49 protein-coding genes and 20 pseudogenes (1 of these 69 only partly in view) are annotated in these 56,853 nt (G+C 65.7%); 32 read left to right on the plus strand and 37 right to left on the minus strand.

The features are described from left to right. From OG435_RS49185 to OG435_RS49195, 3 genes are all read right to left on the minus strand, one after another. Positions 1-234: IS3 family transposase (locus tag OG435_RS49185; protein WP_266888386.1), on the minus strand; the 234-nt coding region annotated here is incomplete at its 3' end. Further along, complete coding sequence (locus OG435_RS49190; protein ID WP_266888369.1) at positions 231-536, minus strand: transposase; 306 nt, start codon at positions 534-536, stop codon at positions 231-233. The genes OG435_RS49185 and OG435_RS49190, both read right to left, overlap by 4 nt. Positions 537-1,513: 977 nt before the next feature. After that, on the minus strand, positions 1,514-2,911 hold the full coding sequence (locus OG435_RS49195) for an IS1380 family transposase (protein ID WP_266876292.1): 1,398 nt from the start codon (positions 2,909-2,911) through the stop codon (positions 1,514-1,516). Between the two features lie 236 nt (positions 2,912-3,147). Between OG435_RS49195 and OG435_RS49200 the strand changes: the two genes are divergently transcribed. Then, a complete protein-coding gene (locus OG435_RS49200; protein WP_266888387.1) occupies positions 3,148-4,524 on the plus strand; it encodes an IS701 family transposase in 1,377 nt (458 codons plus the stop codon). A gap of 158 nt (positions 4,525-4,682) precedes the next feature. Here OG435_RS49200 and OG435_RS49205 read toward each other — a convergent pair whose 3' ends face one another. Both OG435_RS49205 and OG435_RS49210 read right to left on the minus strand, forming a co-directional pair. Continuing rightward, positions 4,683-5,405, minus strand: a complete 723-nt coding sequence (locus tag OG435_RS49205) for an IS6 family transposase (protein WP_266881400.1) — start codon at positions 5,403-5,405, stop codon at positions 4,683-4,685. Positions 5,406-5,506: 101 nt separating this feature from the next. After that, positions 5,507-5,701, minus strand: a complete 195-nt coding sequence (locus OG435_RS49210) for a hypothetical protein (protein WP_266888389.1) — start codon at positions 5,699-5,701, stop codon at positions 5,507-5,509. A gap of 201 nt (positions 5,702-5,902) precedes the next feature. Between OG435_RS49210 and OG435_RS49215 the strand changes: the two genes are divergently transcribed. Further along, positions 5,903-6,025 (plus strand): hypothetical protein, encoded by a 123-nt coding sequence (locus OG435_RS49215; protein WP_266888391.1) that lies wholly within the window; start codon positions 5,903-5,905, stop codon positions 6,023-6,025. Between the two features lie 125 nt (positions 6,026-6,150). Here OG435_RS49215 and OG435_RS49220 read toward each other — a convergent pair whose 3' ends face one another. Together OG435_RS49220 and OG435_RS49225 are read right to left on the minus strand one after the other, a co-directional pair. Then, positions 6,151-6,870 (minus strand): IS6 family transposase, encoded by a 720-nt coding sequence (locus tag OG435_RS49220; RefSeq protein ID WP_266888393.1) that lies wholly within the window; start codon positions 6,868-6,870, stop codon positions 6,151-6,153. 69 nt (positions 6,871-6,939) lie between these two features. Further along, positions 6,940-7,278, minus strand: a pseudogene (locus OG435_RS49225) (IS6 family transposase); the annotation flags it as partial. 261 nt (positions 7,279-7,539) lie between these two features. Here OG435_RS49225 and OG435_RS49230 point away from each other — a divergent pair. Then, complete coding sequence (locus OG435_RS49230; RefSeq protein WP_266888395.1) at positions 7,540-8,292, plus strand: transposase family protein; 753 nt, start codon at positions 7,540-7,542, stop codon at positions 8,290-8,292. A 114-nt stretch (positions 8,293-8,406) separates the two neighbouring features. Here the strand turns inward: OG435_RS49230 and OG435_RS49235 are convergent, their stop codons facing one another. Further along, positions 8,407-9,366 (minus strand): tyrosine-type recombinase/integrase, encoded by a 960-nt coding sequence (locus OG435_RS49235; RefSeq protein WP_266888396.1) that lies wholly within the window; start codon positions 9,364-9,366, stop codon positions 8,407-8,409. Positions 9,367-10,591: 1,225 nt separating this feature from the next. On the opposite strand from OG435_RS49235, the gene OG435_RS49240 reads away from it, so the two are divergent. The 5 genes and pseudogenes from OG435_RS49240 to OG435_RS49260 all read left to right on the plus strand — a co-directional run bounded on the left by OG435_RS49240 (position 10,592) and on the right by OG435_RS49260 (position 13,773). Further along, positions 10,592-11,584: a recombinase family protein gene (locus OG435_RS49240; RefSeq protein ID WP_266888398.1), complete on the plus strand. Its 993-nt coding sequence runs from the start codon at positions 10,592-10,594 to the stop codon at positions 11,582-11,584. Further along, positions 11,581-11,763, plus strand: a complete 183-nt coding sequence (locus OG435_RS49245) for a hypothetical protein (protein WP_266888400.1) — start codon at positions 11,581-11,583, stop codon at positions 11,761-11,763. The genes OG435_RS49240 and OG435_RS49245 overlap by 4 nt, the downstream gene beginning before the upstream one ends. 298 nt (positions 11,764-12,061) lie before the next feature. Further along, positions 12,062-12,256, plus strand: coding sequence for a hypothetical protein (locus OG435_RS49250; RefSeq protein ID WP_266888402.1), 195 nt, complete (start codon positions 12,062-12,064; stop codon positions 12,254-12,256). A gap of 246 nt (positions 12,257-12,502) precedes the next feature. Further along, positions 12,503-12,982: pseudogene (locus OG435_RS49255) on the plus strand (IS6 family transposase); the annotation flags it as partial. 67 nt (positions 12,983-13,049) lie between these two features. Beyond that, positions 13,050-13,773 (plus strand): annotated as a pseudogene (locus OG435_RS49260) (IS6 family transposase). Positions 13,774-13,850: 77 nt separating this feature from the next. Here the strand turns inward: OG435_RS49260 and OG435_RS49265 are convergent. Both OG435_RS49265 and OG435_RS49270 read right to left on the minus strand, forming a co-directional pair. Beyond that, a pseudogene (locus OG435_RS49265) lies at positions 13,851-13,934 on the minus strand (IS6 family transposase); the annotation flags it as partial. 22 nt (positions 13,935-13,956) lie between these two features. After that, positions 13,957-15,690 (minus strand): IS1182 family transposase, encoded by a 1,734-nt coding sequence (locus tag OG435_RS49270; RefSeq protein ID WP_266875295.1) that lies wholly within the window; start codon positions 15,688-15,690, stop codon positions 13,957-13,959. 89 nt (positions 15,691-15,779) lie between these two features. On the opposite strand from OG435_RS49270, the pseudogene OG435_RS49275 reads away from it, so the two are divergent. From OG435_RS49275 to OG435_RS49285, 3 genes and pseudogenes are all read left to right on the plus strand, one after another. Then, a pseudogene (locus OG435_RS49275) lies at positions 15,780-16,031 on the plus strand (DDE-type integrase/transposase/recombinase); the annotation flags it as partial. Positions 16,032-16,109: 78 nt separating this feature from the next. Then, positions 16,110-16,601: an IS3 family transposase gene (locus tag OG435_RS49280; RefSeq protein ID WP_266888454.1), complete on the plus strand. Its 492-nt coding sequence runs from the start codon at positions 16,110-16,112 to the stop codon at positions 16,599-16,601. Positions 16,602-17,059: 458 nt separating this feature from the next. Further along, positions 17,060-17,581 (plus strand): hypothetical protein, encoded by a 522-nt coding sequence (locus OG435_RS49285; protein ID WP_266888404.1) that lies wholly within the window; start codon positions 17,060-17,062, stop codon positions 17,579-17,581. An 8-nt stretch (positions 17,582-17,589) separates the two neighbouring features. Here the strand turns inward: OG435_RS49285 and OG435_RS49290 are convergent, their stop codons facing one another. Then, the gene (locus OG435_RS49290; RefSeq protein ID WP_266876168.1) at positions 17,590-18,540 is read right to left on the minus strand and encodes an IS5 family transposase; all 951 of its coding nucleotides are present in this window, start codon (positions 18,538-18,540) and stop codon (positions 17,590-17,592) included. Between the two features lie 106 nt (positions 18,541-18,646). After that, on the minus strand, positions 18,647-18,904 hold the full coding sequence (locus OG435_RS49295) for a transposase family protein (protein ID WP_266888407.1): 258 nt from the start codon (positions 18,902-18,904) through the stop codon (positions 18,647-18,649). 323 nt (positions 18,905-19,227) lie between these two features. Here OG435_RS49295 and OG435_RS49300 point away from each other — a divergent pair. Then, positions 19,228-19,788 (plus strand): annotated as a pseudogene (locus OG435_RS49300) (ISAs1 family transposase); the annotation flags it as partial. Between the two features lie 9 nt (positions 19,789-19,797). Here OG435_RS49300 and OG435_RS49305 read toward each other — a convergent pair. Both OG435_RS49305 and OG435_RS49310 read right to left on the minus strand, forming a co-directional pair. Continuing rightward, on the minus strand, positions 19,798-19,992 hold the full coding sequence (locus OG435_RS49305; protein ID WP_430625885.1) for a Tn3 family transposase: 195 nt from the start codon (positions 19,990-19,992) through the stop codon (positions 19,798-19,800). Between the two features lie 59 nt (positions 19,993-20,051). Continuing rightward, positions 20,052-20,300, minus strand: coding sequence for a hypothetical protein (locus OG435_RS49310; RefSeq protein ID WP_266888409.1), 249 nt, complete (start codon positions 20,298-20,300; stop codon positions 20,052-20,054). Positions 20,301-20,622: 322 nt separating this feature from the next. Here OG435_RS49310 and OG435_RS49315 point away from each other — a divergent pair, with 322 nt between their 5' ends. From OG435_RS49315 to OG435_RS49335, 5 genes and pseudogenes are all read left to right on the plus strand, one after another. Continuing rightward, on the plus strand, positions 20,623-21,159 hold the full coding sequence (locus OG435_RS49315; protein WP_266888410.1) for a hypothetical protein: 537 nt from the start codon (positions 20,623-20,625) through the stop codon (positions 21,157-21,159). A 214-nt stretch (positions 21,160-21,373) separates the two neighbouring features. Next, positions 21,374-21,868: pseudogene (locus OG435_RS49320) on the plus strand (IS6 family transposase); the annotation flags it as partial. Positions 21,869-22,054: 186 nt separating this feature from the next. Continuing rightward, a complete protein-coding gene (locus OG435_RS49325) occupies positions 22,055-23,695 on the plus strand; it encodes an IS1182 family transposase (RefSeq protein WP_266888004.1) in 1,641 nt (546 codons plus the stop codon). A gap of 22 nt (positions 23,696-23,717) precedes the next feature. Beyond that, a pseudogene (locus OG435_RS49330) lies at positions 23,718-23,969 on the plus strand (DDE-type integrase/transposase/recombinase); the annotation flags it as partial. 67 nt (positions 23,970-24,036) lie between these two features. Beyond that, positions 24,037-24,573 carry a winged helix-turn-helix domain-containing protein gene (locus OG435_RS49335; protein ID WP_266887893.1) on the plus strand — a complete coding sequence of 179 codons (537 nt, stop codon included), beginning with the start codon at positions 24,037-24,039 and terminating at the stop codon, positions 24,571-24,573. Positions 24,574-24,688: 115 nt separating this feature from the next. On the opposite strand, the pseudogene OG435_RS49340 reads toward OG435_RS49335, so the two are convergent. Beyond that, positions 24,689-24,979: pseudogene (locus OG435_RS49340) on the minus strand (DDE-type integrase/transposase/recombinase); the annotation flags it as partial. A gap of 50 nt (positions 24,980-25,029) precedes the next feature. Between OG435_RS49340 and OG435_RS49345 the strand changes: the two are divergent. Then, on the plus strand, positions 25,030-26,763 hold the full coding sequence (locus OG435_RS49345) for an IS1182 family transposase (protein ID WP_266875295.1): 1,734 nt from the start codon (positions 25,030-25,032) through the stop codon (positions 26,761-26,763). Between the two features lie 26 nt (positions 26,764-26,789). On the opposite strand, the pseudogene OG435_RS49350 reads toward OG435_RS49345, so the two are convergent. From OG435_RS49350 to OG435_RS49380, 7 genes and pseudogenes are all read right to left on the minus strand, one after another. Continuing rightward, positions 26,790-27,284 (minus strand): annotated as a pseudogene (locus OG435_RS49350) (IS6 family transposase); the annotation flags it as partial. 74 nt (positions 27,285-27,358) lie between these two features. After that, positions 27,359-27,652 (minus strand): annotated as a pseudogene (locus OG435_RS49355) (transposase); the annotation flags it as partial. Positions 27,653-28,096: 444 nt separating this feature from the next. Beyond that, positions 28,097-29,005 (minus strand): mevalonate kinase, encoded by a 909-nt coding sequence (gene mvk, locus OG435_RS49360; protein ID WP_266888411.1) that lies wholly within the window; start codon positions 29,003-29,005, stop codon positions 28,097-28,099. Further along, positions 29,002-30,291 carry a hydroxymethylglutaryl-CoA reductase, degradative gene (locus OG435_RS49365; RefSeq protein ID WP_266888412.1) on the minus strand — a complete coding sequence of 430 codons (1,290 nt, stop codon included), beginning with the start codon at positions 30,289-30,291 and terminating at the stop codon, positions 29,002-29,004. Before OG435_RS49365 ends, mvk begins: the two co-directional genes overlap by 4 nt. Then, on the minus strand, positions 30,288-31,355 hold the full coding sequence (locus tag OG435_RS50545; protein WP_353962817.1) for a mevalonate kinase family protein: 1,068 nt from the start codon (positions 31,353-31,355) through the stop codon (positions 30,288-30,290). The genes OG435_RS49365 and OG435_RS50545 overlap by 4 nt, the downstream gene beginning before the upstream one ends. Beyond that, positions 31,348-32,436: a diphosphomevalonate decarboxylase gene (gene mvaD, locus OG435_RS49375; protein ID WP_266888416.1), complete on the minus strand. Its 1,089-nt coding sequence runs from the start codon at positions 32,434-32,436 to the stop codon at positions 31,348-31,350. The genes OG435_RS50545 and mvaD overlap by 8 nt, the downstream gene beginning before the upstream one ends. After that, positions 32,376-32,714 carry a hypothetical protein gene (locus OG435_RS49380; RefSeq protein WP_266888418.1) on the minus strand — a complete coding sequence of 113 codons (339 nt, stop codon included), beginning with the start codon at positions 32,712-32,714 and terminating at the stop codon, positions 32,376-32,378. The genes mvaD and OG435_RS49380 overlap by 61 nt, the downstream gene beginning before the upstream one ends. 367 nt (positions 32,715-33,081) lie before the next feature. On the opposite strand from OG435_RS49380, the gene OG435_RS49385 reads away from it, so the two are divergent. The 3 genes from OG435_RS49385 to OG435_RS49395 are packed head-to-tail and all read left to right on the plus strand — an operon-like array spanning position 33,082 to position 36,274. Further along, positions 33,082-34,095 (plus strand): terpene synthase family protein, encoded by a 1,014-nt coding sequence (locus OG435_RS49385; protein WP_266888420.1) that lies wholly within the window; start codon positions 33,082-33,084, stop codon positions 34,093-34,095. Continuing rightward, positions 34,092-35,444, plus strand: a complete 1,353-nt coding sequence (locus tag OG435_RS49390) for a cytochrome P450 (RefSeq protein ID WP_266888422.1) — start codon at positions 34,092-34,094, stop codon at positions 35,442-35,444. The genes OG435_RS49385 and OG435_RS49390 overlap by 4 nt, the downstream gene beginning before the upstream one ends. A gap of 20 nt (positions 35,445-35,464) precedes the next feature. Further along, on the plus strand, positions 35,465-36,274 hold the full coding sequence (locus OG435_RS49395; RefSeq protein ID WP_266888424.1) for a class I SAM-dependent methyltransferase: 810 nt from the start codon (positions 35,465-35,467) through the stop codon (positions 36,272-36,274). Between the two features lie 204 nt (positions 36,275-36,478). Here OG435_RS49395 and OG435_RS49400 read toward each other — a convergent pair whose 3' ends face one another. Beyond that, positions 36,479-37,330, minus strand: a complete 852-nt coding sequence (locus OG435_RS49400) for an IS5 family transposase (protein WP_266875534.1) — start codon at positions 37,328-37,330, stop codon at positions 36,479-36,481. Positions 37,331-37,366: 36 nt separating this feature from the next. On the opposite strand from OG435_RS49400, the gene OG435_RS49405 reads away from it, so the two are divergent. From OG435_RS49405 to OG435_RS49425, 5 genes and pseudogenes are all read left to right on the plus strand, one after another. After that, positions 37,367-37,918, plus strand: a complete 552-nt coding sequence (locus OG435_RS49405; RefSeq protein ID WP_266888426.1) for a winged helix-turn-helix domain-containing protein — start codon at positions 37,367-37,369, stop codon at positions 37,916-37,918. An 83-nt stretch (positions 37,919-38,001) separates the two neighbouring features. After that, on the plus strand, positions 38,002-38,220 hold the full coding sequence (locus OG435_RS49410; protein ID WP_266888428.1) for a hypothetical protein: 219 nt from the start codon (positions 38,002-38,004) through the stop codon (positions 38,218-38,220). A 12-nt stretch (positions 38,221-38,232) separates the two neighbouring features. Further along, positions 38,233-38,715: pseudogene (locus OG435_RS49415) on the plus strand (IS6 family transposase); the annotation flags it as partial. Between the two features lie 186 nt (positions 38,716-38,901). Beyond that, positions 38,902-40,542 carry an IS1182 family transposase gene (locus OG435_RS49420; RefSeq protein WP_266888004.1) on the plus strand — a complete coding sequence of 547 codons (1,641 nt, stop codon included), beginning with the start codon at positions 38,902-38,904 and terminating at the stop codon, positions 40,540-40,542. 37 nt (positions 40,543-40,579) lie between these two features. Further along, positions 40,580-40,693, plus strand: a pseudogene (locus OG435_RS49425) (IS6 family transposase); the annotation flags it as partial. A gap of 204 nt (positions 40,694-40,897) precedes the next feature. On the opposite strand, the pseudogene OG435_RS49430 reads toward OG435_RS49425, so the two are convergent. The 3 genes and pseudogenes from OG435_RS49430 to OG435_RS49440 form a co-directional block, all read right to left on the minus strand. Further along, positions 40,898-41,029: pseudogene (locus OG435_RS49430) on the minus strand (IS6 family transposase); the annotation flags it as partial. A gap of 393 nt (positions 41,030-41,422) precedes the next feature. Further along, the gene (locus OG435_RS49435; protein ID WP_266888430.1) at positions 41,423-41,827 is read right to left on the minus strand and encodes a hypothetical protein; all 405 of its coding nucleotides are present in this window, start codon (positions 41,825-41,827) and stop codon (positions 41,423-41,425) included. Positions 41,828-41,950: 123 nt separating this feature from the next. Then, positions 41,951-42,652, minus strand: coding sequence for a hypothetical protein (locus OG435_RS49440; protein WP_266888432.1), 702 nt, complete (start codon positions 42,650-42,652; stop codon positions 41,951-41,953). A 750-nt stretch (positions 42,653-43,402) separates the two neighbouring features. Here OG435_RS49440 and OG435_RS50925 point away from each other — a divergent pair. Together OG435_RS50925 and OG435_RS49450 are read left to right on the plus strand one after the other, a co-directional pair. Next, positions 43,403-43,945 (plus strand): annotated as a pseudogene (locus OG435_RS50925) (IS110 family transposase); the annotation flags it as partial. A gap of 66 nt (positions 43,946-44,011) precedes the next feature. Continuing rightward, a pseudogene (locus tag OG435_RS49450) lies at positions 44,012-44,707 on the plus strand (IS3 family transposase); the annotation flags it as partial. A gap of 29 nt (positions 44,708-44,736) precedes the next feature. Here the strand turns inward: OG435_RS49450 and OG435_RS49455 are convergent. From OG435_RS49455 to OG435_RS49470, 4 genes and pseudogenes are all read right to left on the minus strand, one after another. Further along, positions 44,737-45,252: pseudogene (locus tag OG435_RS49455) on the minus strand (IS3 family transposase); the annotation flags it as partial. 75 nt (positions 45,253-45,327) lie between these two features. Further along, positions 45,328-46,050, minus strand: coding sequence for an IS6 family transposase (locus OG435_RS49460; protein ID WP_266881400.1), 723 nt, complete (start codon positions 46,048-46,050; stop codon positions 45,328-45,330). 70 nt (positions 46,051-46,120) lie between these two features. After that, positions 46,121-46,672, minus strand: a pseudogene (locus tag OG435_RS49465) (Fic family protein); the annotation flags it as partial. Positions 46,673-46,748: 76 nt separating this feature from the next. Further along, entirely contained in the window at positions 46,749-47,468 is a 720-nt protein-coding gene (locus OG435_RS49470) for an IS6 family transposase (protein ID WP_266888434.1), read from the minus strand. A 775-nt stretch (positions 47,469-48,243) separates the two neighbouring features. On the opposite strand from OG435_RS49470, the gene OG435_RS49475 reads away from it, so the two are divergent. Next, positions 48,244-48,801 carry a hypothetical protein gene (locus tag OG435_RS49475; protein ID WP_266888436.1) on the plus strand — a complete coding sequence of 186 codons (558 nt, stop codon included), beginning with the start codon at positions 48,244-48,246 and terminating at the stop codon, positions 48,799-48,801. A 149-nt stretch (positions 48,802-48,950) separates the two neighbouring features. Here OG435_RS49475 and OG435_RS49480 read toward each other — a convergent pair whose 3' ends face one another. Beyond that, entirely contained in the window at positions 48,951-49,667 is a 717-nt protein-coding gene (locus OG435_RS49480) for an IS6 family transposase (RefSeq protein ID WP_266888438.1), read from the minus strand. Between the two features lie 192 nt (positions 49,668-49,859). Continuing rightward, a complete protein-coding gene (locus tag OG435_RS50550; RefSeq protein WP_353962818.1) occupies positions 49,860-50,129 on the minus strand; it encodes an SsgA family sporulation/cell division regulator in 270 nt (89 codons plus the stop codon). A gap of 208 nt (positions 50,130-50,337) precedes the next feature. Here OG435_RS50550 and OG435_RS49485 point away from each other — a divergent pair, with 208 nt between their 5' ends. Next, positions 50,338-51,057 (plus strand): IS6 family transposase, encoded by a 720-nt coding sequence (locus tag OG435_RS49485; protein WP_266888330.1) that lies wholly within the window; start codon positions 50,338-50,340, stop codon positions 51,055-51,057. A 76-nt stretch (positions 51,058-51,133) separates the two neighbouring features. On the opposite strand, the pseudogene OG435_RS49490 reads toward OG435_RS49485, so the two are convergent. After that, positions 51,134-52,135 (minus strand): annotated as a pseudogene (locus OG435_RS49490) (IS701 family transposase); the annotation flags it as partial. A 90-nt stretch (positions 52,136-52,225) separates the two neighbouring features. Here OG435_RS49490 and OG435_RS49495 point away from each other — a divergent pair. Continuing rightward, positions 52,226-52,657: pseudogene (locus OG435_RS49495) on the plus strand (IS6 family transposase); the annotation flags it as partial. Between the two features lie 63 nt (positions 52,658-52,720). Next, positions 52,721-52,897: a hypothetical protein gene (locus OG435_RS49500; protein ID WP_266888458.1), complete on the plus strand. Its 177-nt coding sequence runs from the start codon at positions 52,721-52,723 to the stop codon at positions 52,895-52,897. A gap of 69 nt (positions 52,898-52,966) precedes the next feature. On the opposite strand, the gene OG435_RS49505 is transcribed toward OG435_RS49500, so the two are convergent. From OG435_RS49505 to OG435_RS49520, 4 genes are all read right to left on the minus strand, one after another. Beyond that, positions 52,967-53,845, minus strand: coding sequence for a putative adhesin (locus OG435_RS49505; protein WP_266888442.1), 879 nt, complete (start codon positions 53,843-53,845; stop codon positions 52,967-52,969). A 464-nt stretch (positions 53,846-54,309) separates the two neighbouring features. Next, positions 54,310-55,977, minus strand: coding sequence for a CocE/NonD family hydrolase (locus OG435_RS49510; RefSeq protein WP_266888443.1), 1,668 nt, complete (start codon positions 55,975-55,977; stop codon positions 54,310-54,312). A 63-nt stretch (positions 55,978-56,040) separates the two neighbouring features. Then, on the minus strand, positions 56,041-56,502 hold the full coding sequence (locus OG435_RS49515; RefSeq protein ID WP_266888445.1) for a nuclear transport factor 2 family protein: 462 nt from the start codon (positions 56,500-56,502) through the stop codon (positions 56,041-56,043). A 291-nt stretch (positions 56,503-56,793) separates the two neighbouring features. After that, on the minus strand, positions 56,794-56,853 hold the 3' portion of the coding sequence (locus OG435_RS49520; RefSeq protein ID WP_266888448.1) for an alpha/beta fold hydrolase. 219 nt of this gene lie beyond the right edge of the window; the window shows 60 of its 279 coding nt (coding positions 220-279); the start codon falls outside the window, past its right edge; the stop codon is at positions 56,794-56,796.

Genomic DNA, 56,853 nt, shown 5'->3' on the forward strand with positions numbered 1-56,853 from the left:
CTCCTCGTCGCGGAGTTCCGCGGTGATTCTGGGGGCTCCGTAGGTGCCGTCGGAGTCCTGGTGGATCTTGCGTATCCGGGCCGCGAGCCCGGCCTCGACGCTCTGCCTGGCCGCTCTCGCGGCCGCGGTGCGACGCCAGTAGTAAAAGCTCGACCGGGCCAGGCCGAGGATGTCGCAGAGCCGCTTCACGCCGTGACGGCGCTGGTGATCGTCAACGAACTGGTAGCGGTTCACCAGCGCGTCTCCGTCGCGAAATACCGGGCCGCCTTGCGGAGAATGTCCCGTTCTTCCTCGAGCTCGCGGATCCTCTTGCGGGCGGCGGCCAGCTCCGCCTGAACGGCGTCGCCGACGGCCTGCGAGGCGGCCGGCGGTGCGGAGTGGGCGCCAGGTCGGCGGCCGTCGGCGGCCCGGATCCAGTTCCTCAGCGTCTCGGTGTTCACCCCGAGATCAGCGGCGACCGACTTGATCGTCGCTCCCGGCCTCGACCGGTACAACGCGACCGCGTCCGCCTTGAACTCGGCGGGATAGTGCTTCATCCCCACAGGGACTCCGTTCTCCTGGACCATCAAGATCCAAGTGTCTCCGGTGTCCAAAACCTGGGGTCAAGGTCCCAGTGCCGTGTTCAGCGATCGGGGTGCGCCCCCGGGCCCGCATGGTGCCCGGGGCGCGGCCCGGCGTGGCGCCTCACCGGGCTGGCGGTGGCCTCGACCTATCCTCCGCTGTTGAGTGGGACGCAAGTCACCTCGTCGTCACCCCTGATGGGGATGCTCCCCGGCGGGCAGGGGCCCTGTTGTACCGCTACCACGCTGAAGGTGTGGCTGGTGCCAGTGACCTGATGCCCATCTCCCGAGCCGAGGTGGAGGTTTCCGTGACCACTTTGATGGTCGCCTTCGACGTGACTGCCGGTGGTCGTGTGGCTGCTGGTTGGCGGGGTGGGGTCGGGTGTATTGGCGGCAATCGCCTGTCCGGTAGCGAAGCTACCAGTCAGCAGGAGGGTGGGGATCAGGATTGCCAGTCTGACTGAAGGCTTCACAGATGCTTCCTTTTTCGAGTCGGCCGACTAGGGTGCCAGGCACAGAAGATATAGAATTCCCCTTACTGCCTAGATGAAGAATGCGACTCGCAGACCGGTCTGCCACACGATCGGGTGAACCGTTCTGACTTCCTGCCGGTGATTTGTTGGCCGGCGATCAGTTGCTCGTGGTTCTGTGTCAGCGTAGTAGGCTGCCTCGAACTCGGTGGGGCTGAAACATGCCCAGAATCGAGTGCAGCCGCGAAAGACGGGGCCGTGTCCGCGTGCTTGCTTGAGTGCACCGCCCCGCCTCGATCGTTCACGTGCGCGCGCCGGCGTAGGTGGTTCGGCTGGGTGTCTGCTTCCTGATGGTTTGTTCTGTGGGTTGGCTGCCGCGGGGTAGGCCGGTGGGCCGCGTGTCGTCGCGGGTGTCGTCGGCGTCCACTCGCCGAGGGTGCTGCGGGTCTCCTCCTTCCGGTGGGTGGGGCGGCGGCGTGCTGGTCAGCCGGGGTCGGGCAGGGCCTGGACCCGTTCCCATGCGGCGACGACATGGTGGGAGGCGGGCCAGGCAGGGTCGAGCTTGAGTTCGCGGCGGCGGGCGTGGTCGGTCAGCTTGGCGGGGACGTCGAGCAGGTCGGTGCGGACGGCGGCGGGCTCGGCACGGGCAAGGCGCCCGTCGAGTGCGAGCAGTTGCAGCCAGGACAGCAGGTCCATGGCCAGGGCGAGCAGGGTGCACCAGGCCTGGTTGAGGGCGAACTTGAACGATGGCAGCCGCAGTAGGGTCAGCGCCTTTGACCTGCGGATCCCGGACTCCACGTGCGCGTGGGCCCGGTGGCGTGCGTCCAGCCACTGCAGTTGCCGGCCGACGGTGTTCGTGGCGATCACGGTGTACCGGAACCCGGTCGTCTGCTCGTAGGGCTTGAGGTCCTTGGTGTACTTGGGGTGGACGGGCTCGCGACGGATGATGATCCGCAGGCCCGGTGGCCAGCCCGAGAGGCCGAGGAGGTCGGTGATCTCGACCAGGGCGGCGTCCTGGCGGGGGTCGCCCTTTGCGTCGAGCGCGGGCGTCCACGCTTTCTCGGGGACCTTGGCCAGGCCGGTCCAGAAGTCCTCGTCCCGGCTCCAGCCGACCGAGTACTCCCAGGTGTTGGCCTTGTTGCCACCACCGGAGGTGATCCAGGCGAGCCACTCCTTCGTTGCGCCGGCGCCGTCGGCGCGGAAGAGGACCTTCCTACGGCGGCGGGTCGGCAACTGCCGCACCGCCTCCGTGGAGACCTCGATGTGGTCTTCGGCGGTGTTCGCGCCCGCACTGCCGGGCCGGAGCCGGCACACCAGGTGCTCGTCGGTGTTGTCCAGGAACACCAGCAGCGGGTGCAGGCCGAAACCCTTGCGGTGCGGCTCGGCACCCTCCTTGTCCGAGTGCGCGGGCACGAAGGAAGCATCGACGTCCAGCACACTCCATCCGGTCAGCGGCCTGCCGTCCACGCGTATCCACGGGAAGCCGCCCGGGCGAAGGTCAAGCAGGTCATGGACGCGAGAGCGGACCTTCGCCCGCGCCGAGGTAATCTTCGCCAGCTGGACCGGGCCGATCGCGTCCAGTGTCCGGTACAGCGTCGAGGCCGAGGCCGGCCGGCCCAGCACCAGCGCCGCCTGCCGCATCACCGCGATCCCGGCGATCGAACGCGCGCCCAGCAGCACCGCACACGCGGCGGACACCAGCACCCCACCCCGGTCATGGACCGGATGGAAGCCCCGCCGCACCAACGCGCCGCTGAGCGCGCCGGTCAGCCCGATCTTGTCCGCCAGACGCCGCACCGGCACGATCCCGGCCTTGCCCACCAGCTTCCGTCCGCCCGCCGACAGCGACAGGCCCTCCGACCACTCGGTAAGCTCCGACACCCGAAGGGTGCCTCCTTCCCACGATGATCCAGCCCTCAGCAAGCCAGATCATCACAGGTCGAGGCACCCTTCCTCGCTACTCTCACGCTCTGTCACCAACACCGACCCCTACGGTGAATTCATGAGGCCAGGAACTGCTGTCCGACACGGCAGCTGTAGTTCCGTCGTTGTCGCTGTTCAGGGACTTGCTGGGGTGGGTGCAGGCATGGGTATGGCCACCGTGATCATGAACGTTTGTGACGACGTATCGAGACGCGGTGGCCGTGGAGGCCACGGTAGCCGAGAAGGCGTGGGGCGAGGCCTTCGGAAGGGCGATGAGTGTGGTCGCGGGCTGTTTCGTGCGGCGTGAGGCACGGGCGACGGCGGCGGAGCTGGTCACGGGGCTGTTGCTCGAGGTGGACACGCGGAACTGCTGGACTCTCGGGCAGGCGTTGGGACATCCGGGGCCGCACCGGTTGCAGCATCTGCTGTCCCGGGCCCGGTTCGATCACGATCTGGCCCGCAGGGAGATCGCCGGTCTGCTTGCCGGTGAACTCGCCGGGCAGGAAGTGGTGCTGGTGGTGGACGAGACGGGCGATGCGAAGTCGTCCACGGACTGCGTGGGGGCCGGCAGGCAGTACTCGGGGGCGATCGGCGGTGTGGGTCTGTGCCAGGTGGCGGTCCACCTGGCGGCGGTCACCTCGACCACGAAGATGATCCTTGACCGGGCCCTGTACCTCCCGGCGGACTGGGCCGCGGACGAGGAACGCCGCCAGATGGCCGGGGTGCCGGAGCACGTCACCTTCGCGACGAAACCGCAGCAGGCACTGGCCATGGTCACCGACGCACTCGCCACGGGGATCGAGGCCCGCTGGTTCGCGGGCGACGAGGTGTACTGCGGACGCGAACTGCGCCGGGGCATACGCGCGCTGGATCTCGGCTACGTGGTCGGTATCCCGGCTTCGTACCAGGTCACCGACGGGGCCGGCCACCGGCGGGAGGCCCGCAAACTGGTCAACAGGGTGCGGCCCGGGCAGTGGATGCGCCGGCAGACCGGGCATGGCACCAAGGGCACCCGGGAGTACGACTGGGCCTGGCTCGACGTCCGCCCCGACGACACTCCCGACGAGAACGAGAACGAGAACGAGAACGAGAACGGGGCCGGGGCCGGGGCCGGGACGAGTGTGTTGGTCGCGCGGCGGCACCGCTACACCGGTGAGGTGTCCTTCTTCCGCTGCTGGGCGCCCGGCGACGTTTCGCTGGCCACGCTGGTGGAAGTGATCTGCCGCAGGTGGCGCATCGAGGAAGCCTTCCAGCTCGGCAAGGGCTTCACCGGACTCGACCAGGGCCAGGTGACCTGCTGGAACTCCTGGATGCGCTGGTCACTGTTCTCCCTGATCGCCGCCGCCGTCCTCGCCCTCACCACCGCAGCCGTCCACGAAGACTCCGAGCCGCCGCCCGGACTCGTCCCGCTGACCTGCCCCGAGCTCATCCGTCTCCTCCGGGCCCTTGTGCTACCCCCACCAGCCCGCGACCGTGACCACGTCCTGCACTGGATCGCCTGGCGGCGCCACCACCAAGCCGTCGCGACCACCCGCCACCAGCAACGACACCACCGCCACGATCAGCCCTGAACCAGAACTACAGCTGCCGTGATCGACGGCCCGCCACAAGTACTTCTGCACCCCGTTGACCTTGATAAAGACCTCGTCGAGGGGCACTGTCACGTTGTCGGCGGCGTGATCGTTTGATTGCGCGTCAGGGTGTGCCAGGGCCTGGTAGAGGGCGTAATTCAGGCCGCGGCAAGCAGGCTCCTCGTGCTGCCGGTGATCTGGTTCCAGACGGTGAAGCGGATCATCATCTCGAAGCGGTGGCCGCCGGCGGTCATCAGGTGCCGGTGGGGCCGGAAGTGGGGTGAGATCCCGGTGAACGCGGCCAGGAACCGTTGCGCCCCACCCGGGCTGCGGAACCCTTTCATCGCGCGTTCCCGCTGCCTCGTTGGCTGGTGGGAGTTCTCGGCCCGGTTGTTCAAGCCCTTGTGGGCACGGTGCTCCACGGAGGGCATCACTTCCCGGTGCGCCGCCCCGTACGACCTCAGCTTGTCGGTCACGACCACCCGGGGCACCTGCCCGGTGGAGGTGAGGAGCCGACGGAAGAAACGCCTGGCCGCAGCCTTGTCACGCCGGCTCTGGACCAGGATGTCCAGGACGTTTCCGTCGGCATCGACGGCCCGCCACAAGTACTTCTGCTTCCCGCCGATCTTGATGAACACCTCGTCGAGATGCCACTTGTCGCCGGGCTGCGGGCGCCTGCGGCGCAGCGCGTTGGCGTAGGCCTGGCCGAACTTCAGACACCACCGGCGGATGCTCTCGTACGAGACGATCACGCCCCGCTCGAGCATCATCTCCTCCACCTCACGGAAGCTGAGGGGGAAGCGGAAGTACAGCCACACACAGTGCGAAATGATCTCCACCGGGTAACGGTGATTCGCATACGACGGCGTGCTGGACGACACGAACCCCACCCCTCACCGGACGGACAACCCGAAGATCACCTCACCCTGCCCCGACAACGTGACAAGGCCCGGTCAAGCCCTCTAGGGGACAGGCGACCGGATCAGTCCCCGGTGCGGGGTGGGCGCCGCGGGCCTTCCGCAGAAGCAGGACCCAGCAGTACCAGGAGATGACGCAGCTGGCTCTTCAGCTCCTCCTGGCCCTTCTCGAGCTGGTTCAGGGACACGGTGTGGCGGGCGAGGGTGATGGTGTGCTCGGTCTGCCGGTCGATGATCTGTTCAAGCTTCACGTTGATCATGCGGTGTCCTACTGGCCGATCGGGCCTTCGGGCAGGGGCCTCCTGCTGGTGGTGGGCCTCCAGTGTGGCTGACCGGGTCCGGGATTCCGCGTTGATCGCCGTGGCCTCGGGCCGGAGTGGACGCTATGTTCGGGCCGCCGCCGCTTTGTAGGCGTTGACTCCTTGTTCGAGGGTCGTGGCCGTAAACCCCAGCATCCGTGGATGATCAGCGAGCACCCGGACCAGCCCTCGGTCGGGACGCTGTGTCTCGACTCTCCTCAGCAGGCCGACCACCTGGCCGGCCAGGTCCGCGGCGTCACGGTGGATCGGCGCCTGGCGCTGTAGCACGGTGAACAGCGACTGGCTGGACATCACACCCCCGGCGTCCCGAACTGCGTCAAGGGGGCGTTGTCACGTTGTCGGTGGTGTGATCGTCTGGGGGCGTGAGGAAGCCGTCGGCGGCTGGTTGTTCAGGCCGCGGCGGGCATGCCGGCGACGCCGGTGATCTGGTTCCAGATGGTGAAGCGGACGGTCATTTCGAGGCGGTGGCGGCGGGCGGTCATGAGGTGGCGTCCGGTTCGGAAGTGGGGTGAGATCCCGGTGAACGCGGACAGGAAGCGTTGCGCCCCGCCGATGCTGCGGAAGCCTTTCATCGCGCGTTCCCGCTGCCTGGTGGGCTGGTGCGAGTTCTCCGCCTGGTTGTTCAAACCCTTGTGGGAGCGGTGCTCCACCGAGGGCATCACTTCCCGGTGCGCGGCCCCGTACGACTTCAGCTTGTCGGTGACCACCACCCTGGGCACCTGCCCGGTGGAGGTGAGGAGCCGGCGGAAGAAGCGCCTGGCCGCAGCCTTGTCACGGCGATTCTGGACGAGGATGTCGAGGACGTTGCCGTCGGCGTCCACGGCCCGCCACAGGTACTTCTGCACCCCGGCGATCTTGATGAAGACCTCGTCGAGGTGCCATTTATCGCCGGGCTGTGGACGCCGCCGGCGCAGGCTGTTGGCGTAGCCCTGGCCGAACTTCAGGCACCACCGGCGGATGGTCTCGTACGAGACGATCACACCCCGCTCGAGCATCATCTCCTCGACCTCACGGAAGGAGAGCGGGAAGCGGAAGTACAGCCACACACAGTGCGAAATGATCTCCACCGGGTAGCGGTGATTCTTGTACGACGGCACCACAGACGACACGAACCCCACCCCTCCCGGACACCCACAACCCCAAGATCATCCCAGACCGCCGAACAAGGTGACAGTGCCGTCGCGGCGGTTCTGCAGCAGGATGTCGAGGACGTTCCCGTCCTGGTCGACGGCACGCCACAAGTACTTCTGCACCTTGTTGATCTTGACGAAGACCTCGTCCAGGTGCCATTTGTCGCCCGGCTGCGGGCGGCGCCGGCGCAGCGCGCCGGCGTAGGCGGGGCCGAACCGGCGGGTCCACTGGTGGACCGTCTCGTAAGACACCTCGACGCCCCGCTCGAGCATCAGCTCCTCGACCTCACGCAGACTCAGACCGAAGCGGTGGTACAGCCACACGCAGTGGCTGATGATCTCCGGCGGGAAGCGGAAACCCCGGTACGACACCGTCTCCACGAGCAGCCCCTCCAGCAACCCCGACCAGACAGATGATCATCCCACCGAGCGACACCCCCACTCAACCTGACAACGCCCCTTGCGCCTCAGTGGGCCATGCAAGGCCAGGAATGGATCGAGGACTTGATCCCAGACAGGGAGTGGCTGACGTACTGAGCTGTTTCGACCTGACGGAAGGTTGGGCGTGCGGCCCCAGCGGCGGAGATGAAGAGAGCTCCTGGTAGACGGGTTCACGACCAAGATCACCAGTCCGCCAGGAGCTTTCTCTTGCTTGTCTACCCGTCCGCTATCGACCTGTCCAGCCGCACCCTGCGCCACCTCTCCGGTCTTCTCGCAGGTCACCGCCGCCGCATCGGCTCCCGCTGGCGTCGCCTGACCTGCGGCCGGCAGGCCCTGCTCGTCATGGCTCACCTGCGCTGCGGCGACACCTACGCGCGCCTCGCAGCAGGCTTCCGCATCGGGATCGCCACGGCTTTCCGCTACATACGCGAGGCCGTCGACCTCTTGGCCGCCCTTGCGCCCACGCTGGAACAGGCCATGGAGACCGTGCGGAAGAAGGCGTACGTGATCCTCGACGGCACCGTGCTGCCGATCGACCGCATCGCCGCCGACCGCCCGTACTACTCGGGGAAGAAGAAGCACCACGGGATGAACGTGCAGGTCCTCGCAGATCCAGCCGGCCGTCTCATCTGGGCCTCGGACGCGCTACCCGGGGCCGTGCACGATCTGACCGCGGCCCGGATCCACGGGATTCCCGCTGCCCTCGCCGCCGACGCCATCAAGTGCTGGGCCGACAAGGCGTACCAGGGCGCAGGACCTGCCGTCCGCGTCCCGTTCCGGGGCAAGAATCAGCGTGGCTGGCGCCGACGTCACAACCGCAACCATGCCAAGATCCGCGGCCTCGGCGAACGCGCCATGGCCACTCTCAAATACTGGCGGCTCCTGCGGAAGCTCCGCTGCAGCACCACCCGGATCACCGCCACTGTCCGAGCCGTCGTCGCCCTTGAACTCGCCGCCTGATCAAGATGGAAAAGGCTCACTATCTCCGCCAACCGCTGGAACGCAGACACTTCGAGCCCGAGCGATGTCGGCGATCGGCACCGTTCAATGCTGACACGACCAAGCTCAGGGTAGTCACAACCCTCGGATGAAACTTTCCGGCACATCCGACAAGGCTGCCAACTGATCAATATGAGATGCGCGGAGCGATTCCAGCGTCAACTCGGCTGGTAATCCGGCTTCTTGCAGATAGCCGATAAACCGATTCTTGATGTCTCGAGAATGCAGCCGGCCGCCACGCTCTGTTACCCACAGTGCATCCTGGCCAGACGCTCCGCAGTTCGGGCGCACACTGACAATGTAGTCTTGGAGCGCTTCTACCGCCCAGGGTCTCACGCTGCGAACCGCCCTCCACCGAGTGGATCCCTTCACTCGATTCCCCCACTGGACCCTCAAGAGGCCATAATTTCCGAGATCCGGGGCAGAGGGGTCTTCGGAGAAATCTTCCAGGTTGAGATTGCAGCACTCACGGCGGCGTAGCCCCCAGCCGTATGCAACCTTGAAGAAGGTTGCATCTCTCTGGGCTGCAAAAAATCCCTTTCTGGCATTCAGTGCAATATCCGAGGAAATGCGGTCGCAGCATTCAAAGAATACTCGCAGCTCTTCATCCGTAAATGCGCGGATGCTTTGAGGCTTCGCCAGAAGGGCCGACGTGTTCCATTCGTGGCAGATCTGAGCGGGCTTCATATCGAATCGGAATTCACACTCTGAACTCCACCCCTGCGAAGGAGATGTGACATAGTCGACAAACGATCTCACGCTCACCTGATGTGCACGCAAAGTCGCGCCGGAAAGCTTCTCCCTCTCGGAGAGATGGTTCATCCAGCTACTCAGGTCTTCGGCAGTCCATTCCCAAGGCCATTTTCCTGTGAAGGTGATCAGCCGGCGCACATGTGTCAGCTTGCTACGGACTGTGTTCCCATTCAAGCCGATCTCAGCGGACTGATACAGGGCGAACTGCGCAGCCATCGCCGCGAAAAAGTCCTCCGGCGCCTCGGTGTCGCCCCGACTGGCCAGCCCTTTGCCTGCGTACACCCTGCTACCTCGTTCCGGCTTCGGGTGGAATCCGGGTTCGGCCACCGATTCGCCGCCTGTGACTATCGATGCCTTGTTCGGCGAAGGAGCGCGTACATCGTGGCGCCGACCGCCATGCAAGACAGTAGCGCCCCGACGGCCAGCTCCATCACGCTTATTCTCCCCACGCTTCCACCCAGACCTCCCTGGACGCCAGCCGGCGCCTGGGGCGGGGAACCTGTGGCACGGGAAGGTGGGATCTTAGTGGGAGAAGCGGAACTAGTGGCGCGAGGAGGGGAACTCGACAGGGATGTAGAACTGGTCGTCGGCTGCGTGGAAGCGCCACCACTGATAGCTAGATTCACCGATTCGGTCACTCCGCCGCATGTGAAATCGACCGAATATAGCGCACCGGGCCTGGCATCCGCATAGATGCGTACAGATTTACTTGTTCCGCGAGAGATGGCCACAGTATCGAACACCGCAGAATACACCTCGGTCTCCGCGTAATCACAGTTGCTGACGGAGATCTTGGCCTGACCTCCCGGAGCGACTGTCGACGGCGTGATGACGATGTCAGCGGACTGAGCAGCTGCGGCCTGACCGCCCCAGGCAAGTAGACACAACATGAAACTGCCGGTAACGACGCTCGACAAGAATGGCCCTGAAACGGGTACGGCCATGGGCATTCTCCATCCTCGGACGAGCTTTCGGAACAGTACCTATCGTCTGCTCGGTGAACAGCTTTCATGCTATGCGCGGTAGGGGTGACCCGACATCTGAGGGGTACGAATGGGGCATAGAGCCAGGGCTGGGGCAGCCTGCCTACGAGGCAGCCACCGAGCCACCAGCGCCGCTGGCCACGGGGTGCGCGGAGAGGACGGTGGCTCCTCACCGAGACCGTCGTCGGCCCAGTCGAGGAGGTTGCCGTCCTCGACGCGTACCTCGATACACCATCGTCCAAGGATGTCGACCCGCTCCGGCCTGGGCACGTCTGCGAGCGGCACGGTGCCGGGCATGGCTTGTCGTATATGAACGTGGTGCACTTGATGCCGCCTTGGGCGGCCGCTGGGTCTCCTCGGACATTGCGTGTCTCCCCTCCTTCTCAGAAACGCTCCTTTCCCGGAGCAAGATCAAGAACAGTCGACGGGAGTGGTCCGGATCGCGGATTTACTGTCACAACTCGTTCTCACTCAAAAGTGGAATGGGGTGCGTTCTGGGAATTGTTTGTGACAGCATTCGGGTCATGACGGACCCTCAAACCGCACTCGCGTCCGAAGCGGATGACGTCGAGCGCCACTCCTGCCCGCGCTGTCACGCATCGTCAGGCTCACCCTGCCGCTCGCGTTCCGGGGCAGTCGCCGGGACTTATCACACCGGCCGCTTCACGAAGGTGCCCCGGCTCGGGAAACTGCTGCGGGTGCCGACCCCGGCCGACCGGGGTCCGGGGCAGCCGTGGCGGCCCGGCACGCCGGCGCCCGCGCCCATCGACCCGGACACCCCGAGCGCGGACATCCGCATCGGCTACGCCCGCTGCTCGACCCTGACCCAGGAACTCCAGAGCCAGCTGGACGCGCTCGCCGCGAAGAGCATCCCCCGGGACAAGATCTTCTCCGAGAAGATCAGCACCCGCGTACGGGTCCGCCCGAAGTTCGAGGCCGCGCTCGCCGCGGCGAGGGAGATCAAGGCGCACGCCCCGCACTGCCGGGTGATCTTCACGGTTTACGAGATGAAGCGACTCGGGCGGGACGCCGCCGAGCTGACCGCGCTCGCCGACCACCTCGCCGCCCACGGCCTGGTCCTGGAGATGCTCGCAGGGCCCCTCGCCGGGATCTACGACCCCACCGGCCACGGCCGCCTCCTGTTCGCGTTCTTCGCCGCGATGGCGGAGACCGAACGGGAGAACATCCGGGAATCGACCCTCGAAGGGCTCGACACCGCGGCCCGCAAGGGCAAGCACGGCGGCCGGCCTCCCGTCATCACCGACGACATGCTCCACACCGTCCTGCGCCGCCGCGCGGGCGGCGAGAGCGTCGAGCAGATCCAGCCCGACCTGATCATCCCCACCGGCAAGCGCAAGGGACGGAACCCGAGCCTGTCGAGCATCTACCGGGCCCTGGCCGAGCACGAGAAACGACAGGCATACCCGGAGGCCATCACCGCGGCACACGCCGACTTCGCCGCCCTCCAGACCGTCGGCAGCATCCCGGGCCAGACGGCAGGGAGCATGAGCGCATGATCTACGGCATCCGCCGCACGAAAGGCGCTCCAGTGTTGGGCGCACTGCCCGGCCAGGACGGCCCCTTCGGCCGGCGGCCCGCGGCCGACGAGGACGACCGCACGGACACCACCATCAAGGAGCCAGCCACCACGGACGGGAACGCTCACAGTCCGGTAGAACAGCCGAGCCCCTTCTAATCGAAGGCCTACCCCGTCAGGGCTTCAAGATCATCCCACTGCCCCTTTTGAGCTCACCTTGGCTGGACCCCGTCTAAGTCAGACGAAGGACACATCCCGGAGGCACAGGCTTGATCCGCATCTGTGTGCGCTGCGACCGCGCCATTGTCGGCGACGCGAAAACCGTTCCCGTGGACTCCACCTCCGGGTCGCGGCCGGATAGATACATCCACCTGCCTGGCGACCTGCCTGGCGACGCGGACTGCACCCCCGCCGAAGGCGCCGACAGTGAACCCTCCTGCTGGATCTCCGATTCAACGTGACGCCGACCAGCCCCGACGACCTGCCGCCCGTTCCGCCGGAGGCCGGCTGCCCTGACTGTGATCTCTACCTCGCCGCCATGAAGGGCATCCTCGCCGACTGGCATCCCGGTGACCGGCCTCTCCCTCTGGCAAGCGAGCTCGGAGCCGCCCTCGCCATATTCAGCGAACACTTCGACCAGCATTTGCAGTGACGGTTGGCGGACGTCTGTAACCCTCTCGGAGGCACTGTCACGTTATTGGCCGTGCAGCTGGCTGATGGTGCGTCAGGGCAGGAGGGGGGCGTCTCCGTCGTCGCTCAGGTGGTGGCGGGCACGCCGACGGCGCCGGTGATGTGGTTCCAGATGGTGAAGCGGAGGGTCATCTCGAAGGGCACTGCCACCTTGTCCGGCGGTCTGGGATGATCTTCGGGTTGTCGGTGTCCGGGAGGGGTGGGGTTCGTGCCGTCTGTGGTGCCGTCGTACAAGAATCACCGCTACCCGGTGGAGATCATTTCGCACTGTGTGTGGCTGCACTTCCGCTTCCCCCTCTCCTTCCGCGAGGTCAAGGAGATGATGCTCGAGCGGGGTGTGATCGTCTCCTACGAGACCATCCGCCGGTGGTGTCTGAAGTTCGGCCAGGCCTACGCCAACGCGCTGCGCCGCAGGCGCCCACAGCCCGGCGATAAATGGCACCTCGACGAGGTCTTCATCAAGATCGGCGGGGCGCACAAGTACCTGTGGCGGGCCGTGGACGCCCACGGCAACGTCCTCGACATCCTCGTCCAGAGCCGCCGTGACAAGGCTGCGGCCAGGCGCTTCTTCCGCCGGCTCCTCACCTCCACCGGGCGGGTGCCCAGGGCGGTGGTCACCGACAAGCTGAAGTCGTACGGGGCCGCGCACCGGGAAGTGATGCCGTCGGTGGAGCACCGCTCCCATAGGCCTTGTCACGTTGTCGGGGCAGGGTGAGATGATCTTCGGGTTGTCCGTCCGGTGAGGGGTGGGGTTCGTGTCGTCCAGCACGCCGTCGTATGCGAATCACCGTTACCCGGTGGAGATCATTTCGCACTGTGTGTGGCTGTACTTCCGCTTCCCCCTCAGCTTCCGTGAGGTGGAGGAGATGATGCTCGAGCGGGGCGTGATCGTCTCGTACGAGAGCATCCGCCGGTGGTGTCTGAAGTTCGGCCAGGCCTACGCCAACGCGCTGCGCCGCAGGCGCCCGCAGCCCGGCGACAAGTGGCATCTCGACGAGGTGTTCATCAAGATCGGCGGGAAGCAGAAGTACTTGTGGCGGGCCGTCGATGCCGACGGAAACGTCCTCGACATCCTCGTCCAGAGCCGGCGTGACAAGGCTGCGGCCAGGCGTTTCTTCCGTCGGCTCCTCACCTCCACCGGGCAGGTACCCCGGGTGGTCGTGACCGACAAGCTGAGGTCGTACGGGGCGGCGCACCGGGGAAGTGATGCCCTCCGTGGAGCACCGTGCCCACAAGGGCTTGAACAACCGGGCCGAGAACTCCCACCAGCCAACGAGGCAGCGGGAACGCGCGATGAAAGGGTTCCGCAGCCCGGGTGGGGCGCAACGGTTCCTGGCCGCGTTCACCGGAATCTCACCCCACTTCCGGCCCCACCGGCACCTGATGACCGCCGGCGGCCACCGCTTCGAGATGATGATCCGCTTCACCGTCTGGAACCAGATCACCGGCAGCACGAGGAGCCTGCTTGCCGCGGCCTGAATTACGCCCTCTACCAGGCCCTGGCACACCCTGACGCGCAATCAAACGATCACGCCGCCGACAACGTGACAGTGCCAACGGAACCCCTTCATCGCGCGTTCCCGCTGCCTCGTCGGCTGATGTGAGTTCTCGGCCCGGTTGTTGAGTCCCTTGTGGATCCTGCTGGCCAAATGTGGGGGGCAGTCAGGCCGTGAGGGTGAGGTCAAGTCTCGCGAGGTGACTGGTGCGGGTGTGGTCGAGGGGTTGGTTGTTCCACCAGGCGTCGAGGCGGATGAGGTTGAGGGCGACGGCGGAGTAGACGTGTTCGAGGTGGGTCTTCGCGAGGCCGCGATAGCGGGCCCTGCGGTTACCGGTGACGGCTGTGGCCTGGCGGATGGTGCCCTCGACGCCGGCGCGCAGGGCGTATGTGGTCTGCCAGTCGGCGTCCTGCTGGGCGGCGTGGTTCGTGTTGATCAGTTCCTGCAGGTCCCGTGGGCGCAGGGTGAGCTGGCGGCCCTGGCGTGTGGCGTCGGTGCATGCCGCTCTGACCGGGCAGGGGCCGCAGTCGGCCTCGTCGAAGCGGACCGCGATCCCTTCGCGGCCGTGTTGCCGGGCCGGGCTCCAGAACCTGCTGGTGGCGCCCTGGGGGCAGGTGGCTTGCTCGGCGTCCCAGTCGATGGTGAAGGCTTCGCGCTGGTAACCGGCGTTCTCCCGGTCCTGGCGGGAGGTGCCCGCCAGGAGCGGTGCGACCAGGGTGATCCCGAAGGCGGCCCGGGCCCCGGCGAGGAGTTCCGCGCTTGCGTAGCCGGAGTCGAGGTAGTGCTCGGCGGGCAGCAGGCCCCGGTCGGCGAGGGCCCGGTGGACGGGCTCGACCAGCTTCACATCGGGCACGGTCGCGTCCGTGGTCGCGACATGTGTGATCACGTTCGGGATGTCCGGACGCGCCCGGCGTCCCGGCCGCGGGGTCCCTCCGCCGGGCCGGGGCCGCTGGCAGACCTCGCTGATGTGCAGTTTGTACCCGGTCCAGTGTAGGGCGTTCTTGGTGCCGTTGCGGGCGTCGAGGTCGTAGGGCGAGGCCAGGCGCAGTCTGCCGGGCGGGAGACCCTCCTTGTCCGCCTCCCGCCGCTTGACCACCTCCCGCCCGTCGCCGCCGGTGGTGACCAGGTAGTTCTGCACAGTGATCCGGCGCAGGACCTGGACCGCGGGCAGCTCGCGCAGCCACAGGGGCGAGTGAGGGTTGTGGACCGCCCGCAGCAGGGCCACCGCGTCACGGCCGTAGTCCAGTACGAGTTCGTCCCGCTTGGCTTTGGAGCTGGCGGGACGCCAGCTCTCGTCGATGCGCCGCCCGTAGCGGCGGTTCCACCCACGGACGTCCACGGCCTGCGCCACCCAGTGCGGGGCCGCGGCGGACAGCGCCTCCAGCGCGGCCCGCACCGACTCCCCGCACAGCTCGAGGCGGTTCAGGTCCCGCACCGCCGCCAGCACGTGGGTGGAGTCGGTCCGCTGCTTACCCCCAGCCTTGACCAGGCCCTTGCCCTTCAATGCCGCCAGCAGCAGATCCAGTACCCGCTCCTCCAGGCCGTGCTCGACCACCCGGGTGCGGAACTCCGAGAGCACCGAGGCATCGAAGCCGACGTCCTCCAACTCCAGGCCAAGGCAGTACTTCCACGACAGGTCGAACCGGACCCGGTGGGCGGCGGCGCGGTCGGTCAGGTTCTCCGCCATCTGCAGCACCGTCACCATCGCCAGCCGCCCCGGCGACCAGCCCCGCCGGCCCCGCAGACCGAACGCCCCGGCGAACTCGGCATCCGCGAACAGCCCGCCCAGCTCATCCCGCACCCGCATAGCCAACGGCGGCGCCCCACGACCAGCCACCGCCCGCGCGACCCGCACCGTCACCTCAGGGACCTCGGGCCACTGCTCCGGCAGCAACGACATGACTCCCACCCCACCAGCCGGGAACGACAGAACCGGCCACCACCATGCCAACCGCCCGCCCTCACCGCAGGACACGACATTTGGCCAGCAGGATCCACAAGGGACTCAACAACCGGGCCGAGAACTCACATCAGCCGACGAGGCAGCGGGAACGCGCGATGAAGGGGTTCCGTTCCGTCGGCGCAGCCCAACGGTTCCTGGCCGCGTTCAGCGGCATCTCACCCCACTTCAGACCCCGACGCCACCTCCTCACCGCCACCGGCTACCGCACCGAAATGATCACCCGCTTCGCCATCTGGGACCAGATCACCGGCACCGCAGGCCTGCCCGCGGCCACCTGAAACAGACACCACTACCACGGCCAGACACGTCCCGAACCAGAAGATGCCCCCGAGAATCACTCAACCTGACAACGCCCTCTGTGGCTCTCGGCGATCCGCGACGCCTTCTCCCGCCGGGTGGTCGCCTGGGAGACTTCCGCCCGCGCGGACGCCGACCTGGTGCTGACCACCCTGGAGTACGCCCTCGCGTCCCGCGAGGTCGAGCCCGGCCAGCTGATTCATCACGCGGACCACGGCTGTCAATACACGTCTATCAAGCTCACAACCCGGCTAATGAGAGCTGGAGTTGAAGCGTCCATGGGCTCGATCGGCGACTCATACGATAACGCTCTCGCGGAGAACCTCTGGATGCTCATCAAAACCGAGGGCCTCCGTGGCCGGACCTTCACCACCCGGGCTGAGGCGAACCTCGCGCTCTTCGAGTACATCGATGGCTTCTACAACTCCCGTCGCATCCAGGAACGGCTCGGCTTCCTCAGCCCGATCGAGTACGAAGAGAAGCACTACGCCAACCAGGCGACGGCCGAACCAGCGAACCTGAACACCCGTCAACCCCTCCTGACCAGCTAATCAGCAACTCCCGAACAACGGGGGAACCTCATATTGACGGATATATGAGGGATGGAACCGGGAGTGTGCCGTTTCACCCGCCTGCTGCTGAGGAATAGTCAGACCGGGCCAGTAGGCGGGCCTTCCTGAAGGCACTGTCACCTTGTTCGGCGGTCTGGGATGATCTTCGGGTTGTGGGTGTCCGGGTGGGGTGGGGGTTCGTGTCGTCTGGGGTTCCGTCGTACGCGAATCACCGCTACCCGGCCGAGGGGCGCTGTCACGTTGTCGGTGGTGTGATTGTTTGATGGCGCGTCAGGGTGTGCCGAGGTCTTCCGTGGCCCGCTGCTCAGAGCCTGGTGATCAAGGGCTAGTCAGTGCGGGGTGCCCCGCACTGGCGGGTGATCGTTTCCCTGCGGTGGGTGCCGAGGAGGGTTCCGGAGAAGCATCGAGCTGGTTCCGAGTGGACGTGGGAGGTCTCGATGGTGTCCGTGATGTCGTTGATGACGGCGAAGGCCGAGCTGGCGCGAGGGAAGGCGACGGAGTGGCAGTCGCTGCTCGTGGAGGCCCAGGAGCAGGTGGATCACTGGCTGGCGGAGGCTGCGGCGGAAGAGGACGCGGTGCGCCGGTTGCGCCTTGCGCTTGAGGAGCGTGCGGAACTGGCTGAGGTAGCGGCCTCGTTGAGCCCGGTCGTGACGGAGGTCGACGAGGTGGCTGACGCGGTCGGCGCTCTCGCGCCGGTCCGGACAGCAGCGCTGAGGACGGCCCAGGGGCCCGCGCTGACGGTGGCTGGTCCGATCGCCGCGTGGGAGCCGGGACGGGACGAGGAGGTGCTGCCCGGGATGTATCGGGCAGCGCTGGCGGTCGTGCGGGAGTCGGAGGGGGCGGTGATGGCCCGGCAGGTGGCCGAGCGGCTGGGCTGGGAGTCGAGTCCGGCGCGTCAGCAGCGGGCACGGGATGTGTGTTCCCGGCTCGCGGCGGGGGTGGATCGTGAAGCGGGGTGACGGGAAGTTCACCAGGCTGCCCGGCTGACGCCGCGGTTGCCGCGGTCGGCAGGGCCGGCGAGGCGGCGGCTCATCTGGATGCCTGCGGCGAGGAGGACGAACGTGGCGTGATGGTCGGGGCGGCGTTCGTAGTCGCGCACGCAGCGGCGCCGCCGGGTGATCCACGCGAGTGATCGTTCCACGATCCACCGCTTGGCGATGACCTTGAAGCCCTCGCCCTTGCGGCGGCCGGGGTGGTCGGGAATCTCCAGGTCCAGGCCGAGGGTGCGCCGGGCCCAGGGGGCGAGTTCGCCGTCGTAGCCGTGATCCGCCCAGACCTTGGTGACCCGCCGGAACAGCAGGGTGAGGCGGTGGAAGAGGGCCATCGCGGCGGTCCGGTCGTTCATGTCGGCGCCGGTGACAGCGACCAGCAGGATCAGGCCGAGGGTGTCGACGACGATATGCCGCTTGCGGCCGTTGACCTGCTTGCCGCCGTCGAAGCCCCGGCTCGAGGCGCCGACGGTCTCGGCCGCCTTCACGGACTGCGCGTCGATGATCGCGGCGGTCGGCTGCTCGGACCGGCCGGCCTTCACCCGGATCTTCTTCACCAGCGCGGAGTGGATCTGCGCGAACACGTTCTGACGCACCCAGCGGCGGAAGAAGTCGAAGACCTTGCGCGGCGGCGGGAACGGTTCGGGCAGCGCCCGCCACTTGCCGCCGTTGTCGGCGAGATAACGCAGCGCGTCCAACATCCGCCGATGGCAGTACTCCTCGGGCCGGCCCCCGCGTCCCTCCAGCCACGGTGGCGACGGGATCACGCCGCGCACCGCATCCCACTCGGTGTCGGTCATGTCCGTCTCGAAGGCACGCTCGTGCTCGGGCGCCCAGGACGGCACGTTCCCGAAACGGCATGGCAGACACGCGCACGTGCGGGTGGTGAAGTTGGCGGCGGGCACGGCGAGTTGGTAGAACTGCGGCACAGGGGTCCTCCGGAGTGTTTCGTCGCAACGAATAGCTCTCCAGAGGGCCCCTTCTCTCATGCCTCACGAACCCCGAAAACTCCCACCCGAACACCAGAGCCCCTGATCACCAGGCTCTCAGCTCAGGCGGGGCACCGGCCGCGAACCGGGCGATGGACGCCAAGGTGGCAGCGCCGCCCAGGACAGCGACGGTGCACAGAGCCAACAGCGCGCCGAGGCGATACCGGCGCCCCTGCCGCCGACGCGGATCGGGCAAGGTCTCCAGCACCTCGGCAAGATCGCTCAGCCCCTCGGACCCGACGGCCGGCAGGTCCGCAATGCGGGCATGGTGGCAGGACAGAACTTCGATCGTGGAAAATGACATACGGACGCGACCCCTGAACGATCAATGGCTTCGACACCTTGATCATCAGAGGTCGCGTCCTTCGTGCGTCCACCAGACCCCATCAGGCCGAACACACACGATCAGAGCTAACCACTCATCTCGACAGACGAGAACGCTTCAGCCCTGCCCCTGAATGAGGGCGCTGTCACCTTATCGATGCATGACATGGACGCGTCAGTAGATCTTTCGGCGAGCGCCCCGGATCGCGTCGTCGGGCGAGAGATTTTCCGTGGCGGACACCTCGGAGGCGCCCAGATTTTCTGACGTGGTCACGCCAATTTCGATAACGTGACAGTGCCTTCTACACCCAGCGCGAACACGCAAAATGGCTGGTCGAGGCGAAGAACGCCCACTACCTGATGGTCGTCAAGGGCAACCAGCCGAACCTCCACGCGGCCATCAAGGCCCTGCCGTGGAAGGAGGTGACCGCCCGCCGCTACGACCGCGAGACCGGACACGGCAGACGCGAGACCCGATCGATACGCACCCTCACCGTCACCGGCCTCGACCTGGACTTCCCCCACATCGTCCAGGCCGTGAAAATCCTGCGGCACCGCACCGACCTCAAGACCGGCCGCGTCACCCGACAGACCATCCACGCCATCACCAGCATGACGTCGGCACAGGCATCACCACAGGTCATCGGCCGTATCGCCCGAGCACAGTGGGGCATCGAAGCCGTCCACCACGTCAGGGACACCACCTTCGCCGAGGACGCCTCCAAGATCCGCACCGGCCACGGACCAGCCAACATGGCCACCCTGAGAAACCTCGCGATCAACACCCTCCGCGAGACCTCCTACACCCCGTTCACCCGCCCCCTCGACCTCCTCGGACTGCCCCTAACCTGCAACGCAACATGATCAACACGACTATGAATTAACCCTGAGCCGGGAGCGGATCTCCGGCGAAATGCTCAGCCCGCCGGCCTGCAGTTCCTTGACGGCGGCGTCCATGTAGAGGGTGTTCCACCAGACCACCGCGTTCAGTGCCATGCCCAGCACCCCCAGCTGATCCTCCATCCCCTCCCGGTAGGCGTGCCTGAGCTCGCCGAGCGGCGCTGTCACGTTGTCGGGGTGGGGTGGAATGATCTTCAGGTGTCCGTGTGGGGCGGGGGTGTCGGCCGTCAGGCGATGTGGCACAGGGGTGTGGCGCCGGTGTGGCAGACCGCGGCTGCGGGAGCGGGCATGGTCGTGCCGTTTCGGGTGATGTGCCCGGGATCTGCCGTGATGTGGTCGCCTGCGGCGACGATGATGGTGATATCCGGTGCGGTGCTGCTCTTCCAGGAATCAGAGATGGTGTCTGCGGAGGCGGAGTGAGCGCCGACGATCGCCAGTGCCATCGTTGTGGTGGCCGCGAGGGTGCGCAGAGTCATAATCAACATGGAGAATCCCCAATCCGTTGGCGGGTGCTGCTTGATGAGACCGCCCTACATGATTCCGCTGCCATGGCCGACAGTTCGCCCGACGCGACCGGCGTACGGGAGTGAACCCCGGTCACCTTGTTGACCTGCCGTCACCTCGGATAGGGACATCTCACCCCTTCCGGGCACCGATAGGTCTGCTCTTGACTCCAAAGCGACTGTCAACGGTGTGCCTCCGACACACGAACTCCATCCCGCAGAAGGATCGAGACTCCACGGCCGGGATGCCGGCCACACTGCGGGGAGAAGACTGATGTCTGCAGGCAGGATTGCTGTGACTGTTCTCGCGTCGAGCGTGGTGCTCGTTGCCGGTGCACCTTCGGCCGGAGCCGATCAGATCCGCGATACGCCGGTCTCGCGTATGTGCCTGATCTACAACATCGGCAACTTCAACAATCTCGCCTGCGAGAAGGTACTCACGGCCCCCTCCCCCGGGAGCGGGAACGCCGCCAGCACCACCGATACTCCGGCCCTTCCGACCGTTTCCTCTTACACCATCCGCAACAACACCACCGACCTCACCTTGGTGCACGTCCAGGAATCCGGCACCCTCCTGCCCGCAGGAACCGACCACCGCATCGAACCGGGCACCCTCCTCACCCGGCAGGCCGAAGACAACGCGACAGCCACCACCGACGCCACCGTCGAATACAGCCTCCACACCGTCACCGGCACCGACCTCGGACACCTCACCATCACCATGGACAACGGCCGAATCACCAGCTGCACCACCACTGCCCCCACCACAGGCTGCACCTTCGACACCAACACCACCACCATCACCCACCAAACACCCCAAGGCCAGGGCTGACCTTGTCGTTTATGGTCCGATGTCGAACGCGACTCGCACTTGGTCGGCGTTTTCGCAGCTCAGCGGACGCGAAGGCGGCCTTCGCTTGATCCTGGGCTCCGTCACAGAGCGGATCAGCGCGAAGGCCGTGGTCATGAGTCTGATGGAGCAGGACGGGCGTTGTCAGGTTGAGTGGGGGTGTCGCTCGGTGGGATGATCATCTGTCTGGTCGGGGTTGCTGGAGGGGCTGCTCGTGGAGACGGTGTCGTACCGGGGTTTCCGCTTCCCGCCGGAGATCATCAGCCACTGCGTGTGGCTGTACCACCGCTTCGGTCTGAGTCTGCGTGAGGTCGAGGAGCTGATGCTCGAGCGGGGCGTCGAGGTGTCTTACGAGACGGTCCACCAGTGGACCCGCCGGTTCGGCCCCGCCTACGCCGGCGCGCTGCGCCGGCGCCGCCCGCAGCCGGGCGACAAATGGCACCTGGACGAGGTCTTCGTCAAGATCAACAAGGTGCAGAAGTACTTGTGGCGTGCCGTCGACCAGGACGGGAACGTCCTCGACATCCTGCTGCAGAACCGCCGCGACGAGGCCGCGGCCAGGCGTTTCCTCCGGAAACTGATGAAGAAGACCCGCTCGGTGCCCAGAGTGATCATCACCGACAAGCTCCGCTCCTACGGAGCCGCCCACCGCATGGTGATGCCCTCGGTGGAACACCGCTCCCACAAGGGATCCTGCTGGCCAAATGTCGTGTCCTGCGGTGAGGGCGGGCGGTTGGCATGGTGGTGGCCGGTTCTGTCGTTCCCGGCTGGTGGGGTGGGAGTCATGTCGTTGCTGCCGGAGCAGTGGCCCGAGGTCCCTGAGGTGACGGTGCGGGTCGCGCGGGCGGTGGCTGGTCGTGGGGCGCCGCCGTTGGCTATGCGGGTGCGGGATGAGCTGGGCGGGCTGTTCGCGGATGCCGAGTTCGCCGGGGCGTTCGGTCTGCGGGGCCGGCGGGGCTGGTCGCCGGGGCGGCTGGCGATGGTGACGGTGCTGCAGATGGCGGAGAACCTGACCGACCGCGCCGCCGCCCACCGGGTCCGGTTCGACCTGTCGTGGAAGTACTGCCTTGGCCTGGAGTTGGAGGACGTCGGCTTCGATGCCTCGGTGCTCTCGGAGTTCCGCACCCGGGTGGTCGAGCACGGCCTGGAGGAGCGGGTACTGGATCTGCTGCTGGCGGCATTGAAGGGCAAGGGCCTGGTCAAGGCTGGGGGTAAGCAGCGGACCGACTCCACCCACGTGCTGGCGGCGGTGCGGGACCTGAACCGCCTCGAGCTGTGCGGGGAGTCGGTGCGGGCCGCGCTGGAGGCGCTGTCCGCCGCGGCCCCGCACTGGGTGGCGCAGGCCGTGGACGTCCGTGGGTGGAACCGCCGCTACGGGCGGCGCATCGACGAGAGCTGGCGTCCCGCCAGCTCCAAAGCCAAGCGGGACGAACTCGTACTGGACTACGGCCGTGACGCGGTGGCCCTGCTGCGGGCGGTCCACAACCCTCACTCGCCCCTGTGGCTGCGCGAGCTGCCCGCGGTCCAGGTCCTGCGCCGGATCACTGTGCAGAACTACCTGGTCACCACCGGCGGCGACGGGCGGGAGGTGGTCAAGCGGCGGGAGGCGGACAAGGAGGGTCTCCCGCCCGGCAGACTGCGCCTGGCCTCGCCCTACGACCTCGACGCCCGCAACGGCACCAAGAACGCCCTACACTGGACCGGGTACAAACTGCACATCAGCGAGGTCTGCCAGCGGCCCCGGCCCGGCGGAGGGACCCCGCGGCCGGGACGCCGGGCGCGTCCGGACATCCCGAACGTGATCACACATGTCGCGACCACGGACGCGACCGTGCCCGATGTGAAGCTGGTCGAGCCCGTCCACCGGGCCCTCGCCGACCGGGGCCTGCTGCCCGCCGAGCACTACCTCGACTCCGGCTACGCAAGCGCGGAACTCCTCGCCGGGGCCCGGGCCGCCTTCGGGATCACCCTGGTCGCACCGCTCCTGGCGGGCACCTCCCGCCAGGACCGGGAGAACGCCGGTTACCAGCGCGAAGCCTTCACCATCGACTGGGACGCCGAGCAAGCCACCTGCCCCCAGGGCGCCACCAGCAGGTTCTGGAGCCCGGCCCGGCAACACGGCCGCGAAGGGATCGCGGTCCGCTTCGACGAGGCCGACTGCGGCCCCTGCCCGGTCAGAGCGGCATGCACCGACGCCACACGCCAGGGCCGCCAGCTCACCCTGCGCCCACGGGACCTGCAGGAACTGATCAACACGAACCACGCCGCCCAGCAGGACGCCGACTGGCAGACCACATACGCCCTGCGCGCCGGCGTCGAGGGCACCATCCGCCAGGCCACAGCCGTCACCGGTAACCGCAGGGCCCGCTATCGCGGCCTCGCGAAGACCCACCTCGAACACGTCTACTCCGCCGTCGCCCTCAACCTCATCCGCCTCGACGCCTGGTGGAACAACCAACCCCTCGACCACACCCGCACCAGTCACCTCGCGAGACTTGACCTCACCCTCACGGCCTGACTGCCCCCCACATTTGGCCAGCAGGATCCACAAGGGACTCAACAACCGGGCCGAGAACTCACATCAGCCGACGAGGCAGCGGGAACGCGCGATGAAGGGGTTCCGTTCCGTCGGCGCAGCCCAACGGTTCCTGGCCGCGTTCAGCGGCATCTCACCCCACTTCAGACCCCGACGCCACCTCCTCACCGCCACCGGCTACCGCACCGAAATGATCATCCGCTTCGCCATCTGGGACCAGATCACCGCCACCGCAGGCCTGCCCGCGGCCACCTGAAACAGACACCACTACTGATCTTTGATGCCGTGTTTGATGATCTGGGCAGGTTCGGTATGCCGGGTGTATGGGGACTCGAACTCGTGCGTCGTTGAGCCCAGTTGATTTGGAGCGGCGACGTTTGCAGGCGGCTGATTTATTCGAACAGGGGATGCGGCAGAGCAAGGTCGCCCAGATGCTCGGGGTGACGCCGCAGGCGGTCAGCCTGTGGCGGCGGGCCTGGGCTGAGGGCGGCCGTCGGGCCCTGCTGTCCAGGGGGCCGGGCGGCAGTTCGTATCTGAGCGCGGAGCAGGAGCGGGAGCTGGAGGGTCTTCTGCGGGCGGGGCCGACGGCGTACGGCTGGGAGGATCAGCGGTGGACCCTGGCCCGGGTCGGGGTCCTGATCGAGGAGCGGTTCAAGGTCCGCTACGAGGTCTCCGGGGTGTGGCGGCTGTTGGACCGTCTGGGCTGGTCGTGGCAGGTGCCGAAGGTGCGGGCCGTGGAGCGTAGCGAGGAGGCGATTGCCGCATGGCGCACGGAGACGTGGCCGGCGGCCTCCCATCCGCGCAGGTCACAGCCGCAGGCGGGTGGGTCTGCTTCGAGGACGAGGCCGGAGCCTGGCTGAACGGGCCCATCCGCCGCACCTGGGGCAAGGCCGGGCAGAGGCGTTGTCAGGTTGAGTGATTCTCGGGGGCATCTTCTGGTTCGGGACGTGTCTGGCCGTGGTAGTGGTGTCTGTTTCAGGTGGCCGCGGGCAGGCCTGCGGTGGCGGTGATCTGGTCCCAGATGGCGAAGCGGATGATCATTTCGGTGCGGTAGCCGGTGGCGGTGAGGAGGTGGCGTCGGGGTCTGAAGTGGGGTGAGATGCCGCTGAACGCGGCCAGGAACCGTTGGGCTGCGCCGACGGAACGGAACCCCTTCATCGCGCGTTCCCGCTGCCTCGTCGGCTGATGTGAGTTCTCGGCCCGGTTGTTGAGTCCCTTGTGGATCCTGCTGGCCAAATGTCGTGTCCTGCGGTGAGGGCGGGCGGTTGGCATGGTGGTGGCCGGTTCTGTCGTTCCCGGCTGGTGGGGTGGGAGTCATGTCGTTGCTGCCGGAGCAGTGGCCCGAGGTCCCTGAGGTGACGGTGCGGGTCGCGCGGGCGGTGGCTGGTCGTGGGGCGCCGCCGTTGGCTATGCGGGTGCGGGATGAGCTGGGCGGGCTGTTCGCGGATGCCGAGTTCGCCGGGGCGTTCGGTCTGCGGGGCCGGCGGGGCTGGTCGCCGGGGCGGCTGGCGATGGTGACGGTGCTGCAGATGGCGGAGAACCTGACCGACCGCGCCGCCGCCCACCGGGTCCGGTTCGACCTGTCGTGGAAGTACTGCCTTGGCCTGGAGTTGGAGGACGTCGGCTTCGATGCCTCGGTGCTCTCGGAGTTCCGCACCCGGGTGGTCGAGCACGGCCTGGAGGAGCGGGTACTGGATCTGCTGCTGGCGGCATTGAAGGGCAAGGGCCTGGTCAAGGCTGGGGGTAAGCAGCGGACCGACTCCACCCACGTGCTGGCGGCGGTGCGGGACCTGAACCGCCTCGAGCTGTGCGGGGAGTCGGTGCGGGCCGCGCTGGAGGCGCTGTCCGCCGCGGCCCCGCACTGGGTGGCGCAGGCCGTGGACGTCCGTGGGTGGAACCGCCGCTACGGGCGGCGCATCGACGAGAGCTGGCGTCCCGCCAGCTCCAAAGCCAAGCGGGACGAACTCGTACTGGACTACGGCCGTGACGCGGTGGCCCTGCTGCGGGCGGTCCACAACCCTCACTCGCCCCTGTGGCTGCGCGAGCTGCCCGCGGTCCAGGTCCTGCGCCGGATCACTGTGCAGAACTACCTGGTCACCACCGGCGGCGACGGGCGGGAGGTGGTCAAGCGGCGGGAGGCGGACAAGGAGGGTCTCCCGCCCGGCAGACTGCGCCTGGCCTCGCCCTACGACCTCGACGCCCGCAACGGCACCAAGAACGCCCTACACTGGACCGGGTACAAACTGCACATCAGCGAGGTCTGCCAGCGGCCCCGGCCCGGCGGAGGGACCCCGCGGCCGGGACGCCGGGCGCGTCCGGACATCCCGAACGTGATCACACATGTCGCGACCACGGACGCGACCGTGCCCGATGTGAAGCTGGTCGAGCCCGTCCACCGGGCCCTCGCCGACCGGGGCCTGCTGCCCGCCGAGCACTACCTCGACTCCGGCTACGCAAGCGCGGAACTCCTCGCCGGGGCCCGGGCCGCCTTCGGGATCACCCTGGTCGCACCGCTCCTGGCGGGCACCTCCCGCCAGGACCGGGAGAACGCCGGTTACCAGCGCGAAGCCTTCACCATCGACTGGGACGCCGAGCAAGCCACCTGCCCCCAGGGCGCCACCAGCAGGTTCTGGAGCCCGGCCCGGCAACACGGCCGCGAAGGGATCGCGGTCCGCTTCGACGAGGCCGACTGCGGCCCCTGCCCGGTCAGAGCGGCATGCACCGACGCCACACGCCAGGGCCGCCAGCTCACCCTGCGCCCACGGGACCTGCAGGAACTGATCAACACGAACCACGCCGCCCAGCAGGACGCCGACTGGCAGACCACATACGCCCTGCGCGCCGGCGTCGAGGGCACCATCCGCCAGGCCACAGCCGTCACCGGTAACCGCAGGGCCCGCTATCGCGGCCTCGCGAAGACCCACCTCGAACACGTCTACTCCGCCGTCGCCCTCAACCTCATCCGCCTCGACGCCTGGTGGAACAACCAACCCCTCGACCACACCCGCACCAGTCACCTCGCGAGACTTGACCTCACCCTCACGGCCTGACTGCCCCCCACATTTGGCCAGCAGGATCCCTTGTGGGAGCGGTGTTCCACCGAGGGCATCACCATGCGGTGGGCGGCTCCGTAGGAGCGGAGCTTGTCGGTGATGATCACTCTGGGCACCGAGCGGGTCTTCTTCATCAGTTTCCGGAGGAAACGCCTGGCCGCGGCCTCGTCGCGGCGGTTCTGCAGCAGGATGTCGAGGACGTTCCCGTCCTGGTCGACGGCACGCCACAAGTACTTCTGCACCTTGTTGATCTTGACGAAGACCTCGTCCAGGTGCCATTTGTCGCCCGGCTGCGGGCGGCGCCGGCGCAGCGCGCCGGCGTAGGCGGGGCCGAACCGGCGGGTCCACTGGTGGACCGTCTCGTAAGACACCTCGACGCCCCGCTCGAGCATCAGCTCCTCGACCTCACGCAGACTCAGACCGAAGCGGTGGTACAGCCACACGCAGTGGCTGATGATCTCCGGCGGGAAGCGGAAACCCCGGTACGACACCGTCTCCACGAGCAGCCCCTCCAGCAACCCCGACCAGACAGATGATCATCCCACCGAGCGACACCCCCACTCAACCTGACAACGCCTTCGGGGTCAAGGCCCGAGAACCGCTCACGCTCCCCGGTCCCGGCATCGACTCGCTTGTCGTTCACGCGCGGCGCGGCCACCTCGACAGGTCCCGCGGCCGTGGCAACCGACCGGGGCCGGTGACGGCCGTTGCGGACCACCAACCGCCGCCCGGCCTCGTCCCGCTCGCTGGTGAGTTCGGCTATGTACTGCTCGACCTCGGCCTCAAGGGCGGCGGCGAGCATCCGCCTCGCGCCTTCCCGGACGATCTCGTCGATCAGAGAGGTACCGCTCTCGGTGGTGCCGTCTTCGGTGACTACGCTGAGCACGGGCGTGCCTTCCCAGCCCGCGCGACACCGCGGGCCTACTCGGTGACCTTGAGTCGATCACCCGGGAAGGTACGCCCTCCACATCCCACGAGGCACCCCACCCCGGGCCGATCCACAGGTTCCGAGCATTGCTCGGCTCGGCCAGATTTCCCGCCACGTGCACGCCATTTTTCATAATGTGACAGCGCCCGCCCTCGCCCATCAACCGCAGCCCCTCACCAGCCAGAACCTTCTCGGTGGCCAGCACCGCCAGCTCGTCAAGCAGCGGCAGGCTCAGCCCGTTCGCCGACGGCCCGGTCTTCGACATCCTCACGCCGGCACCCTGGGCGCCGCCCCCGACCTCGGCAAGCGACACACCAGCCGCCGCCTCGATCGAGTGATCAACGGTCCTGCTCATCAGGTGACTCCTTCGGGGAAGCTCACACCTGATTCATGACACAGCCATCACAAGGTGAGCGGTGGTAGATATGTTGTGAAGGTGGATACCCCCGCTGAGTTCAGAGCGGCTTCGATCTGTGGTGCGCGGGCTGGCTCTGGTGCGAGGGCGATGAAGGCACCCCCGCCTCCCGCCCCCGTGAGTTTGGCTCCTATGGCTCCCGCTGCCCGCGCTGTGTTGATCGCGCTATTGGTAGACGGCGTTGCAAGGCCGAGAGAGTGAAGGTGGGAGTGTGCCGCGTTCATCAATTGGCCGAGAGCGGCGATGTCGCCGCCGGTAATGGCAGTGCGGGCGAGGGTTGCGAGGGTGCCCAGTTCGGTCATGGATCTTTCAACCAGAGGTGCGTTTCGAGCGGTCTCCGCCTCGATTGTGGTAGTGGAAGTGGAGGTGGACCGCCGCTCTGTTGTGAGGCCTATCACAAGTGCGAACTCACGAGGGATGGCCAGGGGATGCATGGCTGGAATGGTGGTTGGCTGATACCAGATCAGGCCAGTGTGCAGCACCGTGCAGACGTCCAAGCCGGATGACCTGCCGTGGAAGACACACTCGATTTCAGTTGCCATGCGCAGCAGGTCTGTCTGACTGAGCTCTGCTGCATGCAGATTGGCGATCGCGCGCACCAGGGCGACGCTCAGCGCGGCAGAGCTGCCGAGGCCGGCACCGGCCGGCAGCGCGGAGCGGATGCGAATGCTGATGTTGCGTTCGTCCATGTGGAAGAAGGCCGTGGCAAGTTGCACGGCTTGCCTTAGTTTCGGGTCTCGGCAGCGGGGGCGGCGGGCGCTGTGGGTTGTGCTTGAGGCAGTTAGCGTCATGCCGATGGGAAGGGAGGCGGCGATGGCGGGCTGCCCGTGAAGCACGGCGTGCTCGCCCAGCAGGATGGCTTTCCCCGGAACATATTGCATGCTCTTGACTGTCATGTTCGGGTCTGGTCCGCGTGCGACTGGTGGGTGGCGTACCGCTGGTGGAGTGCCATGTGGCCGCGCTGGATGCCTTCTGTCGTCAGGGCGCGAAGGGCTGCGAGGTTCTGTGCCAGCCCGACGGCGGCCATGACGGTCGCGAGTTCTCTGGCGCTGCTGATACCCATCAGTTTCAGCGAAAGGGCGGCGCGGGGGTTGGCTTGGATTCGTCTTCCGACGGTGCCTACGACGATGGGTGCCTCGAAGCGGCCGCGAAGCTGTCCGCTCTCGTGGTGCCAGGTCGTTACCGGCTGGTAGCTCCCAGTGTGTGCCGCGAAGGCGTGTACTCCGGCTTCTATGGCCCGCCAATCCTGGCCGGTGGCCAGTGCGACCGCGTCGATGCCGTTCATGACGCCCTTGTTGTGGGTCGCTGCGCGATGTGTGCTCATCGTTGCCAGCAGCGATGCCTGGGCGATGCGTTCCGCGCTTTCGGAGGCGTCGTGGTCCCGGCTTGCCAGGAACCGGTCGGGAATGTCGACGTGTGCATGTGCCATGCGGTGGTCGGCAAGGTTGGAGATGATCCTCACGCCAAGGGTTCCTCCGGTCACGGCCACCACTTCAGGGGCTATGTCTTCCAGCAGGGAGTTGACGGCGTTGGCTCCCATGGCGTCGCCCACATCAATGATGAAGGTCACCAGTAGGCTGCCGTCCGGCAGCGCTTGGGCGGTCACGCGACAGGCGCCGCATCCTCTGGCCACCATGCGCGGTTGCAGGTGGCGTGCTTCGGCGAGCAGTCGGGCCGAGGCGTTGTGCACCCGGGTCGCCGAGGCGTTTGCGTCGGAGAGATCGGTGATGTGGATCTGCCCTGGCATCAAGGCTGGGTCGGCGTCAGCAGAGATGCCGCCGCAGCTCCGAGTGAGTCTGGCGGCGTGCGACGCGGCGGCTACTACGGACGGTTCTTCGATCACCATGGGCACGATGACGTCGGTTCCGTTAATCACGAAGTTGACTGCGAGCGCGTACGGCAGCCCATATACCGCCACGGCATTTTCGATCATGGTGTCGGCATGGGTGAGCGGGAGTGGCGCGTCGGATTGCAGTAGTTGCCGCTCCTCAGGGGTCAGGCTCGCCATGTCGGTCAGCCAATCGACCCGGCTACCCAAGGGCAGACGGTGGAAGCCGGGGTAGCGCGATGTCCGGCCGTTGGCTGGAGATGCTGCGCGGCGGCTTGCAGGTTGGGCGGACCGCGTGCTGGAAGCGGTGTCCTCAGGGGCTGGATCATCACTACGGGTGTGTTGGTTCCTCATTGCGCGTGCCCTGATTCCGGATGTGGTGGTGCTCCCGATCGTGTGGCAATCGGCGGCTGGGTGGGTGCTGTCCTGCCTTTCCGTACCACGCGCACGCCGCGTAGGTCCGGCGAGAGGTGCAGCGGACTGACTCCGACTTGCTTCCATGCCGAGCGGAGAGCAGCTGATTGCGCAGAGGAGAAGCAGAGGGCGATTACGCAGTCTCCCCCTACTGCTCCGGATCCCTTGACTGCTGTGGTAGCTGCCTTGGAAGCTCTGACCAGCTTGGAGACCTGGACGTGGGTTGGTAGCTGAAGATCCTGAGCCAGGTCGTCCAGCAGTTCGCCATAGCGGCAAACGGCATTACCGAGGTCCGTTCGCTGATGCTGCTCGAACGCGCACCAGAAGTCTCTCAGGACGGTATGCATACGATCGAGGTGACGCCGACGGTTGGGGAGGCGGTCGAATGCAGCGAGGCCAGCCAACGTAGGCGTTTCCACACCGGTCCAGGCAGCGGAGATGGTGAGCTCGGGGGGCGGGGCAACGTGAGCGACGTGTGGGGTGTGGTCTCGCAATTGGTAGCCGAGCCACCCACCAAATACGGTCGCCGCCACGTCGGCTCCGCTGCCCAGGCCGTGTTGGTGCTCACGGTGCACGGCGAGCGACAGGTCGAAGAGCCGGCTACGCGTGAGCGGATTCTCCAGGTCGTGGCCGGCTGTAGCGGCCAGAGCCCCCATGATCGCTACGACGCTGGCGGCGCTGCCGCCGAGTCCGACCTTGCGGTGGCCGTGGCGGCCGTGCGCCTGAACGGTCAGGTGCCGGGGCGACGGTTGAACGAAAGCATGGGCACCCCGGTCAACAGCGGCCACCAGCAGACCAGCACCCGAGGCGAGTTTCCCCGCGGTACCAAGGGGGGCATCCACACCGAGGTCTGGGGCGGCGAGCCACCACCCTTGGGGGCAAGGCGAGCTGAAGCACTCGATGCCGCTGTCCATCGCCACCACCAGGGCACGATCTCCGTGAAGCACCGCGTACTCGCCGACCACGAGCAGTTTGCCCGGTGCATAGACGCGCACTTCATCCATGGTCCTGGCCCGTCAGCGGCGCTTGCGTAGGTCGGGGCGGGGTGAATGCTGACTCTGCCCAGGACGGCGGTTGTGAAAGCACGCGCGGGGCGCCACCCGGCCGAGAGCGCAGCACCCGCGACACCCCGGGCACAGCGGCCACGGCGGCGGCGACTGCATCACCGGAGCCGGGCTCACAGAGAATCTTGACTTGCGGGCCGGCATCGATCGAGAAGAACGCCATCAGGCCGCCAGCCCGCAAGTGCCACACTTCGCGGATGACTGCGACAGTGGCAGGCTCCCAGTACAAGAGAGGTGGGTCCGCCCCCAGGGCGGAGGCGTGCATACGCAGCGCATTACGTTCGACCGCCAGGCCGATCGACTTCAGGTCCTTGCCGAGCACACCTGCTATGACCTCGGACAGGTCTTGAGCACCGGCCGCCAGCCAGGCCTTGTAGAAGGGAGACGTGGAGGCGGTGCGAAGCATCCCGTCCCGTGAGGACGTGTGCTTGACCCCCTCTCGGGTGATTGCGATCACGACTTCCAGTGGCCAGTGCTCCGCAGGCGCGACCTGGGCCACGCTCTCGCGCTCCCCTGGCCGCCACAGTACGAAGCCGCCCAGGAGCGAGCGGCAGGCCGATCCTGAGCCCGCGCGGGCCAGCTCAGCCAGCTCGGCGCCACCTGGTGCAGGGTGCACCATGCTCCCGAGTGCGGTGGTGAGTGCCGCGTAGGCGGACGCTGACGAAGCAAGACCCGCCGCTACTGGGAAGTTGGAAGTGATGACCACGTCGAGGGCGTCACTGATGCCCAGCTGGCGGCGGGCATGGGAGACGAACCGCGCCAGGCCATCCGTGGGCCCGGGCGGACTCCACCTACAGCTGCCACTTGCTCCTGAACCTGGCCCCTGGTGCCTTTGGACCCCTGCGAAACTGCTCAGGCCGTCCAGGGTCACGGACAGGCTCGCGCCCGCGGCGTCGTGACCGCTCGCCCCCTTGCCCCAGTACTTGACCAGGGCCAGGTTGGAACTGGCCGTCGCCCAGGTCACAGCTCGCCGACTTGCATGACGAATGCCTCCAGAGCCCAGCGTCGATTGGCTCCGCATGCCCCCGGTCCCTGTGTGAGCGAGGCGGATGACTCATTGTCCTCGGCTGGACGGGAGACCTCCTGCTCTGAGATGAATGAGGAAAGGAGCTTGTCAAATGGGTGAGGAACTGGCGCCAATCCCGACGCGTCGTCCGTAACAGTGCCGAGTTCATCGGCAACCGACTGTAGCCAAACTGAACGAAACGCAGAAAAACCACGGTCGCTGGCTGGAAACGCCAGGCTCATCTGCACATACTCATTGACGATCGTGCGCTCGACGTCGTCTACCCACGACATCTTGAGCCTCCCTTCCGATGGAGGAAGAAGATCTTCAATCGGCGCTCATTGAGCTTCTCATCTGGCCCTGAGCAGGGTCTCAATCGCTTCCACTGTACAGTCGAAGCATCTCCTGTAGGCCCATCCGGGCCGTGACTTGTAACGGTACGTCGCGGCGCATGAGTTCGCATTCCGCTGCACTACGGCTATAACTCCCCGAGGTCGAATGGTGCCTACGGGTTTACGGACGGCACAACGGCGTACACCGGCTAACGGCCGGCTCGCCAAGCGGACGCAGCTACCGCGTCGTAGCATAGTGGTAGGCCAATTTCAGTTGGGGCGATCTCCCAATATTCGATTCAGGGCTGCCCAGTCTAAGGGAGGCGGAATGCCTGCCATTCGAAATTTGGACAAGTTCTCAGACGTTCCATGGTGCCCTTTCCCTTCACTGGTCAACTGCCACGCAGAGCAGGTTGACATGCTGAGCTTTACCTGGCTGGAGGAGAGGCGTCTCCTCGAAGGGCACCCAGATAAAATGGAAAGAATTAAAAGTCAGCACAGCGGAGTTCTCGCGGCTCGGACCAACCCCGAAGTGAACGCGGAAATGCTGGGCATTTTGTCCGACTGGTATATGTGGCTGTTCGCGTTCGACGACGGATATTGCGAGGCTGCGGAACACGGCGGGCAGTCTAAGACAATGGCTCGCGCGACGGCGCTCCTGGCGCGTGTGATCGACTCTGGTCTGCCACCCCACGAGACACCAGCGCCGATACAAAACTACGCCTCCGCACTAAGGGAAATCCAGGAGCGGATTCGTACCCGGGCATCGTCTTCGCAACTTGCTCGATGGGAGACAGCGGTCCGCGACTACCTCGCCGCGCAGGTATGGGAAGCCGCGAACAGAGAATCCGAAACAGTCCCTGGCGTTTCTGAATACGTGGCGATGCGCCGCCACGCGGGTGCCACCTACACGTGCTTGGGACTCATAGACATCGCGGCAGGCTACGAGATCGCGCCTGCTTTTTTCGATAGTCCGGCACTCCGAAGCCTCAACGACATGACGGCAAACCTTGTCAGCTGGGACAACGACCTATATTCGTACGCTAAAGAAAAGGTCGACGACCGCGGTCGTCATAACCTCATCGAGGTCATTTCGAGGCAGAACCACTTGGCCCCGCAAGATGCCAAAGAAAAAGCGGTGGAGATCCGCTCCCGCGAAATGAAGCGATTCATAGACGCAAGCGCAGACCTTTGCGCCCGTGCTGACTCTTCTGTAAGTAGATATGTGCGGAGTCTCGGGCTATGGCTGCGGGGCCACATTGACTGGTCCCGTACGAGTTCGCGATTTGATGTACCGAGAGCCGATCGGGTGGCACAAGAATTTGGCGGCGAACAGACGTGACTGGCATCCACCTTCTTCGTGGCACTTCGGGTGCGCCAGTCGCCCCAGGGCGTCTGCCCCTGGTGGGGCACTTGCTCCCTCTCATGAGGCATCCCATCCAGTTTCTCCAAGCACTGGAACGCCTCGGCCCGGTCGTCAAGATATATCTATGGCGGCGACCTGTCTACGTGCTCACCACTCCCGAACTTGTCCGCACTCTCCTCGTGCAGGATGCGGCGAAAGTGGAGAAGGGATTTGTATTCGATAAGGCGCGCCCACTGCTAGGGAATGGGTTGTTCATTTCCGAGGGTGCCGCCCATCTGCATCAGCGACGGCTTGTCCAGCCAGCGTTCCACCAAGACAGAATCCATATGTACACAAATAAGATGGCCGCTCAAGCTTCACTGGCAGTGCGGCGTTGGGAGCCTGACAGGCCTATAGAACTGATCGAGAACATCCACGAACTCACTCGGGACATCGTCCTGGAAGCGCTTTTCGCCGCACATCTGAGCCCGGATCAAAAGGATCGAATCCTTCAGGCTGCTCCCGTGGTTCTCGGCGGCTTCATTCGCCGAGCACTTTACCCGTCATCCGTGATCGAGAAAATACCCACACCGGCCAATAGGGGCTTTGACGCCGCCGTCCGGGCCTTGCGACATACTGTGGACGAGATAGTCACACAAGCGAGCCAAGGAGAACCGGCAGAAGAGACATTGTTGTCTTTGCTGCTGTCCGTAAGGGATGACGCAGGTCAGCCGATGAGCCCGGTTCAGATTCGCGACGAGGCAGTCTCCGTGCTGTTGGCCGGCACCGAGACGTCCGCCACGTCCCTCGCATGGCTGTTCTACGAACTCGCCCGCCGTCCAGAATTGCAAGACGAAATTGCCGAAGAAATCAAGACCGTCATCAGCGAAGACGGCGTGACGTGGCGTGAAATTCCTGACCTTGCGCTCATGGGAGCAGCGCTCAACGAAACCCTTCGGCTGCACACCCCAAACTGGATCCTCATGCGCCGTGCGGTGCTTCCCTTGCGCTACGCCGGCGTGTCGCTCGCCCTTGGCTCTGACATCCTTTTCAGCCTTACCACGCTGCACCGAGACCCACGTCACTATCCAGATCCATTCCGATTCGATCCCGAACGTTGGCAGCGGGACAGTACCAAATCGCCGAAACTCTTCATGCCGTTTGCTGCAGGTCCGCACAAATGTATCGGTGACTCATTCGCCTGGGCAGAAATGATGGTCATCGCCGTTACTGTTCTCACTAGATGGCGTATCACCCTCGTAGCGCCTGACTCGGTCCGCGAAACAGCCAACTCAGCCACCGTGCGTCCCGATGGTCTACGGGTCACCCTCCACCGAAGAAATTAACCGCCGGCGCCGGAGAGAATATGAACAGCGAGTCCTATATCTTGAGGTCAGCCCACACCGAAGAGCTGCAGAGGTTGTCAGAATTTTCTCGCATATACGACCCCGGCACGCATCGATTTTTGCGTGAAATCGGCATCAGACCAGACTGGCAGTGCCTCGAAGCAGGCGCCGGCACCGGCACCATAGCAGCGTGGCTGGCGTCATTCGTTGGCATAGGCGGATCGGTCTTGGCCACCGACACCAAACCAGCCTTGCTGGAGAATGCCGCGAAAGATCATGAGTTCACCGCAATTTACCACGACCTCACGCAGGACTCGCTAGCTGAGAACGCCTACGACCTGGTGCACTGTCGAGCAGTACTGGAACATCTAGACAGCGCCGACCAGGCGTTCCACTCCCTTGCTGGGGCAACGAACGCGGGGGGCTGGCTCGTCATCGAATCCCACGACCTGTCACCCTCCTCGATCGACTTGGTCTGCCGTCATACGCGCAGCGACCTGGCTCCGACCGTCTCCAAATTTCTTGAGCTCGGAGCACAGGCCATGAGTCGATTCGGCGCAACACCAGAATACGGAAGCAAGTTGCTCCACAATTTTCTCGATGCCGGGTTCATCGAATTGACGCTGGAGACGCACGCCTATCCGTTCGCAGGGGGAGCGGAAAGCCTGTTCTCCCTCAGTCTTTCCCAAGTCGAAGAAGCACTGCTCGGAAGTGGCGCAATGACGCAATCGGAATATGAAGAAGCGCTGGCGGTCTTCAATAATCCCGATTCAGAATTTCTCACCCCCCTTCTCGTCAGCGTCCGAGGGCGGGCCCCCACCCGCAGCTGAAACGGGCGAACGAGATGGCGGATTCAACCGGTCAGCGCAAAGAGTCCTGTGAGATGGCGTACTGATCTTTGATGCCGTGTTTGATGATCTGGGCAGGTTCGGTATGCCGGGTGTATGGGGACTCGAACTCGTGCGTCGTTGAGCCCAGTTGATTTGGAGCGGCGACGTTTGCAGGCGGCTGATTTAGACCGACCGGCAAATGGATCACTTGAGGCGTCGGGTGGTGGGGCGGTCGGCCCAGCGGTAGCGGCTCGTTGCTCGACGGATGAGCATGCGGAGCGTGACGAGGGCGGCGGCCAGGTACAGGTAGAAGTCCACGATGCTGCCGCTCTTCTCTGTGCAGCGCCGCAGCTTGCCGTAGTCGTTCATCCACGAGTGCGTGCGCTCGACCACCCAGCGCTTGCCGGCTTGGATCGGGGCTGGCACGCCCTTACGCGCGATCTCGGCCGTGAATCCCAACTCGGCTATAAGCGCACGGGACGTGGTGCTGTCGTAGCCGCGGTCGAGGTTGACGTTGACCGCCGTCGGCATTGCGCCGACCTGTGCCTTCGCCGCCTCCAGGGTGGGGCCCAGCAGGGGTGAGTCGTGCCGGTTCGCGCCGGCGGAGACGATTCCGATCGGGACACCGCAGGCGTCGGAGGCGACCGAGCGTTTCAGTCCTTGCTTGCCCCGGTCGACCGGGGAGCGTCCCGCCTTCTCACCGCCGGACGGGGCCTTGGTGATGCAGCCGTCCACCGAGATCTCGCCCAGCCCGAGACCGATCATCCGGTCGTGCGCCTCGAGAGCCAGTGCGTGGACCTTCTCGGATATCCCCAGTTCAGACCACTCCTTGACGCGGCGTCTGATGGTGCGGTCGGAGCATCCGGGGGTGGAGATGCGCTCGTAGCCTGAGCCGTGGACCAGCGCGAGCACGACGTGCTCGAAGACCGTCCGGTCAGCGATCCGGCGGCGGTGGCAGCCCAGCGGGTGGTCCGCAGCGAACTCTCGCCGGGCGGGCAGGAGTGCGGAGAACTGGTCCCAGAGGGGTTCGAGCAGGCAAGATGGCAGCGCGGGCACGGCCGTCCTTCGTGATCACTGAGCGTAGAGAACTCCATGATCACGTGGACCCGTGCCCGCACTGCATCCACCGCGCTCGATCACTCGACAGAGGCTGCCTATTGCCGGTCGGTCTTATTCGAACAGGGGATGCGGCAGAGCAAGGTCGCCCAGATGCTCGGGGTGACGCCGCAGGCGGTCAGCCTGTGGCGGCGGGCCTGGGCTGAGGGCGGCCGTCGGGCCCTGCTGTCCAGGGGGCCGGGCGGCAGTTCGTATCTGAGCGCGGAGCAGGAGCGGGAGCGGGAGCTGGAGGGTCTTCTGCGGGCGGGGCCGACGGCGTACGGCTGGGAGGATCAGCGGTGGACCCTGGCCCGGGTCGGGGTCCTGATCGAGGAGCGGTTCAAGGTCCGCTACGAGGTCTCCGGGGTGTGGCGGCTGTTGGACCGTCTGGGCTGGTCGTGGCAGGTGCCGAAGGTGCGGGCCGTGGAGCGTAGCGAGGAGGCGATTGCCGCATGGCGCACGGAGACGTGGCCGGCGGCCTCCCATCCGCGCAGGTCACAGCCACAGGCGGGTGGGTCTGCTTCGAGGACGAGGCCGGAGCCTGGCTGAACGGGCCCATCCGCCGCACCTGGGGCAAGGCCGGGCAGACCCCGGTGCTACGGCTGTCCGGGAAACGCAACGACAAGATCAGCATGGTCGCGTGGATCTGCTTCAAGGAGGGCACGGAGCCCCGGATGATCTATGCGGTCAAGCCGTCGGGCGGCTACACGAAGAAGGACTTCCCACGCTTCCTCGCCCTGCTCCACCGCCGGCTGGACGGCCCGGTCACCCTCGTCTGGGACAACTACTCCAGCGGCCTTGTCACGTTGTCGGGGCAGGGTGAGATGATCTTCGGGTTGTCCGTCCGGTGAGGGGTGGGGTTCGTGTCGTCCAGCACGCCGTCGTATGCGAATCACCGTTACCCGGTGGAGATCATTTCGCACTGTGTGTGGCTGTACTTCCGCTTCCCCCTCAGCTTCCGTGAGGTGGAGGAGATGATGCTCGAGCGGGGCGTGATCGTCTCGTACGAGAGCATCCGCCGGTGGTGTCTGAAGTTCGGCCAGGCCTACGCCAACGCGCTGCGCCGCAGGCGCCCGCAGCCCGGCGACAAGTGGCATCTCGACGAGGTGTTCATCAAGATCGGCGGGAAGCAGAAGTACTTGTGGCGGGCCGTCGATGCCGACGGAAACGTCCTCGACATCCTCGTCCAGAGCCGGCGTGACAAGGCTGCGGCCAGGCGTTTCTTCCGTCGGCTCCTCACCTCCACCGGGCAGGTACCCCGGGTGGTCGTGACCGACAAGCTGAGGTCGTACGGGGCAGCGCACCGGGAAGTGATGCCCTCCGTGGAGCACCGTGCCCACAAGGGATCCTGCTGGCCAAATGTCGTGTCCTGCGGTGAGGGCGGGCGGTTGGCATGGTGGTGGCCGGTTCTGTCGTTCCCGGCTGGTGGGGTGGGAGTCATGTCGTTGCTGCCGGAGCAGTGGCCCGAGGTCCCTGAGGTGACGGTGCGGGTCGCGCGGGCGGTGGCTGGTCGTGGGGCGCCGCCGTTGGCTATGCGGGTGCGGGATGAGCTGGGCGGGCTGTTCGCGGATGCCGAGTTCGCCGGGGCGTTCGGTCTGCGGGGCCGGCGGGGCTGGTCGCCGGGGCGGCTGGCGATGGTGACGGTGCTGCAGATGGCGGAGAACCTGACCGACCGCGCCGCCGCCCACCGGGTCCGGTTCGACCTGTCGTGGAAGTACTGCCTTGGCCTGGAGTTGGAGGACGTCGGCTTCGATGCCTCGGTGCTCTCGGAGTTCCGCACCCGGGTGGTCGAGCACGGCCTGGAGGAGCGGGTACTGGATCTGCTGCTGGCGGCATTGAAGGGCAAGGGCCTGGTCAAGGCTGGGGGTAAGCAGCGGACCGACTCCACCCACGTGCTGGCGGCGGTGCGGGACCTGAACCGCCTCGAGCTGTGCGGGGAGTCGGTGCGGGCCGCGCTGGAGGCGCTGTCCGCCGCGGCCCCGCACTGGGTGGCGCAGGCCGTGGACGTCCGTGGGTGGAACCGCCGCTACGGGCGGCGCATCGACGAGAGCTGGCGTCCCGCCAGCTCCAAAGCCAAGCGGGACGAACTCGTACTGGACTACGGCCGTGACGCGGTGGCCCTGCTGCGGGCGGTCCACAACCCTCACTCGCCCCTGTGGCTGCGCGAGCTGCCCGCGGTCCAGGTCCTGCGCCGGATCACTGTGCAGAACTACCTGGTCACCACCGGCGGCGACGGGCGGGAGGTGGTCAAGCGGCGGGAGGCGGACAAGGAGGGTCTCCCGCCCGGCAGACTGCGCCTGGCCTCGCCCTACGACCTCGACGCCCGCAACGGCACCAAGAACGCCCTACACTGGACCGGGTACAAACTGCACATCAGCGAGGTCTGCCAGCGGCCCCGGCCCGGCGGAGGGACCCCGCGGCCGGGACGCCGGGCGCGTCCGGACATCCCGAACGTGATCACACATGTCGCGACCACGGACGCGACCGTGCCCGATGTGAAGCTGGTCGAGCCCGTCCACCGGGCCCTCGCCGACCGGGGCCTGCTGCCCGCCGAGCACTACCTCGACTCCGGCTACGCAAGCGCGGAACTCCTCGCCGGGGCCCGGGCCGCCTTCGGGATCACCCTGGTCGCACCGCTCCTGGCGGGCACCTCCCGCCAGGACCGGGAGAACGCCGGTTACCAGCGCGAAGCCTTCACCATCGACTGGGACGCCGAGCAAGCCACCTGCCCCCAGGGCGCCACCAGCAGGTTCTGGAGCCCGGCCCGGCAACACGGCCGCGAAGGGATCGCGGTCCGCTTCGACGAGGCCGACTGCGGCCCCTGCCCGGTCAGAGCGGCATGCACCGACGCCACACGCCAGGGCCGCCAGCTCACCCTGCGCCCACGGGACCTGCAGGAACTGATCAACACGAACCACGCCGCCCAGCAGGACGCCGACTGGCAGACCACATACGCCCTGCGCGCCGGCGTCGAGGGCACCATCCGCCAGGCCACAGCCGTCACCGGTAACCGCAGGGCCCGCTATCGCGGCCTCGCGAAGACCCACCTCGAACACGTCTACTCCGCCGTCGCCCTCAACCTCATCCGCCTCGACGCCTGGTGGAACAACCAACCCCTCGACCACACCCGCACCAGTCACCTCGCGAGACTTGACCTCACCCTCACGGCCTGACTGCCCCCCACATTTGGCCAGCAGGATCCACAAGGGCTTGAACAACCGGGCCGAGAACTCCCACCAGCCAACGAGGCAGCGGGAACGCGCGATGAAAGGGTTCCGCAGCCCGGGTGGGGCGCAACGGTTCCTGGCCGCGTTCACCGGAATCTCACCCCACTTCCGGCCCCCACCGGCACCTGATGACCGCCGGCGGCCACCGCTTCGAGATGATGATCCGCTTCACCGTCTGGAACCAGATCACCGGCAGCACGAGGAGCCTGCTTGCCGCGGCCTGAATTACGCCCTCTACCAGGCCCTGGCACACCCTGACGCGCAATCAAACGATCACGCCGCCGACAACGTGACAGTGCCCGATGCCCCGCTCGAGCATCATCTCCTCGACCTCGCGGAAGGAGAGGGGGAAGCGGAAGTACAGCCACACACAGTGCGAAATGATCTCCACCGGGTAGCGGTGATTCTTGTACGACGGCACCACAGACGACACGAACCCCACCCCTCCCGGACACCGACAACCCAAAGATCATCCCAGACCGCCGAACAAGGTGACGGTGCCATCCGAAGCCGTGCGGTCCACCGGGGAGCAACGAACCAGAGAGCGACCACGATGTAGAGACCGGTTGCCCAGTGAGGTTCTGCGAAGACATCTTTCAGCATGAGCAGATCGTCCCGCCCGGCAGTGACATCGCAGGCCGAGTCCCCTCGTCTTCATGCCCCGGCCCACCTCCCTGACACGGAACACAGGTCCGGAGAACTCAGGCGCCCGCTTCGGGGCTGCGGCGAATATACTGGGGTCACCAAGTTGCTCAGGCACGAATGGCCCCCACCGATGGTGGGGGCCATTCACTTGTCCGCGGACGGACGGTGGGATGCCCCGTCCTCAGGCGACCTGCAGCTTCGGCCTGCCCGTCGGGGCCGGCGGGGCCTGGTGGTACGTCGGCAGCTTCAGGTTCGGCAGGTCCCCCGCCTGGATGCGGGTGAGGGCCGCGCGGAACGCCGCCTCCATCGCCTCCGGCGAGTCGTACTTAGCCGCCAGCGGGTGGAGCCGGTACGAGTTGCCCGTGCGCTCCTCGCTGGGCGGCCGCAGCACGATGTTCAGGTCGCACAGCGGCGCCATGAGCCCGCTGATGGCCTGCGGGGTGACCCCGTACTCGGCGGCCATGTCCTTCTGCCGGACCGGCAGCGTTCCCCCGAAGTCGCTGCGGGAGACGAGGTACTGGAGGAACTTGACGGCGGACCCTGACAGCGGCAGGGCCCAGATGCGCTCCGCAACGATCGGAGACATGACGTTAGCCATGGGGGGACAGCCTTCCTCGTGAACGGTCGCCTGTGTACGGGCCGTACGGGCCGTGCTTGCTGCTGGACGTGCCGTACCGGCTGTACGGGCCGTACTGGTCTTGCAGCGCTATCACCCGGTCCTCTTCCTGGTGCCGAAGCTCTCGTCGACCCCGAAGTCGAGCTCCAGCTCCTCCTGATGGGCGCCTTCCGGCCCCATCGCGTACGGGAACGCCTCCGGGTCGTGCGCGTGCTTCTCGGCAATGTCGGCGAGCACCTCGTGCTGCGCCGTGCTGTTGCCGTGGAACCACAACCGCACGTTGATCTGGATCCGGCCGTTGCCGGCCTTCTCCACCCAGTTGTAGCCGCACAGCGCCTGGACCGCACGGTTGACCGTGGAACGCGTGATCATCTTGCCGCCCTTCTGGCCGGCGACCTTGTTCAGTCCGTCCGTGATCTCCTGCTGCGTGTACGGGGTGATGCCGGTGCCCGGCACCTGTCCCCCGGCCACGAAGAGGAACACGCACAGCTGGGACTTGGTGATGCTGTTCGCGACGGCCAGCTGCGCCAACAGCTGCGTGAACCAGTTGCTGGCCAGGCTGTATCCGGCACCCCCGGCCATGTCGTGGACGGCCTTCGGGTCTGCCGCGTACTCGAAGTGGACTCCCTTGAGCCGACGACGGCCGCTGGGGTCGGTGGCCTCGGCCACCTTCTCCCCGAGCTGCTGACCGAGGACAGCCAGGATGTCGCCGTACTCGGCTTCGTTCCCCTCGGCAGTGGGGACGGGGACAGGCCGGGGCCCGCGCCGACGACGGGCGGGCGGATCAGATGTCACAGGACCTCCTTGTTGCTCAGGCGGTCCGAGACTATCCAAAAAATCAAGCAGAGCTTGTCTTTTGGTACGTCGGCGCGTCAAAAGTAGCCCCTACGTGGAGTCTCTGTGGGGCCCTGTTCGACCGGGGAAGCAAAAGTACACGGTACGTGTAGTTATTTTTCGAGCAAGCCCCAAAAGTACACGACTCCTTGACTTACATGTGTCGTGATGGCGACACATTCGGGCTTCCGAGCGTTCGAGCCGAGGGTCGATCGACGGCCTTGGTCCGACTCTCTGACCTGCGGCGATCCGGAGCCTGTTGGCGCTCCCAGAAAGTACACCGGTGTTTGAGTTTTCCGCGGAATGTGCTCGCCAGGTACACATTCCGGAGCACCAAAGGTGTCCTGGGGAACACATACCCTTCGACAAACCAGCAGGTCAGAGGCTTAAAAACGCCGAGCCCTCTTACTAAAGAGCGCAACTGGACCGACGGCACCAGCACACACCCCACCTCGCGCAGCGTCGGCTGCGGGAGGTGCTGGCTGGTGGTGCATCACCAGCGAAGTGCTCCTCGCGACACACTCCTGCTCCCCAGCACTGAGGGTGCAAGGCACGCTCCGTTCCCCACGGTTGTCTCGATTCTTCCGCCCCGACCTGCCGCTGCTCCGACCCATCTCCGACCGGTACCACCGAAAGTCAGCCACGACGATGCCGTCCGTCGAACGAGCACGCACGCGTATGCACGGCAACCCATTCCCGGTTCTCGCCACGATGCAATGTCTTGCGAACCTGACCGAACCCGCCGGCCGCCAATGTTCCCCAGCTACTCCGTCGGGGCACCGGAAGCCCCTCAGGGCTGAGGAGCTGCCGACCCCCGCGCACTTCAACCGAACAGGTACCTGGGCGGGTGGTTCGGTCATTGCGGATGAGATCAGCCAAAAAACGACCCACAGAACGGTGCCTGAGGCCCCCGATCTCTCAGACGTCTTGGACCTGGGCGACGAGGTGACCTGGGGCATCAACCTGGCCGACGGCGGAGCCGCCCTGGCCATCACGATCCTCCTCAACCACGACCAGCCGGTGCTCTACCTCTCCGGCCGTGCCATCAACCGTGGGTCCGACGGCTACCGGGGTGAAGGCAAGACCGATGCCAAAGATGCAGCCGTCATCGCCGACCAGGTCCGTGTCCGGCGGGATCTGCAGCACTTACGGATTGGCGATGCGATTGCCGCCGATCTCAAAATCCTCACGGGCCGGCGCATGGACCTGGTCGCCGACCGCACCCGCACCGTCAACCGCCTCCGAGCTCAGCTGAGGTGATCCCCGCGGTGTGGACACACCTGACAATGGATCTTGTTGATCCTGGAAGGTGTAGACCACGTGGCAAGGCCCTCGAAGTACAGTGCGGAGTTTCGGTCCGACGCGATCGCGTTGTGGCGGGCTTCGGCCGGCAGGCGGACGTTTCGGGACGTCGCGGCAGATCTGAACGTCAACCCCGAGACGCTGCGTACCTGGGTGCGTGACAGCGACGACCGTCCGGCCGCCTCCGGACACCGAGGCCGAGCTGGCCCGGCTGCAGGCGGAGAACGCCCGGCTGCTGAAGAACGAGAAGGAATGGCATCTCGAGCGGGAGATCCTGCGACGGGCATCCGCCTATTTCGCGCGGGAGATGAAGTGAAGACCGCCGCTTGGGACTTCGTCTCTGCCCACGCCGAGATGTTCGGCGTCAAGCGGATATGCCGGGTGCTGGAAGTCTCCCGCTCGGGCTACTACCGGTGGATCGCCGGCGCCCCGGCGCGGGCGGAGCGGCAGGGCGCCGAGGACGCCCTGGTCAAGGAGATCCGCGAGATCCATGCCGAACACCGCGGCAACTACGGCGCGCTCCGAGTCCATGCCGAACTGCGCGGCTTCGGCCACACGGTCAACCGCAAACGGGTGGCCAGGCTGATGCGCAAGCACCACATCGTCGGCCGCCACCTGCGTAGGAGGAAGCGCACCACGATCCGGGACCGCCTCGCGCCGCCGGTAGCGGACCTGGTCCAGCGGGACTTCACCGCTGGCGCGCTGGACGAGAAGGGGCCTTGACCCCGAATCCTGAACACGGGTTATGCGGCTGGTGTCAGCGTAGTTGGTGTGAGGTGGAGGGCGTTTTCGAAGGCGATCGGTGATCGTTGTCCGAGGCGGGAGTGTCGGCGTCGGGTGTTGTATCGGGTCAGCCATCGGAAGGCGTCGAGTCGGGCTTCGCACTCGTCTGGCCAGCTCTTTCGTCCCTGCAGGGTTTCGCGTTTGAAGGTCGCGTTGAAGGACTCGGCGAGTGCGTTGTCCGCGCTGGACCCGACCGCGCTCATGCTTCGCCGGACCCCTGCTGACCTGCAGGCTTCGGCGAATGCCCTGCTCGTGTACTGGGCTCCGTGGTCGGTGTGCATGATCGATCCGGCAAGGCTGCCGCGCGTGCGGATCGCTGCGGCCAGGGCGTCGGTGACGAGGTCCGCGCGCATGTGGCCGGCGATCGCCCAGCCGGCCAACCGGCTCGAGGCGAGGTCGATGACGGTCGCCAGGTAGCAGAACTTCCCGCCGTCGATGGGCAGGTAGGTGATGTCGCCGACGTACTTCGTGTTCGGGCACTGTCACGTTGTCGGCGGCGTGATCGTTTGATTGCGCGTCAGGGTGTGCCAGGGCCTGGTAGAGGGCGTAATTCAGGCCGCGGCAAGCAGGCTCCTCGTGCTGCCGGTGATCTGGTTCCAGACGGTGAAGCGGATCATCATCTCGAAGCGGTGGCCGCCGGCGGTCATCAGGTGCCGGTGGGGCCGGAAGTGGGGTGAGATCCCGGTGAACGCGGCCAGGAACCGTTGCGCCCCACCCGGGCTGCGGAACCCTTTCATCGCGCGTTCCCGCTGCCTCGTTGGCTGGTGGGAGTTCTCGGCCCGGTTGTTCAAGCCCTTGTGGGCACGGTGCTCCACGGAGGGCATCACTTCCCGGTGCGCCGCCCCGTACGACCTCAGCTTGTCGGTCACGACCACCCGGGGCACCTGCCCGGTGGAGGTGAGGAGCCGACGGAAGAAACGCCTGGCCGCAGCCTTGTCACGCCGGCTCTGGACCAGGATGTCCAGGACGTTTCCGTCGGCATCGACGGCCCGCCACAAGTACTTCTGCTTCCCGCCGATCTTGATGAACACCTCGTCGAGATGCCACTTGTCGCCGGGCTGCGGGCGCCTGCGGCGCAGCGCGTTGGCGTAGGCCTGGCCGAACTTCAGACACCACCGGCGGATGCTCTCGTACGAGACGATCACGCCCCGCTCGAGCATCATCTCCTCCACCTCACGGAAGCTGAGGGGGAAGCGGAAGTACAGCCACACACAGTGCGAAATGATCTCCACCGGGTAACGGTGATTCGCATACGACGGCGTGCTGGACGACACGAACCCCACCCCTCACCGGACGGACAACCCGAAGATCATCTCACCCTGCCCCGACAACGTGACAAGGCCCCTTGCAGTACTCCCAGGTGTTGCTTGGCATCCCGAGCCACTCCTCGATCGAGGAGAACTCGGGCGCCAGAACGCCGCCGCGGGCGATCAGCAGGGTCTGCAGGGACCGGGACATACGGCCGTTCCCGTCAGACCAGGGATGGATCTTCACCAGATTCAGGTGTGCCATCGCCGCACGGATCAGGACGTGCGCTTCGGCGTCGCCGTCGTTGAGCCAGTCCACCAGTTCGGCCATCAGGCCGGGCACGAGCTCCTGGTCGGGACCGTCGTAGTCGGTTGCGAGCTCGTCGCCGGGCGCGATGATCCGGATCGAGGTCTTGCGCCACTGGCCGGCGGTGCGCAAGGGGTGATGGTGGCCTTGGAGCATCCAGTGGAGCGCGTTGAGGAGTTCCTTGCTGTACCGGAAGTCGGCGACGTCGTGGAGTGACTGGATGTACGTCATCGCCTGCTGGTAGGCGAGAGTCTCAGCCTTGTTCTCCTCGCTGGCGTCGACCTCACGCTCTCCGTCCATCAGGTCCGCGACGTCCTTCGCGTCGACCCGGTAGCCCTCGATGGCCTTGTCACGTTGTCGGCTGCATGATCGTTTGATGGTGTGTCAGGGTGTGGTGGGGCCGGGGCGGGGCTGTGGTTCAGGCCGTGGCGGGCATGCCGGCGGCTCCGGTGATGTGGTTCCAGATCGTGAAGCGGATGCTCATTTCGAAGCGGTGGCGGCCGGCGGTCATGAGGTGGCGGTGGGGTCTGAAGTGGGGTGAGATCCCGGTGAACGCGGACAGGAACCGCTGCGCGGATCCTGGGCTGCGGAACCCCTTCATCGCCCGTTCCCGCTGCCTCGTAGGCTGGTGCGAGTTCTCCGCCCGGTTGTTCAACCCCTTGTGCGCACGGTGCTCCACCGACGGCATCACCTCCCGGTGCGCAACCCCGTACGACTTCAGCTTGTCCGTGACGACCACCCTCGACACTCGCCTGGTCGTGGTGAGGAGCAGGCGGAAGAAACGCCTGGCCGCAGCCTTGTCACGGCGATTCTGGACCAGGATGTCCAGGACGTTCCCGTCCTGGTCGACGGCCCGCCACAAGTACTTCGACGCCCCGTTGATCTTGACGAAGACCTCGTCGAGATGCCATTTATCGCCGGGCTGCGGACGCCGTCGGCGCAGCGCGTTCGCGTAGGCCTGGCCGAACTTCAGACACCACCGGCGGATGCTCTCGTAGGAGACGATCACGCCCCGCTCGAGCATCATCTCCTCGACCTCGCGGAAGGAGAGCGGGAAGCGGAAGTACAGCCACACACAGTGCGAAATGATCTCCACCGGGTACCGGTGATTCGCGTACGACGGCACCGCAGACGACACGAACCCCACCCCACCCGGACACCCACAACCCCAAGATCATCCCAGACCGCCGAACAAGGTGACAGTGCCCATCAGGACTATGAATCAGCCCTGACTCCGGGGGTCACCTCACCCGTGACAGTGCCCCGACAACGCGACAGCACCCTCACGAACACCTATTCTTGACTCAAGAAGCTGGTGTTCGGTGGTTCCAGGAGCCATATAAGGTGACTCCTTCGGCGATGGCCGTGTGTGACGGCCGCGGCTATATTCCCCGTCCGTTCAATTTTCCTTCAGCTCAGCAGGAGGAGTAGCCCCTGTGGCAAAATTAGGTTTTAAACTCCTCCTTGGCAAATGCTGCACGCGTTGCCGATACAGTGCCATGGCATTTTTGTCGGCTGCCACTCTGGCAGTCGGGCCCGCGAGCCCAGGAATCCGCTCCTCCGAACTCGTCATGGCGCAACGCCCATTCTCGCCGACCGATATATCAATGTTCACTCCGGACGTCTATCCGGATTCGCCCCCGATGCAGCCTGCCACAGCAGCGTTCGGTCAGACAGTAATGCAAAAACTCTCGGAAAGCGTTAAGTCGCGCTGTCCGGGCCGTATCGCTGAAGCGGTCGAGGTGTTTCATGATAGATCGATTTCGAGGATTGTTCGAGACGTGCGACTCAAAGCCGCCGTAGCTGCGCTAACATGCACGATCGGAGAACCGTCCGTGTCCCTTCTACGGGAGGCGGGGGCTTTCGGGAGCGTAAGTTTCGCGAAGCTCCCGGATGGTATTTTGGCGCGATCCGTGCCAGCGGCTCCTAATGACAATGGGCGGCGCGATATCCTCGTAAATGATCGCTACAGGTTCGAGGATTTCCGTCTCATTTCCCCGCTAATCTTCCACGAAATCCTGCACCACGACAACAAATCCGGCCCCACTGAAGAGCTCATTTTGCACGCTCTGGATTCACTCGTGTTCGCCCAGCAGATAATTTCTACCCCACACCTCGCGGCAGCGGGCACGGAACTGACCAGGATCCAAAACACCGTCTTGATGGCGCGAATCAATAGCGGAATCGACAGTCATCTCACTCTTCGCGCGGCCAATGCTCCGATCTTTCCAAACGGTATTTTCGTTCCAAATTTCTCGGCCTTGTATCCAGAAGGATCTAATGGAACGCCGGGAAATATCGCCCTAGTTGCCATAATGGGGAATATGCAAAACCCGGAGACGAAGAATTCCATGATCGCAGATTTCGACAGTGACACGCTGGCCCGCCTTTACGAGAATCAAGGGCTGGCGATTAATCAAATTGTGCGAGCTGCTGTTATTTTGAGGCTTAATGTTGATAACTATTACTGATCTTCACCTCAGTGCTTGACGGTCATCCCAGCTAATGCCGGACCGGTTCCGGCAAGGAATCCATGCAGGAGGGAGGGTGGCGCTGGTGCTGTCACGTTGTCGGTGGTGTGATCTCTGGGGGCGTGAGGAAGCCGTCGGTGGCTGGTTGTTCAGGCCGCGGCGGGCATGTCGGCGGCGCCGGTGATCTGGTTCCAGATGGTGAAGCGGACGGTCATTTCGAGGCGGTGGCGGCGGGCGGTGATGAGGTGGCGTCCGGTTCGGAAGTGGGGCGAGATCCCGGTGAACGCGGACACGAACCGCTGCGCCCCGCCGACGCTGCGGAAGCCTTTCATCGCGCGTTCGCGTTGCCGGGTGGGCTGGTGGGAGTTCTCGGCCCGGTTATTCAAACCCTTGTGGGAGCGGTGCTCCACCGACGGCATCACCTCGCGGTGCGCGGCCCCGTATGACTTCAGCCTGTCGGTGACGATCACCCGGGGCACCCGCCCGGTGGAGGTGAGGAGCCGGCGGAAGAAACGCCTGGCCGCGGCCTTGTCACGCCGGTTCTGGACGATGTCGAGGACGTTGCCGTGGGCGTCGACGGCCCGCCACAAGTACTTGTGCACCCCGTTGATCTTGATGAAGACTCCGTCGAGGTGCCATTTATCGCCGGGCTTGGGGCGCCGTCGGCGCAGCGCGTTCGCGTAGGTCTGGCCGAACTTCCGACACCAGCGGCGGACCGTCTCATAGGAGACGATGATGCCTCGCTCGAGCATCATCTCCTCGACCTCGCGGAAGGAGAGGGGGAAGCGGAAGTACAGCCACACACAGTGCGAAATGATCTCCACCGGGTACCGGTGATTCTTGTACGACGGCACCACAGACGGCACGAACCTCACCCCTCCCGGACACCGACAACCCGAAGATCATCCCAGACCGCCGGACAAGGTGACAGTGCCCCCACCTGCAATCGCCACACCGGCCCCAAACTCACGAACCACGGCGACCACACAGCGCAGGCGGTCCTGGCGTCCGATAGCAGGCCATACCCAACTGCGGGGATAGCCCGAGGACCGGGCAGTCTAGTCCGATGCCCTGCCGGGGAAGCGCATGAGTCGACCTAGCTGTGCTTCCAGGCCATCAAGTTGATCGGCGATGTATTCGTGCTCAGATCCAAACGCGACCAGCTTCTGTGACTGTTCAAGAAATTCCTGCACATGATTCTTGGGCAGAGAAAGCAAGGCTGCCCCTTCAGGGGATTCGAGCCGAATGAAGGATCGAGGCTCATTCTTTTCGGCACTTTCGTTGTCGCTCCACGTGACAACATAGGACTCCTGCCCTCGACTCGTCAGACCTCAAGGTCCTGGACGAGGTAAACGGCCTGCGCGACCGGTTGCGCGACGCGGTGCAGCAGGCACCAATGAAATGGACGCAGGATCTACGCAAGGCGCTGACCGCGAGTGCGATTGCGGCGTCGAACACGATCGAGGGGGCACTGTCACCTTGTTCGGCGGTCTGGGATGATCTTGGGGTTGTGGGTGTCCGGGTGGGGTGGGGTTCGTGTCGTCTGCGGTGCCGTCGTACAAGAATCACCGGTACCCGGTGGAGATCATTTCGCACTGTGTGTGGCTGTACTTCCGCTTCCCGCTCTCCTTCCGCGAGGTCGAGGAGATGATGCTCGAGCGGGGCGTGATCGTCTCCTACGAGACCATCCGCCGGTGGTGTCTGAAGTTCGGCCAGGCCTACGCGAACGCGCTGCGCCGACGGCGCCCGCAGCCCGGCGATAAATGGCATCTCGACGAGGTCTTCGTCAAGATCAACGGGGCGTCGAAGTACTTGTGGCGGGCCGTCGACCAGGACGGGAACGTCCTGGACATCCTGGTCCAGAATCGCCGTGACAAGGCTGCGGCCAGGCGTTTCTTCCGCCTGCTCCTCACCACGACCAGGCGAGTGCCGAGGGTGGTCGTCACGGACAAGCTGAAGTCGTACGGGGTTGCGCACCGGGAGGTGATGCCGTCGGTGGAGCACCGTGCGCACAAGGGGTTGAACAACCGGGCGGAGAACTCGCACCAGCCTACGAGGCAGCGGGAACGGGCGATGAAGGGGTTCCGCAGCCCAGGATCCGCGCAGCGGTTCCTGTCCGCGTTCACCGGGATCTCACCCCACTTCAGACCCCACCGCCACCTCATGACCGCCGGCCGCCACCGCTTCGAAATGAGCATCCGCTTCACGATCTGGAACCACATCACCGGAGCCGCCGGCATGCCCGCCACGGCCTGAACCACAGCCCCGCCCCGGCCCCACCACACCCTGACACACCATCAAACGATCATGCAGCCGACAACGTGACAAGGCCCACCTCACCGGTGTAGCGGTGCCGCCGCGCGACCAACACACTCGTCCCGGCCCCGGCCCCGGCCCCGGCCCCGGCCCCGGCCCCGTTCTCGTTCTCGTTCTCGTTCTCGTTCTCGTTCTCGTTCTCGTTCTCGTCGGGAGTGTCGTCGGGGCGGACGTCGAGCCAGGCCCAGTCGTACTCCCGGGTGCCCTTGGTGCCATGCCCGGTCTGCCGGCGCATCCACTGCCCGGGCCGCACCCTGTTGACCAGTTTGCGGGCCTCCCGCCGGTGGCCGGCCCCGTCGGTGACCTGGTACGAAGCCGGGATACCGACCACGTAGCCGAGATCCAGCGCGCGTATGCCCCGGCGCAGTTCGCGTCCGCAGTACACCTCGTCGCCCGCGAACCAGCGGGCCTCGATCCCCGTGGCGAGTGCGTCGGTGACCATGGCCAGTGCCTGCTGCGGTTTCGTCGCGAAGGTGACGTGCTCCGGCACCCCGGCCATCTGGCGGCGTTCCTCGTCCGCGGCCCAGTCCGCCGGGAGGTACAGGGCCCGGTCAAGGATCATCTTCGTGGTCGAGGTGACCGCCGCCAGGTGGACCGCCACCTGGCACAGACCCACACCGCCGATCGCCCCCGAGTACTGCCTGCCGGCCCCCACGCAGTCCGTGGACGACTTCGCATCGCCCGTCTCGTCCACCACCAGCACCACTTCCTGCCCGGCGAGTTCACCGGCAAGCAGACCGGCGATCTCCCTGCGGGCCAGATCGTGATCGAACCGGGCCCGGGACAGCAGATGCTGCAACCGGTGCGGCCCCGGATGTCCCAACGCCTGCCCGAGAGTCCAGCAGTTCCGCGTGTCCACCTCGAGCAACAGCCCCGTGACCAGCTCCGCCGCCGTCGCCCGTGCCTCACGCCGCACGAAACAGCCCGCGACCACACTCATCGCCCTTCCGAAGGCCTCGCCCCACGCCTTCTCGGCTACCGTGGCCTCCACGGCCACCGCGTCTCGATACGTCGTCACAAACGTTCATGATCACGGTGGCCATACCCATGCCTGCACCCACCCCAGCAAGTCCCTGAACAGCGACAACGACGGAACTACAGCTGCCGTGTCGATGCCGACGGGAATGTCCTCGACATCCTGGTCCAGAATCGCCGTGACAAAGCTGCGGCCAGGCGTTTCTTCCGCCGGCTCCTCACCACCACCGGGCAGGTGCCCCGGGTGGTCGTCACCGACAAGCTCCGCTCGTACGGGGCCGCGCACCGGGAGGTGATGCCCTCGGTCGAGCACCGCTCCCACAAGGGCCTGAACAACCGGGCGGAGAACTCCCACCAGCCAACGAGGCAGCGGGAACGCGCGATGAAAGGATTCCGCAGCCCGGGCGGGGCGCAAAGGTTCCTGGCCGCGTTCACCGGGATCTCACCCCACTTCCGACCCCACCGGCATCTGATGACCGCCGGCGGCCACCGCTTCGAGATGATGATCCGCTTCACCGTCTGGAACCAGATCACCGGCAGCACGAGCCTGCTGGCCGCGGCCTGAACCAGCCCCGTCCAGGCCCTGGCACACCCTGACGCGCAATCAAACGATCATACCGCCGACAACGTGACAATGCCCGCCTCCAAGATCCGCACCGGACACGGACCAGCCAACATGGCCACCCTGCGCAACCTCGCGATCAACACCCTCCGCGACGCCGGCCACCACAACATCGCCGCCGGACTCCGCGAGACCTCCTACACACCCTTCACCCGCCCACTCGACCTCCTCGGACTCGCCTGACCTGCACCGCAGCATGATCAACACGACTATGAATTAGCCCTGGGCAGCGACGCAGCCGCAAATTTCGAACTATTCTTCAGGGTCGGATTCCGAAGATTCGCCGTCTGGAAACTCGAATACTCCCGCATCTCGCAAGGCGGCATAGTGATTCCATTCAGTGGGATCGCCGCCACAGTTTTCAACTGTCATTGAATTAGTGATTGACCCGCTGGCGGCTGAATGCACAACTCTTGCGATTGCGTCGCGGTAGCCCTTGCCGATAACCACATTGAGCCCCGGATCGTCAAAGAAAACCTTTTCGTCGTCATCCAGGCTGGCATAATATCTAAAAATAGCCCAATCGCCATGACCATTATCGACGCAGAAGGATTCGAGATAGAGATTGTGGCGCCAGGAGCGAATCGCATTCCAGGCCAGCATCTGCACCTTCTTGTCGTCATTCCATCCTGCCCACAATGCCTTCTGGCCATCGTACGATGTGGACAGGATGAAATTCCGCACCTCCGTGTCGGAGATGGTTCCTTCCGCGATTTCGTCCCCCGTGCATGCCAGCATGTGATAGTTCTTATCGGCTGACTGCCCAACATATCCCAAGACGCCATCGCACAGGTGGTGGCCGCGGCCGCGGTCTCGGCATCCGGGGATATCATTGCACAGCGGGAGCCTCTGAGCTGTATTATCTCCGATAAAAACTGATGCGAGGTCGTAATTCAGGGCAACCTGCCAAGCGGCTGCTCCCATTTCGGGTTCGAGTGTATAGAGGATGTAGTTGGGGATAGCCTTGCTGTAGGTGTCGACGACCTGCGCCTGCCCGGCGAGTGCGCGCATGGCGATCTCGAATGGACAAGCCATTCCCTTCGGGGCGTAAATGTGAACAGATACACCTTCGGGAAGGAAAGTATCGGCGGTCTCTGGGTCATCCGCATGCCCAATTATGAAAATTGACATATGGCCTTCCTGAATCAGGGATCTGGAAAATGGAGACACTGGCAAGCCAACTCCCAAGCGCTCCGCTCTCAGGGTTCCACAAGCCTCGTCCCAGTTACTTCCCTCCAGTCCAGCCGTTCGGGCGGCGTTGAGAAGTAAGCATTCAGAAGGTCGTGATGGTCGCGTCCTCGGGGCAGGGTCAATAGGGGCTTTGGAGGAGTTACGCCCGAAGGGCGCCCCCGCGGGGGCGCCCTTCGGGCGTAACTCCTCCAAAGCCCCGGATCGGGCCCTGTGACCTGGATGGCTACTGACGGTGACGATATCCTCAGCGCCCGTCAAGGTCAGGGTTGTCCGGATCGAGCTATCTGACGGTTCGGGAAGTTAGCTCCCACTTGGGCGAACTCACGCCGGTCGCGTCTTGAGCAGTCGTGACCACCCTGCCACCCCTTCTGGCGCCCTTCTGGCCGAGCGGCGGAGGCCGTGATTCAGGTGGTGGGTGTGATGGGCAACATGATCCGGGTAGGGCGGGCGGCGTCGTGGAACACGGTCTGGCGGGCGGTGCGCATGGTGGTGGCCTGGTCGCGGCCGGTGTTGAGGTTGCGGTCCCAGCGGGGGAAGCTGCTGGAGGTGATGTGGACCCGCAGGCGGTGGCCGGCGCGGACGAGGGTGCTGGTGGACCAGAGATCGATGTGGTGCTCGGCTGCTGTTCCCGGGGTGCCGTAGGTGCGGATGATCCCGTCGGTGATGTTGAGCGACTTCCCGTGGGTGTCGACGTCGCACAGGCGGGCGACCCAGTCGGTGGAGGGGGCGTCGGTTGCCGCGTGGAGGAGGAGGGTGATCCGACCGGTCACCTCCATGTCTTCCGCGAGGGGCTCGCTGGTGTAGACGAGGACGTCGGGGCGTGCTTCGATGTCCCGCTGGTCTCGCGGGCCGGCCGGGTAGCCGCTGGCCATGAGCTGGGCCCCGCCATGGGTGGGCACCGGGTCGGCGGGATCGTAGGTGTAGCGGGCGGTCTCCTCGTCGGGTCGTGGCCTGTGCTGCGACAGACCGCCTCCTGCGTGCAGGTAGAAGGGGGTTTCCACGCTCCGTGCCAAGGGCCAGCTGTCCTCGTCGCGCCAGCGGTTGGCGCCCATGACGAAGATCTTGACCGGTGCCCCGTCGTCGTTGCGGGGCGTGTCCGGCTTGAGCCAGCGGTCGAGCCAGTCGAGGCGCAGGGCGGCGAGCGAGGTCTTCAAGTCGAGGAAGGCTCCGCTGGCCGCGGTTCCGCAGTCGACCTCTCCCACGCTGCTGGCATAGTTGGTGGTGTGTTCCCAGGGTCCCATGACGAGTCTGGCTGGTCGCCCTGCCGCGGCCATCGCCGTGTAGTTGTCGAGGACCCCTTGGCAGAAGACGTCGTACCAGCCTCCGATGTGCAGGCTGGGCAGGTGGATGTGCTGGTGCCGGCCGGCTACTCGAGTGTCTTTTGCTGTGTCCGGGGCGGTGCGGACGCGTTCGTGGCCCAGGTCGGGGACATGGTGGCGGGCGATGACGGGGGACGGGACAGCTGGCAGTTCCCAGTACCCGCGCTGGGCGAGAGCGTCGAGGTCGCCGACGAGCGCGCTGATCCGGGCCGTGCGTTGTGCGGGGTCGTCGGCATGCTCTCTGGCGAGGAAGTCGACTCCCTGCAGCAGGGACCAGTACAGGCCCAGTCCCAGTTCGGTGGCGCCGCCACGTGTCCACAGGCCGTCGTGCGGGTCGCACCAGGTAACGCTGGGAGTGAGGACCTTTAGCTCGGGCGGGCAGCTCGCGGCGGCCATCCATTGCGCGTTGCCGAGGTAGCTGCCGCCGAGCAGGCCGACCGATCCGCTGGATCCCGGCAAGCGTGCGGCCCAGCGCACGGAGTCGTAACCGTCGGGTCCCTCGTGGGCCAGTGGGCACCACTCGCCCTCGGACTTGTTGCGTCCCCGGACGTCCTGCAGGACGACGATGTAGCCGTGCCGGGCCAGTCCAACCGGGTCGAGGACGGCGGGCAGAGCCTGTTTCCCGTATGGTGTGCGAGCCAGTAGTACCGGGAGAACGCCGCCATCGTGCGGGCGGTAGACGTCTGCGAACAGGACCGCGCCATCGCGCATCGCGGCGGGAAGGTCGAAATCGATTTCCACTCCAGCGGGCACGGGAATCCTCCCAGTCGTGTCGGACAGCCTCAGGCAGCAGCAAGTGCGCGCACGTCAACGTCGTCATTGAGGGACAGGCCGGCGGTTCTCCTTGTCCACGAGACTCAGTTCCAAGGTGACGGTCTCGAAAATACCGCGCATGGCGGCCATGACAGCGTGATTGTGATAGCCGCGGGCATTGACGATTTGCCCGCCGTGAACGGTCAGGACGAGCACGTTGGCCGCTTGGAAACTCCGACCGGTAGCGACCACTCTACCGTCGTAGTCATACTCGGCGATGACAATGTCGGGGTTTCCTGTTTCGTGGACCCTGATATTAGTGGGCCGGAACTCCAGCACACCCCACGTTTCGCGGAGCATGTGGTGAATCGCCTCCCTGCCCTCCAAGGTGGCTGGCTCGGGCAGACAGAGAGGCCAGTGAACGACGACGTCCTCCGCATACAGGCGACTGACGGTATCCCAATCCTGATCGCCGAGTGCTGCCAAAAGGTCTAGCGCGACGTCTCGGGGACTCTGGCCGGACATGCGGACCTCCAGTTTCTGAAGTTTTCATGGGGTCTTTGGGCGGGTCTGCGGCCTCGGAGGCGGATCTCTGCCCTGCGAACGATCTATCCTCGTGCCAGCCTTCCGCGGTCGCCGCCATTCAAGTAAGCGAGTGCGCGAGTGCCCGGCGGTGATTCGAAACCACATCCGCGGCAAGCCAGGATACGGGGAAAGACCGCTCCATTTACCGCTCGGACATCTGGCAATGAGTCTCTCGAATCTCTCATGAAGTGGAGTCGGCCGTGACGGGCCGCCCCGGCCGGAAAAGGAGCATCACCGGGTCACAGAGGGAATCGAGCCGTGCAGCAACTCGGTCAGCTCGGCGAAGGCCGT

It is taken from the genome of Streptomyces sp. NBC_01264 (assembly GCF_026340675.1).
GTDB lineage: Bacteria > Actinomycetota > Actinomycetes > Streptomycetales > Streptomycetaceae > Streptomyces.

Excerpts from the sequence above, each read along its gene's own strand:
- OG435_RS49295 (WP_266888407.1), bottom strand. The coding sequence starts at position 18,904 with ATGTCATTTTCCACGATCGAAGTTCTGTCCTGCCACCATGCCCGCATT.
- mvaD (WP_266888416.1), bottom strand. The coding sequence starts at position 32,436 with ATGCGGAGCCAATCGACGCTGGGCTCTGGAGGCATTCGTCATGCAAGT.
- OG435_RS49435 (WP_266888430.1), bottom strand. The coding sequence starts at position 41,827 with ATGTCTCCGATCGTTGCGGAGCGCATCTGGGCCCTGCCGCTGTCAGGG.
- OG435_RS49515 (WP_266888445.1), bottom strand. The coding sequence starts at position 56,502 with ATGTCCGGCCAGAGTCCCCGAGACGTCGCGCTAGACCTTTTGGCAGCA.
- OG435_RS49215 (WP_266888391.1), top strand. The coding sequence starts at position 5,903 with ATGATCAGCGAGCACCCGGACCAGCCCTCGGTCGGGACGCTGTGTCTC.
- OG435_RS49505 (WP_266888442.1), bottom strand. The coding sequence starts at position 53,845 with ATGTCAATTTTCATAATTGGGCATGCGGATGACCCAGAGACCGCCGAT.
- OG435_RS49245 (WP_266888400.1), top strand. The coding sequence starts at position 11,581 with ATGATCTACGGCATCCGCCGCACGAAAGGCGCTCCAGTGTTGGGCGCA.
- OG435_RS49285 (WP_266888404.1), top strand. The coding sequence starts at position 17,060 with ATGGTGTCCGTGATGTCGTTGATGACGGCGAAGGCCGAGCTGGCGCGA.
- OG435_RS49190 (WP_266888369.1), bottom strand. The coding sequence starts at position 536 with ATGAAGCACTATCCCGCCGAGTTCAAGGCGGACGCGGTCGCGTTGTAC.
- OG435_RS49365 (WP_266888412.1), bottom strand. The coding sequence starts at position 30,291 with ATGAGGAACCAACACACCCGTAGTGATGATCCAGCCCCTGAGGACACC.
- OG435_RS49210 (WP_266888389.1), bottom strand. The coding sequence starts at position 5,701 with ATGATCAACGTGAAGCTTGAACAGATCATCGACCGGCAGACCGAGCAC.
- OG435_RS49380 (WP_266888418.1), bottom strand. The coding sequence starts at position 32,714 with ATGTCGTGGGTAGACGACGTCGAGCGCACGATCGTCAATGAGTATGTG.
- OG435_RS49310 (WP_266888409.1), bottom strand. The coding sequence starts at position 20,300 with ATGACTCTGCGCACCCTCGCGGCCACCACAACGATGGCACTGGCGATC.
- OG435_RS49335 (WP_266887893.1), top strand. The coding sequence starts at position 24,037 with ATGGGGACTCGAACTCGTGCGTCGTTGAGCCCAGTTGATTTGGAGCGG.
- OG435_RS49385 (WP_266888420.1), top strand. The coding sequence starts at position 33,082 with ATGCCTGCCATTCGAAATTTGGACAAGTTCTCAGACGTTCCATGGTGC.
- OG435_RS49270 (WP_266875295.1), bottom strand. The coding sequence starts at position 15,690 with ATGTCGTTGCTGCCGGAGCAGTGGCCCGAGGTCCCTGAGGTGACGGTG.
- OG435_RS49410 (WP_266888428.1), top strand. The coding sequence starts at position 38,002 with ATGGTCGCGTGGATCTGCTTCAAGGAGGGCACGGAGCCCCGGATGATC.
- OG435_RS49395 (WP_266888424.1), top strand. The coding sequence starts at position 35,465 with ATGAACAGCGAGTCCTATATCTTGAGGTCAGCCCACACCGAAGAGCTG.
- OG435_RS49325 (WP_266888004.1), top strand. The coding sequence starts at position 22,055 with ATGCGGGTGCGGGATGAGCTGGGCGGGCTGTTCGCGGATGCCGAGTTC.
- OG435_RS49240 (WP_266888398.1), top strand. The coding sequence starts at position 10,592 with ATGACGGACCCTCAAACCGCACTCGCGTCCGAAGCGGATGACGTCGAG.
- OG435_RS49420 (WP_266888004.1), top strand. The coding sequence starts at position 38,902 with ATGCGGGTGCGGGATGAGCTGGGCGGGCTGTTCGCGGATGCCGAGTTC.
- mvk (WP_266888411.1), bottom strand. The coding sequence starts at position 29,005 with ATGACAGTCAAGAGCATGCAATATGTTCCGGGGAAAGCCATCCTGCTG.
- OG435_RS49345 (WP_266875295.1), top strand. The coding sequence starts at position 25,030 with ATGTCGTTGCTGCCGGAGCAGTGGCCCGAGGTCCCTGAGGTGACGGTG.
- OG435_RS50545 (WP_353962817.1), bottom strand. The coding sequence starts at position 31,355 with ATGGATGAAGTGCGCGTCTATGCACCGGGCAAACTGCTCGTGGTCGGC.
- OG435_RS49405 (WP_266888426.1), top strand. The coding sequence starts at position 37,367 with ATGATCACGTGGACCCGTGCCCGCACTGCATCCACCGCGCTCGATCAC.